The organism is Acinetobacter sp. SH024 (assembly GCF_000163635.1).
In the GTDB taxonomy this organism is placed as follows: Bacteria; Pseudomonadota; Gammaproteobacteria; order Pseudomonadales; family Moraxellaceae; genus Acinetobacter; species Acinetobacter pittii.
In genome coordinates, this window is the sequence record NZ_GG753602.1 from 89,973 (window position 1) to 147,643 (window position 57,671).

54 protein-coding genes, 4 tRNA genes and 1 pseudogene (1 of these 59 only partly in view) are annotated in these 57,671 nt (G+C 39.7%); 42 read left to right on the top strand and 17 right to left on the bottom strand.

The features are described 5' to 3' along the window. The 12 genes and pseudogenes from HMPREF0013_RS17015 to HMPREF0013_RS17060 all read left to right on the top strand — a co-directional run. Positions 1–243, top strand: a pseudogene (locus tag HMPREF0013_RS17015) (elongation factor Tu); the annotation flags it as partial. Positions 244–303: 60 nt separating this feature from the next. After that, positions 304–379, top strand: a tRNA-Trp gene (locus HMPREF0013_RS17020). A gap of 75 nt (positions 380–454) precedes the next feature. Beyond that, positions 455–895: a preprotein translocase subunit SecE gene (secE, locus tag HMPREF0013_RS17025; RefSeq protein ID WP_002114837.1), complete on the top strand. Its 441-nt coding sequence runs from the start codon at positions 455–457 to the stop codon at positions 893–895. 7 nt (positions 896–902) lie between these two features. Then, positions 903–1,436: a transcription termination/antitermination protein NusG gene (gene nusG, locus HMPREF0013_RS17030; protein ID WP_005804109.1), complete on the top strand. Its 534-nt coding sequence runs from the start codon at positions 903–905 to the stop codon at positions 1,434–1,436. Between the two features lie 109 nt (positions 1,437–1,545). After that, positions 1,546–1,974, top strand: a complete 429-nt coding sequence (gene rplK, locus HMPREF0013_RS17035) for a 50S ribosomal protein L11 (RefSeq protein ID WP_001074682.1) — start codon at positions 1,546–1,548, stop codon at positions 1,972–1,974. A gap of 3 nt (positions 1,975–1,977) precedes the next feature. Continuing rightward, positions 1,978–2,673 carry a 50S ribosomal protein L1 gene (rplA, locus tag HMPREF0013_RS17040; RefSeq protein WP_005804118.1) on the top strand — a complete coding sequence of 232 codons (696 nt, stop codon included), beginning with the start codon at positions 1,978–1,980 and terminating at the stop codon, positions 2,671–2,673. A 311-nt stretch (positions 2,674–2,984) separates the two neighbouring features. Next, a complete protein-coding gene (gene rplJ, locus HMPREF0013_RS17045) occupies positions 2,985–3,491 on the top strand; it encodes a 50S ribosomal protein L10 (protein WP_002115099.1) in 507 nt (168 codons plus the stop codon). A 42-nt stretch (positions 3,492–3,533) separates the two neighbouring features. Then, on the top strand, positions 3,534–3,905 hold the full coding sequence (rplL, locus tag HMPREF0013_RS17050; protein ID WP_001229360.1) for a 50S ribosomal protein L7/L12: 372 nt from the start codon (positions 3,534–3,536) through the stop codon (positions 3,903–3,905). A 304-nt stretch (positions 3,906–4,209) separates the two neighbouring features. Further along, complete coding sequence (rpoB, locus tag HMPREF0013_RS0105540) at positions 4,210–8,298, top strand: DNA-directed RNA polymerase subunit beta (RefSeq protein WP_002114857.1); 4,089 nt, start codon at positions 4,210–4,212, stop codon at positions 8,296–8,298. 86 nt (positions 8,299–8,384) lie between these two features. Continuing rightward, positions 8,385–12,578, top strand: coding sequence for a DNA-directed RNA polymerase subunit beta' (gene rpoC / locus HMPREF0013_RS0105545; RefSeq protein ID WP_002114988.1), 4,194 nt, complete (start codon positions 8,385–8,387; stop codon positions 12,576–12,578). 180 nt (positions 12,579–12,758) lie between these two features. Next, positions 12,759–13,124, top strand: coding sequence for a hypothetical protein (locus tag HMPREF0013_RS17055; RefSeq protein ID WP_025464142.1), 366 nt, complete (start codon positions 12,759–12,761; stop codon positions 13,122–13,124). 207 nt (positions 13,125–13,331) lie between these two features. Further along, positions 13,332–13,688 (top strand): hypothetical protein, encoded by a 357-nt coding sequence (locus HMPREF0013_RS17060; protein WP_002115127.1) that lies wholly within the window; start codon positions 13,332–13,334, stop codon positions 13,686–13,688. A 43-nt stretch (positions 13,689–13,731) separates the two neighbouring features. Here HMPREF0013_RS17060 and HMPREF0013_RS17065 read toward each other — a convergent pair whose 3' ends face one another. Then, positions 13,732–14,217, bottom strand: coding sequence for a DUF4442 domain-containing protein (locus HMPREF0013_RS17065; protein ID WP_005804125.1), 486 nt, complete (start codon positions 14,215–14,217; stop codon positions 13,732–13,734). A 117-nt stretch (positions 14,218–14,334) separates the two neighbouring features. On the opposite strand from HMPREF0013_RS17065, the gene HMPREF0013_RS17070 reads away from it, so the two are divergent. The 5 genes from HMPREF0013_RS17070 (at position 14,335) to htpG (ending at position 20,221) form a co-directional block, all read left to right on the top strand. Continuing rightward, a complete protein-coding gene (locus HMPREF0013_RS17070; RefSeq protein WP_078224381.1) occupies positions 14,335–15,213 on the top strand; it encodes an alpha/beta fold hydrolase in 879 nt (292 codons plus the stop codon). Between the two features lie 101 nt (positions 15,214–15,314). After that, the gene (locus HMPREF0013_RS17075; RefSeq protein ID WP_002114813.1) at positions 15,315–16,739 is read left to right on the top strand and encodes a Na+/H+ antiporter family protein; all 1,425 of its coding nucleotides are present in this window, start codon (positions 15,315–15,317) and stop codon (positions 16,737–16,739) included. 329 nt (positions 16,740–17,068) lie between these two features. Next, on the top strand, positions 17,069–17,659 hold the full coding sequence (locus HMPREF0013_RS17080; protein WP_005079395.1) for an OmpW/AlkL family protein: 591 nt from the start codon (positions 17,069–17,071) through the stop codon (positions 17,657–17,659). A 187-nt stretch (positions 17,660–17,846) separates the two neighbouring features. Continuing rightward, the gene (locus tag HMPREF0013_RS17085) at positions 17,847–18,200 is read left to right on the top strand and encodes a lysozyme inhibitor LprI family protein (RefSeq protein WP_001060531.1); all 354 of its coding nucleotides are present in this window, start codon (positions 17,847–17,849) and stop codon (positions 18,198–18,200) included. A gap of 101 nt (positions 18,201–18,301) precedes the next feature. Beyond that, positions 18,302–20,221 (top strand): molecular chaperone HtpG, encoded by a 1,920-nt coding sequence (htpG, locus tag HMPREF0013_RS17090; protein ID WP_005079391.1) that lies wholly within the window; start codon positions 18,302–18,304, stop codon positions 20,219–20,221. Between the two features lie 85 nt (positions 20,222–20,306). Here htpG and HMPREF0013_RS17095 read toward each other — a convergent pair whose 3' ends face one another. The 3 genes from HMPREF0013_RS17095 to HMPREF0013_RS17105 form a co-directional block, all read right to left on the bottom strand. Next, positions 20,307–21,203, bottom strand: coding sequence for a hypothetical protein (locus HMPREF0013_RS17095; protein WP_005804128.1), 897 nt, complete (start codon positions 21,201–21,203; stop codon positions 20,307–20,309). Between the two features lie 128 nt (positions 21,204–21,331). After that, positions 21,332–22,474 carry a hypothetical protein gene (locus HMPREF0013_RS17100; RefSeq protein WP_005804130.1) on the bottom strand — a complete coding sequence of 381 codons (1,143 nt, stop codon included), beginning with the start codon at positions 22,472–22,474 and terminating at the stop codon, positions 21,332–21,334. Positions 22,475–22,833: 359 nt separating this feature from the next. Next, the gene (locus HMPREF0013_RS17105) at positions 22,834–23,535 is read right to left on the bottom strand and encodes a DsbA family oxidoreductase (RefSeq protein ID WP_002114847.1); all 702 of its coding nucleotides are present in this window, start codon (positions 23,533–23,535) and stop codon (positions 22,834–22,836) included. Between the two features lie 177 nt (positions 23,536–23,712). Here HMPREF0013_RS17105 and HMPREF0013_RS17110 point away from each other — a divergent pair, with 177 nt between their 5' ends. Next, the gene (locus HMPREF0013_RS17110; protein ID WP_002114707.1) at positions 23,713–24,471 is read left to right on the top strand and encodes a hypothetical protein; all 759 of its coding nucleotides are present in this window, start codon (positions 23,713–23,715) and stop codon (positions 24,469–24,471) included. Between the two features lie 21 nt (positions 24,472–24,492). Here HMPREF0013_RS17110 and HMPREF0013_RS17115 read toward each other — a convergent pair whose 3' ends face one another. Further along, positions 24,493–24,858, bottom strand: coding sequence for a MerR family transcriptional regulator (locus tag HMPREF0013_RS17115; RefSeq protein ID WP_002114700.1), 366 nt, complete (start codon positions 24,856–24,858; stop codon positions 24,493–24,495). A 71-nt stretch (positions 24,859–24,929) separates the two neighbouring features. Between HMPREF0013_RS17115 and HMPREF0013_RS17120 the strand changes: the two genes are divergently transcribed. Beyond that, positions 24,930–25,577, top strand: a complete 648-nt coding sequence (locus HMPREF0013_RS17120; RefSeq protein ID WP_002115049.1) for an RBBP9/YdeN family alpha/beta hydrolase — start codon at positions 24,930–24,932, stop codon at positions 25,575–25,577. Between the two features lie 241 nt (positions 25,578–25,818). Beyond that, positions 25,819–26,310 carry a hypothetical protein gene (locus tag HMPREF0013_RS17125; protein ID WP_017398714.1) on the top strand — a complete coding sequence of 164 codons (492 nt, stop codon included), beginning with the start codon at positions 25,819–25,821 and terminating at the stop codon, positions 26,308–26,310. A gap of 47 nt (positions 26,311–26,357) precedes the next feature. Here HMPREF0013_RS17125 and fadA read toward each other — a convergent pair whose 3' ends face one another. The 3 genes from fadA to HMPREF0013_RS24660 all read right to left on the bottom strand — a co-directional run bounded on the left by fadA (position 26,358) and on the right by HMPREF0013_RS24660 (position 29,963). Continuing rightward, positions 26,358–27,530 (bottom strand): acetyl-CoA C-acyltransferase FadA, encoded by a 1,173-nt coding sequence (gene fadA / locus HMPREF0013_RS17130; RefSeq protein ID WP_005065826.1) that lies wholly within the window; start codon positions 27,528–27,530, stop codon positions 26,358–26,360. 12 nt (positions 27,531–27,542) lie between these two features. Then, positions 27,543–29,696: a fatty acid oxidation complex subunit alpha FadB gene (gene fadB, locus HMPREF0013_RS17135; RefSeq protein WP_002114932.1), complete on the bottom strand. Its 2,154-nt coding sequence runs from the start codon at positions 29,694–29,696 to the stop codon at positions 27,543–27,545. Positions 29,697–29,846: 150 nt separating this feature from the next. After that, positions 29,847–29,963, bottom strand: coding sequence for a hypothetical protein (locus tag HMPREF0013_RS24660; protein ID WP_078210141.1), 117 nt, complete (start codon positions 29,961–29,963; stop codon positions 29,847–29,849). A 306-nt stretch (positions 29,964–30,269) separates the two neighbouring features. Between HMPREF0013_RS24660 and lpxO the strand changes: the two genes are divergently transcribed. Next, complete coding sequence (gene lpxO, locus HMPREF0013_RS17145) at positions 30,270–31,184, top strand: lipid A hydroxylase LpxO (RefSeq protein WP_002114943.1); 915 nt, start codon at positions 30,270–30,272, stop codon at positions 31,182–31,184. Positions 31,185–31,301: 117 nt separating this feature from the next. Here lpxO and HMPREF0013_RS17150 read toward each other — a convergent pair whose 3' ends face one another. Continuing rightward, positions 31,302–32,147, bottom strand: a complete 846-nt coding sequence (locus HMPREF0013_RS17150; protein WP_019768061.1) for an NPP1 family protein — start codon at positions 32,145–32,147, stop codon at positions 31,302–31,304. A 321-nt stretch (positions 32,148–32,468) separates the two neighbouring features. On the opposite strand from HMPREF0013_RS17150, the gene HMPREF0013_RS17155 reads away from it, so the two are divergent. The 6 genes from HMPREF0013_RS17155 (at position 32,469) to HMPREF0013_RS17180 (ending at position 38,143) form a co-directional block, all read left to right on the top strand. Next, positions 32,469–32,999, top strand: a complete 531-nt coding sequence (locus HMPREF0013_RS17155; protein ID WP_002114964.1) for a CHAP domain-containing protein — start codon at positions 32,469–32,471, stop codon at positions 32,997–32,999. Between the two features lie 133 nt (positions 33,000–33,132). Further along, a complete protein-coding gene (gene uvrC, locus HMPREF0013_RS17160) occupies positions 33,133–34,932 on the top strand; it encodes an excinuclease ABC subunit UvrC (protein WP_002114749.1) in 1,800 nt (599 codons plus the stop codon). Between the two features lie 121 nt (positions 34,933–35,053). Continuing rightward, positions 35,054–35,848 (top strand): thioesterase family protein, encoded by a 795-nt coding sequence (locus tag HMPREF0013_RS17165; RefSeq protein ID WP_005804133.1) that lies wholly within the window; start codon positions 35,054–35,056, stop codon positions 35,846–35,848. Between the two features lie 118 nt (positions 35,849–35,966). Next, positions 35,967–36,554 carry a CDP-diacylglycerol--glycerol-3-phosphate 3-phosphatidyltransferase gene (pgsA, locus tag HMPREF0013_RS17170; RefSeq protein WP_002114808.1) on the top strand — a complete coding sequence of 196 codons (588 nt, stop codon included), beginning with the start codon at positions 35,967–35,969 and terminating at the stop codon, positions 36,552–36,554. Between the two features lie 126 nt (positions 36,555–36,680). Beyond that, entirely contained in the window at positions 36,681–37,535 is an 855-nt protein-coding gene (locus HMPREF0013_RS17175) for a methylated-DNA--[protein]-cysteine S-methyltransferase (RefSeq protein ID WP_002114986.1), read from the top strand. Next, positions 37,532–38,143 carry an alpha-ketoglutarate-dependent dioxygenase AlkB family protein gene (locus tag HMPREF0013_RS17180; RefSeq protein WP_002114795.1) on the top strand — a complete coding sequence of 204 codons (612 nt, stop codon included), beginning with the start codon at positions 37,532–37,534 and terminating at the stop codon, positions 38,141–38,143. Before HMPREF0013_RS17175 ends, HMPREF0013_RS17180 begins: the two co-directional genes overlap by 4 nt. Before the next feature lie 194 nt (positions 38,144–38,337). Here HMPREF0013_RS17180 and HMPREF0013_RS17185 read toward each other — a convergent pair whose 3' ends face one another. Then, positions 38,338–39,111, bottom strand: a complete 774-nt coding sequence (locus HMPREF0013_RS17185; RefSeq protein ID WP_002114686.1) for an IclR family transcriptional regulator — start codon at positions 39,109–39,111, stop codon at positions 38,338–38,340. Positions 39,112–39,479: 368 nt separating this feature from the next. Between HMPREF0013_RS17185 and HMPREF0013_RS24665 the strand changes: the two genes are divergently transcribed. The 4 genes from HMPREF0013_RS24665 to HMPREF0013_RS17200 are packed head-to-tail and all read left to right on the top strand — an operon-like array spanning position 39,480 to position 42,941. Continuing rightward, a complete protein-coding gene (locus HMPREF0013_RS24665; RefSeq protein WP_002115031.1) occupies positions 39,480–39,611 on the top strand; it encodes a hypothetical protein in 132 nt (43 codons plus the stop codon). Further along, a complete protein-coding gene (locus HMPREF0013_RS17190; RefSeq protein ID WP_005804137.1) occupies positions 39,602–41,701 on the top strand; it encodes an FUSC family protein in 2,100 nt (699 codons plus the stop codon). The genes HMPREF0013_RS24665 and HMPREF0013_RS17190 overlap by 10 nt, the downstream gene beginning before the upstream one ends. After that, positions 41,694–41,900 (top strand): DUF1656 domain-containing protein, encoded by a 207-nt coding sequence (locus tag HMPREF0013_RS17195; protein WP_002115096.1) that lies wholly within the window; start codon positions 41,694–41,696, stop codon positions 41,898–41,900. Before HMPREF0013_RS17190 ends, HMPREF0013_RS17195 begins: the two co-directional genes overlap by 8 nt. A gap of 39 nt (positions 41,901–41,939) precedes the next feature. Next, a complete protein-coding gene (locus HMPREF0013_RS17200; protein ID WP_002114928.1) occupies positions 41,940–42,941 on the top strand; it encodes an HlyD family secretion protein in 1,002 nt (333 codons plus the stop codon). Positions 42,942–42,972: 31 nt separating this feature from the next. Here HMPREF0013_RS17200 and ruvX read toward each other — a convergent pair whose 3' ends face one another. From ruvX to recN, 3 genes are all read right to left on the bottom strand, one after another. Next, entirely contained in the window at positions 42,973–43,413 is a 441-nt protein-coding gene (gene ruvX / locus HMPREF0013_RS17205) for a Holliday junction resolvase RuvX (RefSeq protein ID WP_005804138.1), read from the bottom strand. Then, positions 43,413–43,967, bottom strand: coding sequence for a YqgE/AlgH family protein (locus tag HMPREF0013_RS17210; protein WP_002114753.1), 555 nt, complete (start codon positions 43,965–43,967; stop codon positions 43,413–43,415). The genes ruvX and HMPREF0013_RS17210 overlap by 1 nt, the downstream gene beginning before the upstream one ends. A 123-nt stretch (positions 43,968–44,090) precedes the next feature. Next, on the bottom strand, positions 44,091–45,758 hold the full coding sequence (gene recN, locus HMPREF0013_RS17215; protein WP_005079353.1) for a DNA repair protein RecN: 1,668 nt from the start codon (positions 45,756–45,758) through the stop codon (positions 44,091–44,093). A gap of 114 nt (positions 45,759–45,872) precedes the next feature. Between recN and HMPREF0013_RS17220 the strand changes: the two genes are divergently transcribed. From HMPREF0013_RS17220 to HMPREF0013_RS17235, 4 genes are all read left to right on the top strand, one after another. Beyond that, positions 45,873–47,183: a tetratricopeptide repeat protein gene (locus tag HMPREF0013_RS17220; protein ID WP_002114682.1), complete on the top strand. Its 1,311-nt coding sequence runs from the start codon at positions 45,873–45,875 to the stop codon at positions 47,181–47,183. A gap of 76 nt (positions 47,184–47,259) precedes the next feature. After that, on the top strand, positions 47,260–47,586 hold the full coding sequence (locus tag HMPREF0013_RS17225; RefSeq protein ID WP_002115102.1) for a pyrimidine/purine nucleoside phosphorylase: 327 nt from the start codon (positions 47,260–47,262) through the stop codon (positions 47,584–47,586). Between the two features lie 102 nt (positions 47,587–47,688). After that, complete coding sequence (gene rlmB, locus HMPREF0013_RS17230) at positions 47,689–48,438, top strand: 23S rRNA (guanosine(2251)-2'-O)-methyltransferase RlmB (RefSeq protein WP_005079348.1); 750 nt, start codon at positions 47,689–47,691, stop codon at positions 48,436–48,438. Between the two features lie 35 nt (positions 48,439–48,473). After that, on the top strand, positions 48,474–49,388 hold the full coding sequence (locus tag HMPREF0013_RS17235) for a DMT family transporter (protein WP_005804143.1): 915 nt from the start codon (positions 48,474–48,476) through the stop codon (positions 49,386–49,388). Here the strand turns inward: HMPREF0013_RS17235 and coaE are convergent. Genes coaE through pilB form a run of 4 tightly spaced genes read right to left on the bottom strand, consistent with a single transcriptional unit; the run spans position 49,385 to position 53,808 of the window. Further along, the gene (coaE, locus tag HMPREF0013_RS17240) at positions 49,385–49,981 is read right to left on the bottom strand and encodes a dephospho-CoA kinase (protein WP_002115011.1); all 597 of its coding nucleotides are present in this window, start codon (positions 49,979–49,981) and stop codon (positions 49,385–49,387) included. The genes HMPREF0013_RS17235 and coaE overlap by 4 nt on opposite strands. 1 nt (position 49,982) lies before the next feature. After that, complete coding sequence (locus tag HMPREF0013_RS17245) at positions 49,983–50,843, bottom strand: prepilin peptidase (RefSeq protein WP_002114758.1); 861 nt, start codon at positions 50,841–50,843, stop codon at positions 49,983–49,985. Beyond that, positions 50,843–52,069, bottom strand: coding sequence for a type II secretion system F family protein (locus HMPREF0013_RS17250; RefSeq protein ID WP_002114869.1), 1,227 nt, complete (start codon positions 52,067–52,069; stop codon positions 50,843–50,845). The genes HMPREF0013_RS17245 and HMPREF0013_RS17250 overlap by 1 nt, the downstream gene beginning before the upstream one ends. Before the next feature lie 26 nt (positions 52,070–52,095). Then, on the bottom strand, positions 52,096–53,808 hold the full coding sequence (gene pilB, locus HMPREF0013_RS17255) for a type IV-A pilus assembly ATPase PilB (RefSeq protein WP_005804145.1): 1,713 nt from the start codon (positions 53,806–53,808) through the stop codon (positions 52,096–52,098). Between the two features lie 291 nt (positions 53,809–54,099). Here pilB and tpiA point away from each other — a divergent pair, with 291 nt between their 5' ends. The 7 genes from tpiA to nusA all read left to right on the top strand — a co-directional run. Next, complete coding sequence (tpiA, locus tag HMPREF0013_RS17260; RefSeq protein WP_002114826.1) at positions 54,100–54,894, top strand: triose-phosphate isomerase; 795 nt, start codon at positions 54,100–54,102, stop codon at positions 54,892–54,894. 12 nt (positions 54,895–54,906) lie between these two features. After that, positions 54,907–55,236: a preprotein translocase subunit SecG gene (secG, locus tag HMPREF0013_RS17265; RefSeq protein WP_002115012.1), complete on the top strand. Its 330-nt coding sequence runs from the start codon at positions 54,907–54,909 to the stop codon at positions 55,234–55,236. A gap of 56 nt (positions 55,237–55,292) precedes the next feature. Continuing rightward, a tRNA-Leu gene (locus tag HMPREF0013_RS17270) sits at positions 55,293–55,377 on the top strand. A 38-nt stretch (positions 55,378–55,415) separates the two neighbouring features. Beyond that, a tRNA-Met gene (locus HMPREF0013_RS17275) sits at positions 55,416–55,492 on the top strand. Positions 55,493–55,582: 90 nt separating this feature from the next. Then, positions 55,583–55,659, top strand: a tRNA-Met gene (locus HMPREF0013_RS17280). 215 nt (positions 55,660–55,874) lie between these two features. After that, a complete protein-coding gene (rimP, locus tag HMPREF0013_RS17285; RefSeq protein ID WP_002114922.1) occupies positions 55,875–56,399 on the top strand; it encodes a ribosome maturation factor RimP in 525 nt (174 codons plus the stop codon). Between the two features lie 37 nt (positions 56,400–56,436). Beyond that, positions 56,437–57,671, top strand: partial view of a transcription termination factor NusA gene (gene nusA / locus HMPREF0013_RS17290; protein WP_002115134.1) — the 5' portion only. Its footprint extends 250 nt past the window's final position; only the first 1,235 of its 1,485 coding nucleotides appear in the window; it begins with the start codon at positions 56,437–56,439; the stop codon falls past the right edge of the window.

The window sequence follows — 57,671 nt, forward strand, 5'->3', positions numbered from 1 at the left end:
GAAGAAGGTGGTCGTCACACTCCATTCTTAAATGGTTACCGTCCACAGTTCTACTTCCGTACAACTGACGTAACTGGTGCAATCCAATTACAAGACGGCGTTGAAATGGTTATGCCAGGCGACAACGTTGAAATGTCAGTAGAATTAATCCACCCAATCGCAATGGACCCAGGTCTACGTTTTGCGATCCGTGAAGGTGGTCGTACTGTAGGTGCTGGTGTTGTTGCGAAAGTAACTGCATAAGCATATTATAGTGACGGATTACGTCTCAGGTTGAGGGCTTTGGCTCTCAACTTGCATTATAGGTCAGTAGTTCAATTGGTAGAGCGTCGGTCTCCAAAACCGAATGTTGGGGGTTCGAGTCCCTCCTGACCTGCCATATTTTGAAATAAAAAGCTTGATGCTGGCTTAGTTGTTCATATAATAAGTCGCGAGTTCTACGACGAGTACAAAAATGTCGAATGATAAATCGCGTGACGCATTGAGCGACGCGCCAATTCCTCAAAGAAATAATTCTGCTGAAGTTGTTCGTTCTGGTTCGCCTTTAGATATTGTTCTATGGGTGATAGCAATAGCATTGTTGCTTTTAGCTACCATGGTGAATCAGCATTTGCCAGCGTATTGGGCACCTGCAAATAATGTTTGGGTGCGCGTTGGGGCAATTTTTGCTTGTATCGTTGTGGCTTTAGGTTTATTATACGCCACCCATCAAGGTAAAGGCTTCGTTCGCTTGCTAAAAGATGCACGAGTCGAATTGCGTCGAGTAACTTGGCCAACAAAACAAGAAACAGTCACTACATCGTGGCAGGTTCTATTGGTTGTAGTTGTTGCATCATTGGTTTTATGGTGCTTTGACTATGGTTTGGGTTGGTTAATTAAGTTGATTATCGGGTAAAAGAGCTATGAAACGTTGGTACATTATTCATGCCTACTCTGGCTATGAAAAACAAGTGATGCGTTCACTTACAGAACGAATCCAGCGTAGCGCTGTTGCCGGTAGCTTTGGTGATGTCCTTGTTCCTACCGAAGAAGTGGTAGAAATGAAGGATGGTAAGAAACGTAAATCTGAGCGTAAATTCTTTCCTGGCTATGTGTTAGTCGAAATGGAAATGAATGATGATACTTGGCATATCGTTAAAGAATGTCCAAAGGTTCTAGGTTTTATCGGTGGTACACCTGAAAAACCAGCACCAATCACTCAACGTGAAGCAGATGCGATTCTTGCGCGTGTACGTAATACTGGTGAAGCGCCACGTCCTAAAACGATGTTTGAGCCAGGTGAAGAATTACTTGTTATTGACGGTCCATTCACAGACTTTAAAGGTGTGGTGGAAGAGGTTCAATACGATAAGTCACGTTTAACGTTGACGATTAATGTATTTAATCGACCAACTCAGGTTGAACTCGAGTTTCGCCAAGTCGAAAAAACGATTTAATCTCAATTGGTTGAAAAGCGCCCGATTTTATCGGGCATTGTTGTTGTAACAGTAGTGTTGCGTAAAGATTGGGGAGCCTAGCGGCGTTTGTACCCAGAGGTATTTTAAAATGGCTAAGAAGATTGACGGCTATATCAAGCTGCAAGTTCCAGCTGGTAAAGCAAATCCATCTCCACCAATTGGTCCTGCGTTAGGTCAACGTGGTGTAAACATCATGGCATTCTGTAAAGAATTCAATGCTGCTACACAAAAAGTTGAACCAGGTCTTCCAATTCCTGTAGTGATTACTGTGTACAACGACAAGTCGTTCACATTCATCATGAAAACTCCTCCAGCTTCTATTCTTCTTAAGAAAGCTGCTGGTATTCAAAAGGGTTCATCTGTACCAAACAAAACTAAAGTTGGTAAGTTGACTCGTGCTCAGTTAGAAGAAATTGCGACTACTAAAGAACCGGATTTAACTGGTGCTGATTTAGACGCACGTGTTCGTACCATCGCTGGTTCTGCACGTTCTATGGGCTTGGAAGTGGAGCTATAAGACATGGCAAAGTTAACTAAACGTCAAAAAGCCATTGCTGCTGCTGTTGAAGCAAACAAAGTTTACACTTTGGAAGAAGCAGTACAAGTTCTTAACAGCCTACCTGCTGCAAAGTTCAAAGAATCTTTGGATGTAGCTGTAAATCTTGGTGTAGACCCACGTAAATCTGACCAGGTTGTTCGTGGTGCAACTACATTACCTGCAGGTACTGGTAAAACTGTACGTGTAGCTGTATTTGCTCAAGGCGCGCAAGCAGAAGCTGCTAAAGAAGCTGGTGCTGATGTTGTAGGTTTTGATGACCTTGCTGAAAGCATCCAAGGTGGAAACCTTGACTTTGATGTTGTAATCGCTGCTCCTGACGCTATGCGTGTTGTTGGTAAGCTCGGTACAATTCTTGGTCCACGTGGTTTAATGCCAAACCCTAAAGTTGGTACTGTAACTCCTGACGTAGCGAATGCTGTTAAAAACGCTAAATCTGGTCAGGCTCGTTACCGTGTAGACAAAGCGGGTATTATCCATGCTGCGATCGGTCAAGTAGGCTTTGATGCTGCTGCTATCCGTCAAAACGTTGAAACTTTAGTTGCTGACTTGAAAAAGTTAAAACCTGCAACTTCTAAAGGTGTATACATCAAAAAGATCACTTTGAGCTCAACTATGGGTCCTGGTCTTACTGTTGATGTAAACAACGTTTCTAACTAAGTTTAGACTTAGTAAAGAATTTTAAAGTCCTGATTGGGGACAGAACTTAAATAGAAATATTTTTCTATTTGGTTGGGTAGGGCAAAGCTTTATCCCTTACTCATCAGGCGGACTTTGAATTGATAAATGAGAATTTATCAGCGTCAAAGACCTCAGGCGAAAAGATGTCATTTTCGAATAGCACTTTTCTTAATAAACCAGCCTGCGTAGACGCGGTGGTGTGATTTGTTCCTCCTCCGCGTGTAAGTCGAAAGGCTTACGAATTGGGAGTGTGCCCATTGGGTACATAAATCACCTTAGGAGGTTTTACAATGGCTCTTCTTATTGAAGACAAAAAACAGATCGTCGCGGAAGTAAGTGAAGTTGCTTCTAAGGCGTTTGCAGCCGTTGTTGCTGACTACCAAGGTTTAAGCGTAGAGCAATTAACAACACTTCGTGTTGAAGCTCGTAAGTTAGGTGTTTCTACACGTATTGTACGTAACACTTTAGCTAAACGCGCACTTCAAGATACTCAATTCAATATCTTGAACGACAACCTTGTTGGTCCAACAATTCTAGGTTTTTCAACTTCTGAAGATGACATGGGTGCAGCTGCACGTTTGTTCGAAGATTTTGCTAAAACTAACAAAGCATTTGAATTAAAAGCTGCTGCATTTGACGGCAAAGTTTATCAAGGTGCTGACGTTAGCGTAATTGCAAACCTTCCGAACCAAGAGAAAGCTCTTACTATGCTTGCCTCTGTCCTTCAAGCTCCTATTTCGAAATTGGGTCGCCTTATTACAGCGCTCAAAGAGAAAAACGAGTCAGAAGCTGCTTAATCAATTTTACACACCATTCAATATCCATTTGGAGTTATTCTCATGGCTTTAACTAACGAAGAAATCTTAAACGCAGTTGCTGAAAAAACTGTTCTTGAACTTGTTGAATTAATTTCTGCTTTCGAAGAGAAATTCAACGTTTCAGCTGCAGCTGTTGCTGTTGCTGCTCCAGCTGGTGGCGCTGCTGCTGCTGCTGAAGAACAATCTGAATTCAACGTTGAGTTGACTTCTTTCGGTGCTAACAAAGTAGCTGTAATTAAAGCAGTTCGTGAAGCAACTGGCCTTGGTCTTAAAGAAGCTAAAGACCTAGTTGAAGGTGCTCCTCAAGTTCTTAAAGAAGGCGTTTCTAAAGAAGAAGGCGAAGAACTTAAGAAGAAACTTGAAGAAGCTGGTGCTACAGTTACACTTAAGTAATTGTAAAAGGAGTCGGTTTTTAAATCGGCTCCATAAAATGGCTGATGGCTCTTGGGTCATCAGCCTTTTTGCGTTACAATAATCGGCTCGATTTTTGTTAGTTTTGTTTGATTTTTGAGAAAATCAAAATAAGACAAGTAATTTCAAATGTTTACCAATATTTTTCTTTTTTAAAAATATTGTTAAGCGTTTTTATACCACTAAAAATTGCAGCATTTGTAAACAGTGGTGGCCATATCGGCCTGCGTAATTCCTTCTGAGCCCGTTCTGCAGGCGGGCTTAGTTTACTTTCCGAGGACTCCAGATGGCATACTCATATACCGAAAAGAAACGGATCCGTAAGAATTTTGGTAAATTGCCCCAAGTAATGGATGCACCGTACTTACTTTCGATTCAGGTCGATTCGTACAGAACATTCTTGCAAGATGGCAAAACTCCAAAAAACCGCGAAGATATCGGTCTCCAAGCCGCATTTCGTTCAGTTTTTCCTATCGAAAGTTATTCTGGCAATGCTGCTTTAGAATTTGTTGAGTATAGCCTTGGTAAACCTGAGTTCGATGTACGCGAATGTATTCTTCGTGGTTCGACTTATGCGGCACCAATGCGCGTTAAAATTCGTTTGATTATTAAAGATCGCGAAACTAAATCAATTAAAGACGTAAGAGAACAAGAAGTCTATATGGGTGAAATCCCACTCATGACTGAAAATGGTACATTCGTCATTAATGGTACTGAGCGTGTAATCGTATCTCAATTACATCGTTCACCAGGCGTTTTCTTTGATCACGATAAAGGTAAAACCCACTCAAGTGGTAAAGTGTTGTATTCAGCACGTATCATTCCTTACCGTGGTTCATGGTTAGACTTTGAATTTGATGCAAAAGACTTAGTTTACGTACGTATTGACCGTCGTCGTAAATTACTTGCTACTGTTGTGTTACGTGCACTAGGTTATAACAACGAACAAATCTTGAATTTGTTCTATGAAAAAGTACCTGTGTATCTTGATATGGGCAGTTACCAGATTGACCTAGTCCCTGAACGTTTACGTGGGGAAATGGCTCAATTTGATATTGCTGACAATGACGGTAAAGTTATTGTTGAGCAAGGTAAACGTATTAATGCTCGTCACGTACGTCAAATGGAAGCTGCTGGTTTAACAAAACTTTCAGTTCCTGATGAATACTTATATGAGCGTATCACTGCTGAAAATATTACTTTGCGTGATGGTGAAGTAATTGCTGCGAATACTTTGTTAAGCCATGAAGTTATGGTGAAGTTGGCAGAAGGTGGTGTTAAACAGTTCAATATCTTGTTTACGAACGATATTGACCGTGGTTCGTTTGTTGCTGACACTTTACGTGCAGATACAACAGCTGGTCGTGAAGAAGCATTAGTTGAAATTTATAAAGTAATGCGTCCAGGCGAGCCGCCAACAAAAGAAGCTGCTGAAAACTTATTCAATAACTTATTCTTCTCTTCTGAGCGTTATGACTTATCTCCAGTAGGTCGTATGAAGTTCAACCGTCGTTTGGGTCGTCCATACGAAGTTGGTACTGACCAGAAGTCACGTGAAGTAGAAGGTATTTTATCGCACGAAGATATCATTGATGTATTACGTACATTAGTTGAAATCCGTAACGGTAAAGGTGAAGTCGATGATATCGATCACTTGGGTAACCGTCGTGTACGTTCTGTTGGTGAAATGACTGAAAACCAATTCCGTGTTGGTTTAGTTCGTGTTGAACGTGCAGTTAAAGAACGTTTAAGCCAAGCAGAAACAGATAACTTGTCTCCACAAGATCTAATTAACGCTAAACCAGTTGCAGCTGCAATCAAAGAATTCTTTGGTTCAAGCCAATTATCTCAGTTCATGGACCAAAACAACCCATTATCTGAGATTACGCATAAGCGTCGTGTATCAGCGCTTGGGCCTGGTGGTTTAACACGTGAACGTGCGGGCTTTGAAGTACGTGACGTACATCAAACTCACTATGGTCGTGTATGTCCAATTGAAACGCCGGAAGGTCCAAACATTGGTTTGATCAATTCGCTTTCAGTATATGCAAAAGCAAATGACTTTGGTTTCTTGGAAACACCTTACCGTAAAGTGGTAGATGGTCGAGTAACTGATGCAGTTGAATACCTTTCTGCGATTGAAGAAGTAGGTACTGTTATTGCACAGGCCGATTCTGCAGTAGATAAAGATGGCAACTTAACAGAAGAGTTTGTTTCTGTTCGTCATCAAGGTGAATTCGTACGTATGCCACCAGAAAAAGTGACGCATATGGACGTTTCTGCTCAGCAGGTCGTATCTGTTGCTGCATCACTTATTCCGTTCCTTGAACACGATGACGCGAACCGTGCACTTATGGGTTCAAACATGCAACGTCAGGCAGTTCCTACTCTACGTGCGGATAAACCGCTTGTAGGTACAGGTATGGAAGCGAACGTTGCACGTGACTCAGGTGTGTGTGTAATCGCAAACCGTGGTGGTGCAATTGAATACGTAGATGCTTCTCGTATCGTTATTCGTGTAAACGAAGATGAAATGATCGCTGGTGAGGCAGGTGTAGATATCTACAACCTCATTAAATATACGCGTTCTAACCAGAACACTTGTATCAACCAAAATATTATCGTGAATTTGGGCGACAAAGTTGCTCGCGGTGATATCTTGGCAGATGGCCCGTCTACAGATATGGGTGAGCTTGCGCTTGGTCAAAACATGCGCGTTGCGTTCATGACTTGGAATGGTTACAACTATGAAGACTCGATCTTATTATCTGAGCGTGTACTTCAAGAAGACCGTTTAACTTCTATTCATATTCAAGAATTATCTTGTGTAGCGCGTGATACTAAGTTAGGTGCAGAAGAAATTACTGCTGATATTCCTAACGTTGGTGAAGCTGCACTTTCTAAACTTGATGAATCAGGTATTGTTTATATCGGTGCTGAAGTTACAGCAGGTGACATCCTCGTTGGTAAAGTAACGCCTAAAGGTGAAACACAGTTAACTCCTGAAGAAAAATTGCTTCGTGCAATCTTTGGTGAGAAAGCAGCTGACGTTAAAGATTCATCTTTACGTGTTCCATCTGGTACAAAAGGTACAGTTATCGATGTTCAAGTCTTCACTCGTGATGGCTTAGAGAAAGATGACCGTGCATTGGCGATCGAAAAAGCACAACTTGATGCTTACCGTAAAGACTTGAAAGAAGAATACAAGATCTTTGAAGAAGCAGCTCGTGAGCGTGTAATTCGTTTGCTTAAAGGCCAAGAGTCTAATGGCGGTGGTTCAACTAAACGTGGTGACAAACTCGTTGAAGAAGTGTTATCTGGTTTAGAGCTTGTTGATTTACTTGAAATTCAACCGGCAGATGAAGCAATCGCTGAGCGTTTAACTCAAATTCAAGTGTTCTTAAAAGAAAAGAGCGCAGAAATTGACGAGAAATTCGCTGAGAAGAAACGTAAGCTTGCAACAGGTGATGAATTAACAACTGGCGTATTGAAAGTTGTTAAAGTTTACTTAGCTGTTAAACGTCGTATTCAGCCTGGTGATAAGATGGCTGGTCGTCACGGTAACAAGGGTGTTGTATCTAACATCTTACCTGTTGAAGACATGCCACACGATGCTAACGGTGTACCAGTAGATATCGTATTGAACCCGTTGGGCGTACCATCTCGTATGAACGTGGGTCAGATTCTTGAGACTCACTTAGGTATGGCGGCTAAAGGGCTTGGTGATAAAATCGAGAAAATGTTGAAAGAACAGCGTACAGTTTTAGAACTGCGTGAATTCTTAGACAAGATTTATAACAAAGTCGGTGGTGAGCAAGAAGATCTTGATAGCTTAACTGATGCTGAAGTCTTGGCACTTTCAGGCAACTTACGTGCAGGTGTACCTTTGGCTACTCCTGTATTCGATGGTGCTGAAGAAAGCCAAATTAAAGACTTGCTTGAGTTAGCTGGTATCTCTCGTACAGGTCAAACAGTATTGTTTGATGGCCGTACTGGTGAACAGTTTGATCGTCCTGTAACTGTAGGTTACATGTACATGCTCAAATTGAACCACTTGGTTGATGACAAGATGCATGCGCGTTCAACTGGTTCTTACTCTCTTGTTACACAGCAACCGCTTGGTGGTAAAGCACAATTCGGTGGTCAGCGTTTCGGTGAGATGGAGGTCTGGGCACTCGAAGCTTACGGCGCAGCATATACTCTCCAAGAGATGTTAACTGTTAAGTCGGATGACGTTGAAGGTCGTACACGCATCTATAAGAATATTGTAGATGGTAACCATTATATGGATCCGGGTATGCCTGAATCGTTCAACGTATTGACCAAAGAGATCCGTTCTTTAGGTATCAACATTGAACTGAAAAATGGTGATTAAGTCGTAAGACTCACGATTTTTTAGGTAAAAACAATATTTGTGACCCAGTCGGGTAAGCGTTGCTTCCCGACACACGGAGAAAAAAATTGAAAGACTTGCTCGATATCATGCGTAAGAAAACGGACTCAGATGGTCATGCACCAATTGAGTTTGACCGTATCCGTATTGGTCTTGCGTCACCAGAAATGATTAAGTCATGGTCTCATGGTGAAGTTAAAAAACCTGAGACAATTAACTACCGTACTTTTAAACCTGAACGTGACGGTTTGTTCTGTGCCAAAATTTTTGGTCCAGTAAAAGATTACGAATGCTTGTGTGGTAAATACAAGCGTATGAAATACAAAGGCGTCATTTGTGAAAAATGTGGCGTTGAAGTAACTACAGCGAAAGTTCGTCGTGAACGTATGGGTCACATTGAACTTGCTTCTCCAGTTGCACATATCTGGTTCTTAAAATCGTTACCGAGCCGTATCGGTTTATTATTAGATATGACACTTCGTGATATCGAACGTGTATTGTATTTCGAATCATACGTTGTAACTGACCCAGGTATGACTCCGTTTGAAAAGTATCAACTTTTAACAGACGAAGAATACTTCAATGCACTTGAAGAACACGGTGATGAATTCACTGCGAAAATGGGTGCAGAAGCGGTTCAGGACTTGTTGAAAGATATCGATCTTGAAGCTGAAATCGCACGTTTACGTGAAGAAATTCCTCAAACAACTTCTGAAACGAAGTTGAAAAAAGCGTCTAAACGCTTGAAATTGATGGAAGCATTCAAAGATTCAAACAACAAGCCAGAATGGATGGTGATGAATGTACTTCCGGTACTTCCACCTGATTTACGTCCATTAGTTCCACTTGAAGGTGGTCGTTTCGCGACTTCTGACTTGAACGATTTATACCGTCGTGTCATTAACCGTAACAACCGTTTGAAGCGTCTTCTTGACCTTGCTGCTCCAGATATCATCGTACGTAACGAAAAACGTATGTTACAAGAGTCTGTAGATGCATTGCTTGATAACGGTCGTCGTGGTCGTGCAATTACTGGTTCTAACAAGCGTCCATTAAAATCTTTGGCAGATATGATCAAAGGTAAACAAGGTCGTTTCCGTCAGAACTTATTAGGTAAGCGTGTTGACTATTCTGGTCGTTCGGTAATTACTGTAGGTCCTACTTTACGTCTTCACCAATGTGGTCTTCCGAAGAAAATGGCACTTGAATTATTCAAGCCATTCATTTTCGCGAAACTACAAGCTTCAGGTCAGGCAACTACCATTAAAGCTGCGAAGAAAATGGTTGAGCGTGAGACTCCGGAAGTTTGGGACGTTCTTGCTTCTGTAATTCGTCAACACCCAGTAATGTTGAACCGTGCGCCAACACTTCACCGTTTAGGTCTTCAAGCATTTGAACCTATTCTTATTGAAGGTAAGGCAATCCGTCTTCACCCACTCGTTTGTGCTGCGTTTAACGCCGACTTCGATGGTGACCAAATGGCGGTACACGTTCCATTGACACTTGAAGCACAGTTAGAAGCTCGTGCATTGATGATGTCAACAAACAACATCTTGTCACCAGCAAACGGTGAGCCAATCATTGTTCCTTCTCAGGACGTTGTCTTGGGTCTTTACTACATCACACGTGATGCTGTAAATGCCAAAGGTGAAGGCATGGTGTTTGCGGATACTCATGAGGTAAACCGTGCACTTGCTACTGGACAGGTTGCTATCCATGCGCGTGTTAAAGTACGTGTACACCAAACTGTTATCAATGAAAATGGTGAACGTGAACACCAAACTATTATTGTTGATACAACACCTGGTCGTTGTTTGCTTTGGGAAATTGTTCCACAAGGCTTAAGCTTTGACATGATCAACCTTGAGATGACTAAAAAGAACATCTCTAAATTGATCAACTCTTGCTACCGTAAACTTGGTTTGAAAGATACAGTTATCTTTGCTGACCAATTAATGTACTTGGGCTTCCGTCAAGCGACTCGTTCAGGTGTATCTGTAGGTATGGAAGACATGCTCATTCCACCTACTAAGCACACAATTATTGATAAAGCAGAAACAGAAGTTCGTGAAATCGAACAACAGTTCGAACAAGGTTTCGTAACTGCTGGTGAGCGTTATAACAAAGTTGTCGATATCTGGGCGCGTACAAACGACCAAGTTGCTAAAGCAATGATGGATAACTTGTCTTATACACTTGTTAAAAACAAACAAGGTGAAGATGAGAAACAAAAATCATTCAACAGCATCTATATGATGTCTGACTCTGGTGCCCGTGGTAGTGCGGCGCAGATTCGTCAGCTTGCTGGTATGCGTGGTTTGATGGCAAAACCGGATGGCTCGATTATTGAGACTCCGATTAAAGCGAACTTCCGTGAAGGTTTAACAGTACTTCAGTACTTTATTTCAACACACGGTGCGCGTAAAGGTTTGGCCGATACAGCATTGAAAACTGCGAACTCTGGTTACTTGACTCGTCGTCTTGTAGACGTAGCGCAAGACTTGGTAATTACTGAACCTGACTGTGGTACAGCGGGTGGTTTAGTAATGACTCCATTCATTCAGGGTGGTGATGTCATCGAGCCATTACGTGACCGCGTTTTAGGTCGTGTAACTGCTGAAGATGTACGTCGTGCATCTGATGATGAAGTTGTATTACCTCGCGGTACGTTAATTGACGAGAAAATCGCAGCTCAGCTTGAAGAAGCTGGTGTCGATGAAGTTAAAGTACGCTCAGTAATCGCATGTGAATCAACATTCGGTGTATGTGCTCGTTGTTATGGTCGTGACCTTGCACGTGGTCACTTGGTGAACCCAGGTGAATCAGTTGGTGTAATGGCTGCACAGTCAATCGGTGAGCCAGGTACACAGTTAACGATGCGTACGTTCCACGTTGGTGGTGCTGCGAGCCGAACTTCTGCTGCGAACAGTGTTCAAGTACGTAACAAAGGTACTGTACGTTTCCATAACGTGAAAACTGTACAACATGCAAAAGGCCACTTGGTTTCAGTTTCACGTTCAGGTGAAATTGGTATTGCCGATGATTTAGGTCGTGAGCGCGAGCGTTATAAACTTCCTTACGGTGCAAGCATCTTGTTGAAAGATGGTGAAGCTGTAGAAGCTGGCGGTATCGTAGCGACTTGGGATCCGCATACACATCCATTGGTAACAGAAGTTGCTGGTAAAGCGCGCTTCAGCCAAATCGCTGATGGCGTAACTGCAACATCGAAAACTGATGATGCAACTGGTATGACTACTGTTGAAATCTTGCCTGTAACAGCTCGTCCTGCTTCTGGTAAGGATTTACGTCCTGCAATCGTGTTGGATACAACAGATGGCGGCGAACAGTTCTACTTCTTGCCACAAAATACAATCGTAACTGTCCGTGATGGCGAAACGATTGGTGTGGGTGACGTTATTGGTCGTGTACCACAAGAAACATCACGTACTCGTGATATTACCGGTGGTCTTCCGCGTGTAGCTGACTTGTTCGAAGCGCGTAAGCCAAAAGAGCATGCAATTCTTGCTGAAGTATCAGGTGTTGTAAGCTTCGGTAAAGAGACTAAGGGTAAAAACCGTTTGGTAATTACTCCTGATGATGGTTCTGAGATTTACGAAGAATTGATTCCAAAATGGCGTCAAATTAACGTATTCGAAGGCGAGCATGTGAACCGTGGTGAGACTATTTCTGATGGTCCACAAAACCCACATGACATCTTGCGTTTGAAAGGTGAAGTTGCATTAACTAACTACATCGTGAACGAAGTTCAAGACGTTTACCGTCTCCAAGGTGTAAAAATCAACGATAAGCACATTGAAGTTATCGTACGTCAAATGTTGCGTAAAGTTGATATCACTGATGGCGGTGATACAAGCTTCATTAAAGGCGAGCAAGTGGATTACATCCGCGTTGTTCAAGAGAACCAAGCTGTCTTGGCTCAGAACAAGTTCCCTGCGAAGTTTGAACGTCAATTGATGGGTATTACGAAAGCATCGCTTTCTACTGACTCGTTCATCTCTGCTGCATCGTTCCAGGAAACAACTCGTGTGTTAACTGAAGCGGCTGTAACAGGTAAAGAAGATGATTTACGTGGCTTGAAAGAAAACGTTGTAGTAGGTCGTTTGATTCCAGCAGGTACTGGTCTTGCATACCACTTAGAGCGTCGTCGTCAAGAAGCAGAAGCTGCAGAGCATGAGCTTCATAATGACTTCAGCGAAGTAGACCAAGCATTTAGCCAAGCATTAAACTCTGAACAATTCTAAGTTTAGACAGGCACTAAAAAAGGCACCTTAGGGTGCCTTTTTTATTTATATTTATTTATAACAATTTTAAATTGTAATTACATAAACATATTAAAGAGCAATTATTTTATTACTTAAGCGGGATAAAGACTCCACAAAAACACATTAGGCTACCTGCTTATGAATACTGGAGTAAATCTAATGAAAAAAATGATGATGATTGTTAGTGTTGGCCTGATGTCTACAACTTTGTTTGTTGGTTGTCAAAATGCAAGCCCAGAAAGTCAACGTATTGGTTCAGCTGCTATTGGTGGTGGCGCAGGTGGTGCGGTAGGAAAACACGTGGGCGGTAATATCGGTGCAGGTCTAGGAGCGGCACTGGGTGCAGGTGTTGCGGCTAATGCAAAAGGGTCTAGCAGTAAAACCATACGTAATAGTGCAATTGGTGCTGGTGTCGGCGCTGTATTAGGTGGAGCAATTATTGGTGGTGATGCTGGTGCTGCTACAGGTGGAGCATTGGGTGGTAGTGCTGGTGCTGCCTATGAAGAGAAGAAAGGGAAGTACTAAAAATATCCTTCATAATTGTTAAACTATAGAAGTCTTTATGTGATTAAAGACTTCTTTTTTTATAATTAAAATTTGGCTTAATAAATATAAAAGGCAGAGCTTTACAAAATATCAATCGATTAGGACAGACGGATAACACAATCTGATCAAATTCCTCATAAAAGGGGATTATTCTTTTCTCTAGAACAGATCATTGTGAGAACGGTCATGAAAAAAACAATTGGATTAGTTTCTGCTTTAATGTTGTCTACACTTATGTTCACAGGCTGCCAAAATATGAGCCCATCTGACCAACGTATTGGTGCAGCAGCAGCAGGTGGAGCACTTGGTGGTGGTTTAGGTAACCATGTAGGTGGAGGTATTGGTGCAGGCTTAGGCGCAGCGGTAGGTGCAGGCGTAGGCTCTAATACCCAAGGCGGCAGTAAACAGACAACGACTAAGAGTGCGATTGGTGCTGGTATCGGTTCAGTCGTAGGTAAAGCACTGATTGGTGGTGACTCTGGTGCTGCAATTGGCGGTGCGATCGGTGGTGGTGCTGGTGCTGCGATTGAAGAGAAAAGATAAAAAATTAATAAATAAAAAAATAAGCGCTTTCAGCGCTTATTTTTTATTGAGGGAAGGATTTTGCTTTTTTACGTCTGATATAAAGCGTTTTTTGAACCTCTGCAATTCTTACTCCAGATTCATCAAAAATGTTTAGATGATAAGTTCTTAAAACAGGTTCATAGTTCTCGGCAAGTTCACGAATTTGTTCTATTTCAGCTAAATCAACTCGAATATCTGCATGTACAGTACTGCGTCCTGGAGAAAGAAAATTGATTTCGGCAGCTTTGTCCCAAACAATATATTTTGATCCGAGATGATGCATAAGAATCATCATATAAAATGGGTCAACCATTGAATAAAGGCTTCCACCAAAATGTGTACCGACTAAATTTTGGTTTTTCCAAGTCAGCGGCATCTTTACACGCACATGGCAAAGTTCTAAATTCATGATTTCAATATAAATCCCTGCGCCACGATAAGGGGGATAGTGATTAAATAGAAATTTTGAAATCGTAGGATTGTTCTGAAGTCTTCTTAAAATAGCCATAATAGTCAATTTTTTTTATTGCAACAGTATTCATACTAGATAAGTATCATCTTTTTTATATTGATGGCAATGCTCTATCCGACTAACGACATGATCGATTGAAAAACAAGATAGGAAATGATTATGCAGCCAAAAGTTCATACAGTAACAACAAGTGATCAACAAACGCTTTGTGCTAAAACATGGGGTGACGAAAAAAATACTCCCTTGGTTTTAGTACATGGTTATCCAGACAATCAAGAAGTATGGGAATCAATCATTGAGCATTTAATCAATGACTTCTATATTGTTACTTACGATGTGCGTGGAGCTGGTTTATCATCTATACCAAAACGTATACGTGATTACCGTTTAGAGCGTTTATCTCTAGATCTCCAAGAAGTTGTTGATGAGCTATTGCCAAATCGCCAATTCCATATGGCTGCACATGATTGGGGATCAATTCAGTCTTGGGAGTCTGTCACCGAGCCTAAGTTCAAAGGTCGTTTATCATCATACACCACCATTTCTGGACCATGTCTTGATCATGCCGCTTTATTTTTACGTGATAAATTTAAATCTTCACCATCTCAAATCTTAAAAATATTAACCAAATCTTGGTATATCGGGGCATTCCATCTTCCGTTATTAGCACCAACTGTATGGTCTCTTTTTAGCCCAGAAAAATGGGGGAAAGTTCTTACTCAGTTGGAGAGGAAAAGTAATTTACCTTTAAATAATAATATTAATGCTGATGGTAAATATGGCATTAATTTATATCGTGCCAATTTTATTCCTCGCTTAACCGACCCACGTCAACGTTATGCGCAGTGTCCAGTAAAAGCTGTTATTTTAAAATATGATACTTTTGTAAGCCCAGAATACATCACTGAGGCCATGCCAAAGTGGGTTGAAAAATTTGAATATGTAGAGCTTAATGCAAATCACTGGGCCATTCTGAGTGAGCCAGAGAAAATAGCAACTCATATTCGTGAGTTTATTAAAGCTCAAGCGTAACAGTTAAATAACTGCATAAAACTGTTAATTCGGCGATATTTTCGGCTTCATAGATATGAATCTGCTAGAATATCGCCTTTTGTTTTGCTCTGAACTTATTCATGAATGCTGTCGTTATTGCGATTGCAGTGATGTTCTTATTATCACTGGCGCGCGTTTCTGTCGTACTGACTTTAGTGGTTTCTGCCATTGTGGGCGGCCTCGTAGCAGGTTTAAGCCTTTCTCAAACCGTTGAAGCTTTTAACGCTGGTCTTGGCGATGGTGCTGAAGTTGCACTTGCCTATGCAGTGTTAGGGGCATTTGCTCTGGCACTTTCAAAATCTGGATTGCCTGATTTACTTGCCCATAAGCTGATTGGTCTATTGGGAATGGAAGCTGGAAAAAGCCGTCAGACTAAAGTGAAATATCTCCTCTTAGGTATTTTATTAATTTCTGCTATTTTCTCTCAAAACCTTATTCCAGTTCATATTGCCTTTATTCCTGTACTGGTTCCGCCACTGTTACGGGTAATGAACCATTTAAAATTAGACCGCCGCGCCGCAGCCTGTGTACTTACGTTAGGTTTGGTTGGTACTTATATTTTTCTTCCGGTTGGATTTGGTGCAATTTTCCTTGAACAGATTCTGATGGGAAATATCAACAAAATTGGGGCAGCGTACGGCTTACATGTTGATCGAGCAATGATGCCAATTGGCATGGCTATTCCTGTTTTAGGTATGGTGTTAGGCACCTTGGTTGCTGTATTTATTAGCTATCGTAAACCAAGAATTTATGCTGATCGTGCGATTACGCCTGTGACTACGATTGATTTAGATAAACCTATTCGTGCAACTACTCAAGTTGAAACAGCCGACTTAAAAGCAGATGCTGAAGAGTTAAAGCATGAAGCAGAGCAAGCACCAGTTATTGCAAAGAAAACGATCTTGATGGCACTGCTCGCAATTGGCTTGACACTTGCTGCACAGCTGTATTCAGGTTCGATGATTTTGGGTGGTTTAGTCGGTTTTGCTGTTCTATCTACTGCCGGAATTTTTAAATGGCAAGATGCAGATGATGTCTTTGTACAAGGCATGCGAATGATGGCTTTAGTGGGCTTCATCATGATTTCTGCTGCCGGTTTCGCCTCAGTAATGACTCATACTGGTGATATTAATCAGCTAGTAAATGGTGTAGTCGAGATTATTGGAGATAACCGCGCGCTTGCTGCTTTCCTAATGCTTTGTATTGGCTTATTTGTGACAATTGGTATTGGTTCATCTTTCTCAAGTGTTCCTGTATTAGCTGTTATTTATGTGCCTTTATGTGTGCAGTTTGGTTTCTCACCATTAGCAACGATTGCACTTATTGGTACAGCAGCAGCATTAGGTGATGCTGGATCGCCAGCCTCTGACTCAACCTTAGGGCCAACAGCTGGTTTAGGTGTAGATGGGCAACACGATCATATTTGGGATACAGTCGTACCTACCTTTATTCACTTTAATATTCCGCTATTAATTTTTGGCTGGATCGCTGCAATGGTTTTATAAAGTTTTTATAAAATATTAAAGTGTAAACCTTCTTAATAACGATCTTTAGATTTAAATTAAGAAGGTTTTTTATTGTCTAAATAAAACATGTATTCAAAATAAATTATATTAAAACACTCGGAATTTAAAAGTATATTAAAATGGTTGGTAATATAAAATAATCTTGATTAATAAGGTTGGAATAAAAACCTATTAAAATAGTTGGATAATATATAATTTTATTTAAAACAGTAGTTTAAAAATAAACTATAAAATAATTTTATAATGAGTATTGCATGGTTTTAAAATAAATGTTTATTATAAATATAAATAAGGTTGGAGATATTAAAGTGTTCAAAAAAGTTTTGGTTATTGCATTAATGGGGATGTCTTCTTTTACTTTTGCTGGTAACTGGCAAGTGAAATTTGGTGGTAGTGTTATTGCTCCATCTGAAGATACAACAACACCTTTAGGCGTGGTAAAAGCAGATCATGAATATGCATTTACACCATCAGTAGAATACTTTTTTGGTCAGTCTCCATTTTCGGCAGAATTATTATTAGCAACACCTATTAATCATGATGTATTGCTAGATGGTAAAAATGCAGCACGTATAAAACAATTACCACCAACAATTACTGCAAAATATCATTTTAAAAACTCTACACGTTTCACACCGTATATTGGTATTGGTGCTACAGCATTTATTCCTTGGGATGAAGAAGGTGCAGCGGTAAAGGTTAAAGAAGATTTTGGTTTGGCAGGTCAAGTTGGTTTTAATTTCCAACCTGCTGATGCTAAAAACTGGGGTGTATTTGTAGATGTACGTTATGCTGATATTAGTCCGGAAGTAACAATTGATCCATCAATTGCTAACTACAAGTTTGATCTTGATATTAATCCTTTTGTTTATACTTTGGGTTATAGCTATAAATTTTAAGCATAATAATAAATAGAAAAATATAATAATAAACCTAGACTCAGGCACCTCACATATATTTTATGTGAGGTTTTTTTATGGATTTTATTTGCACTAAAAAAAGCATAAAACAGACAGTTTTACACATATTTTCTGCAAGTTTTTTTCTAAACTAATTTCTATTCATTACAAGCATGGGAATAAAAACATGAATAACAAATTAGCGATTTGTTTAGCACTTTTGAGCGGTATTGCTTTTACTCAAAATTTACAAGCTGCAAGTTTTTCGTGTGATGCTGCAAAAACGAAAACGGAAAAAAGTATTTGTAAAAACCGTTCTTTAAATGATGCAGATGTAAAAATGGCAACGACGTATCAAATCGTTTTACATGCTTTACCTATGGGTGGGCGAGATAACCAGAAAGATACTCAGCAGCAATGGCTGAAAAAAAGAAATGCTTGTGCTGCCAATGTCAGTTGTATTAGCAAAGCTTACCAACAACGTCAAAAGCAGTTAGATACGATATTGCAAGATAGGGTGTTAAGCCACGGCCCATTTTAATTAGAGTAAAAATTTTTAATATTGAGGATTGAAAAATTCTAGAAGTACTCCATTCATAAAGCATTCGAGAACAAACAGCTTCAAAATTTAAGGAGTGATTTATGAGTGAACAAGCATCACAAAATTATAGTTTCCAAGCAGAAGTTGCCCAGCTTTTACATTTAGTGACGCATTCTCTCTATTCTAACCCTGAGATTTTCTTACGTGAACTTATCTCTAATGCATCAGATGCATGTGATAAGTTACGTTTTGAAGGAATTAATCATCCTGAATATTATGAAAATGATCCAGACTTACATGTACGAATCAGTTTAAATAAAGAAGATAAAACGTTAACGATTTCTGATAATGGTATTGGTTTAAGCCAGCAAGAAGCAATTGATAACTTAGGTACAATTGCTAAGTCAGGTACTAAAGATTTCATGTCAAAATTGACTGGTGATCAAAAAGCAGATGCTCAGTTGATTGGTCAATTTGGTGTGGGTTTTTACTCAGGTTTTATTGTTGCCGACAAGATTACGGTTGAATCACGCCGTGCGGGTCTAGAGGCATCTGAAGGGGTGCGCTGGATTAGTGGTGGTACAGGCGAGTTTGAAGTTCAGCAAATTGATAAGGCGTCACGTGGTACTGACATTATTCTTCACTTACGTGATGATGCGCTTGATTATTTAGAATCTTATAAAGTTAAGCAAATCGTTAATAAATACTCTGACCACATTAGTTTGCCAATTGAAATGCAAAAAGAAGTTTGGCAAGAAGAAGAGGTTGCTGAAGGTGAAGAGCCTAAAGGCGGCCAAATGGTCAAAACTGACGAGTGGGAAGCGATTAACTCGGCAAGTGCTTTATGGACACGTAATAAAAGCGAAGTGACTGAAGAGCAATATATTGAGTTCTATAAAAACTTAACTCATGACTTTGAAGCACCACTGGCTTGGGCACATAACCGTGTTGAAGGTAGTACGGAATATACCCAATTACTTTATATTCCAAGTAAAGCACCACATGACATTTTTACACGTGAAGCAAAAGCGGGAATTAAGCTATATGTAAAACGCGTCTTTATTATGGACGATGCGGATAATTTAATTCCAAACTATTTGCGCTTTGTGCAAGGTGTAGTGGACAGCGCTGATTTACCGCTTAATGTTAGCCGTGAGTTGTTGCAAGAAAGCCGTGATGTCAAAACGATTCGTGAAGGTAACGCACGCCGTGTATTAACTGTACTTGATGGTTTGGCTAAATCGGAAGATGAAAAAGACCAAGAAAAATTTAAGACCTTCTACAGTGAGTTTGGTTCAGTACTTAAAGAAGGCTTGGGCGAAGACTTTGGTAACCGTGAACGTATTTTAAAATTATTACGTTATGCGACTTCAACAAATGATGAAGTAACGACTTCTTTTGCTGACTATAAGGCACGTATGAAAGAGGGCCAAAAAGCCATCTATTATGTGACTGCTGACAGTCTAGCAGCAGCGAAAAACTCGCCGCAGCTTGAGTTGTTTAAGAAAAAAGGCATTGAAGTGTTATTAATGGCAGAGCGTGTTGACGAATGGGCAATGAATTTTGTTCAAGAGTTTGACGGTACACCATTAAAGAATGTGTCGAAAGGGGCTGTTGATTTAGGCGATTTGCAAGATGCTGAAGAGAAGAAAGCACTTGAGCAAGCAGCTGAACAGTTTAAGCCTGTTGTTGAGAAACTAAGTGACTCATTAAAGGCTAAAACTAAAGAAGTACGTGTAACTACACGACTAGTTGATTCTCCAGCGTGTTTAGTAACAAGTGAAGGTGAGTTGTCTCCACAACTTATTCGTATGCTTAAACAAGCGGGGCAAGCCGTACCTGAAATTAAGCCAATTTTAGAAATTAACCCTGAGCATCCTTTAGTGAAAAAACTTGAAGGCTCAGAGCAATTTGATGACTTGGCAAATGTGATTTTCGATCAGGCTGTGATTGCTGAAGGTGGTTTACCTGAAGACCCAGCAGCTTACGTGAAACGCATTAATAGCTTATTGTTGAAATAATTTTTTGATATAAAAAAAGCCTCTGAACTGTCAGGGGCTTTTTTGTGGATAAAGAAAGAGTTATCCACAACCTGATGATTTTTGTTTAAAAATTAGCTTCAAGATTCATTTGCACACTGAGTTGGTGTTTCGGATCATCATCAATATGGTTAAAAAAATTAAGATCATTTTGCATAAAAATCCAATCTCTCCATATCGGTTGACGCCATGAAATATAAGGCCCCCAGCTATTTAGTCGAATATCATTTTTAGTATATACGCCACCGCTATAAATACCGTAAGTCAGGCTATTATCTTTCACAAACTCAAATTGTTGAAAAGTCCAATTGCCCCAGTTGTAATCTTCATTTTCGCTCTTGTTCACATTAAATTTATTAGAAAATAATGTGTTATCTTGCATTTTCTGCGTTAAGTTTAGGGTAGTTTCAGAATAATTTCGGCTGGTAGAGCCGTAACGAAAGATCTGTTCTGTATCAATTCTAATGTTATGTCTCAAATTCCATTTCTTCTTTGCTAAAAATTGTACGTAGATATCACTATCTGAATTTGAGCCTAAATCGAGGTCATTTTCAAAAGGCATCCATGTTGAAATGGTGGCCCAGCTCGCACTCAGTGGATTTGTGACTGAAACCTGAGTTGATGAATTCTTCTTCTTTCTTTTACCCAAAGCTTTATACGTTTGTTCAGGTTGAGTCGCACGTTTCCATAACGTATCATTTCCAAATACAGCCATAAGCTCTTGAATTAAATTAGCATCAGATAAGGTATTGTTTGGCTCTACTTCACAAGGAGAGTATGAAAATGATTGCCGTTTTACTTGTGCGAAACTTGTAGAAGAATAGGGATAACGCCGTGACCGTTGGTGTTTTAAAGAGTTATAAAAAAATTGAGAATGGGGAAGTAAAGTCAATACACCCAAACTATAAATACAAATGAAGATAGCCGATCTATTTTGAAATGAAAAAGAAGAAAATTGATTCATTTTTAGAGAGAAGGAATCAAAAATAAAAAAAATAGAACAGTACTTTAGAAGGCTAAGCTTAAAATTTTATTTAAAGGGATTTTATTATTCATCACCTTGGATAAGGTTCCAAGGTGACATTGGCTAGCTTAGAAAAGTGCTTCTAAACGTAAGAAGGTGCTGACAAAATGATTACGGTCTTCGCGGTGGTCATTAAAGTAATTTACATCGCCTTGTACAAAGAACCATTCACGTAAAACGGGTTGGCGCCATGAAACAAAGGGTCCCCAACTGTTTAAACGTAAGTCATTGTCGTTGTAATAACCGCTAGTATAAATACCATAGTTAAAACGGTTGTTTGCAAAGAAACTGTGCTCGCGGAATGTTCGGTTTTCCCAAGCTAGATCGTCATCTTGATCATCGGCATAGGTTAGGCTGAACTGATTGGATAAAATCGGTTGATTCGGTCTAGCATGGGTAAGTTCAAGATTAGTACGTAAGTAGTTTTCGCTGTCTATGCCGTAACGATAAATTTGTTCAGCATAAAACTTAAAATCATTACGAAGTTGCCAATCTCTCGATGCTTTTAAACGAACATAAATATCGTCCCCAGAACGAATACCTAAGTCGGCATCGGTTTCGAAAGGCAGTTTTTTAGAAAAATTTGACCAACGTAAGGCAATTGAGCTGTTGTCATCTCGAGTTCGTTTGCCATCTAATTTTTTATTTGGATCTTGATTCGGATTCTGATTAATATTGGCTGGACTGTTATTAAATTCATCATCTAAAGAATCATCACCAAATACCACGCTTAAACGTTTTTCTAGCGTAGGGAGCTTAATTTTACCGCGAATTCTGGGCTTAATTTCAAAGTTGTCGTATTCATTCCAATAGTTATCAACCATTACCCGAATAGTTGCACTAGCTGGTTTTTGTGGATCAACTTCACCAAACCAATTATCAATTTTTTCAGAAGTACGATCGGCCCAATTACGAATTTTCTTTTGCTTACGATCAACCCAGGTTTGATCTTCGGTTTGTTCGGTAGGCGGAACAATAGGCTCATTAGACTGCTCTGGAAAAATGGTTGGGGTTGCGTCTACCCAACGCGGAATTTGATCTAAGAGATTTTCGTCTGTGGTGACTTCAGTTTGTACTCCAGATGATGTACTTCCTATTTGTTGGTTTGCAGAAGAAGAGGCGGTCTCTGCATGAGCGATGCACACTGAACCAAATCCAATCGTTAAAAGTGCAAAAAGCTGCCGGTACGGCATTACATGAAATGTTTTCATATCTATCTTTATGTTTTGTTGTTGTTTCCACTTTTGTTGATTTTTCTAATAAAATCAAGAGGGAGACACAAAAGTTAAGTAAATTTAACTTTTTTTACATATTTGAAATAAATGAAAAAGTTTAAGCTATTAGCGATTATTTTTAGCCAAAAAAAATCCCCCAGTGAAGGGGGATGATAGATCAAGGAAACTTCAAATTCCGATCATTAAACACATAAAAAACAGAACATTACAGCGCGAATATTCTAAGCGGCAATAATAAACTGATTTTTAGCAATTAGATAGTTCTTTTTTTAGAACGCTCTATTGCTAAAATGATGATAAAACATACGATTTGATCACATTTTAATTGTGTTCATTTATTTCTTTGGAATATCGCAAGTTTCATCGGTACAAGCAGCTGCATCATCTTGCTCGACTTCTTCACTATCTGCTTTGATTTGTGCTTTTTCCAAAACTTGTAAAAAGACTTCACGTGGTTGAGCGCCAGCAAGAGCGATTCTTTGGTCAAATACAAAAAATGGCACGCCAGTTACATTAAGCTGCTCACGTGCAATTTTTTCATCATGACGGACAAAGTCAGATAGTTCGTTGGTATCTAGTACGTATTCAACTTCAGCATTGTCTAAACCAATACGAGATGCAATTTCTTCTACAACTTCACGTTCGCCAATTGCGAGACCTTCGGTCATATAAGCATGGAAAAAAGCTTCTTTAGCTTCATTACCTAAACCTTTGCTTTGCGCAAGGTGAATAATACGGTGTGCATTAAAACTATTGCCTGAGTTGGCTTTTTGCCATTGAAAATCAATACCTTCAGAAGCAGCCATGGCCGCAATATTGCGCTCCATTTCTTCCATCTCTTCATAGGTACGGCCATATTTTTTAGCTAGACGTTCAGTATTTGAAGTGTCATGTTTAGCTGGCGCATCAGGATCTAATTCAAAACTATGCCAGTGAATTTCAAGATCAATACCTGCTTCAGCAGCTACATGCTCAAGGCGTTTTTTACCAATATAACAAAAAGGGCAAACTACATCAGACCAGACATCAACACGCATGGGAGAATCTCATAAATTTTAATTACCCATCATAATAGGGATGATGGATAAGGATTTAAAGCTTTGGGTAGCGAATACAGTGTTGCGTATTGTGAAATAAATGGCATATAAAGAAGAATAAGCTCTATTTTATAACTATAAAGAGCAAAACTATAAGAAGGGAAATAGGAGGTGTGTATGCGCCGAGTTTTGATTGCGATTGCAAGTCTGATTGTTATCACAAGCATTATTTTTTTCACCTATCAACATATCAAACAGCAGCAGGCCAAAGACAGTAGTCAAATGTTTGATGTCGTCATGACTGAAAAAATGAATCAGCTTTATGACCAAGCACAAGACTGGTCTAAACCCGTCCAGCTCGATATTCACGATAAGCGTTTGGCAGGACACTATAAGCAAATTTCAGAATTTCTTTTAAGTTATTGGATTCAAAATATTAATGCACGTAATGCATACTTAAGAGAACTTAAAGCAGCTAAATGGGATACTTTTTTAAATGTGGACCGTTTAGATCTTGATAAAAAACAAAAATTTGCAGAAACCGAAAAGATGCTAGCTGATGTCCGTAAAGCGTCAGATCAGTATCAGACTGAATATGAAAAGATTCATAAAACTTTCTTAGCGAAGGTTCAAGAGTTATCTGTTGATGCAGAGATGAGGCAACTTCTTGAAATGAAATTGGGAACTCAACAAAAAGCAGATCAAGATCATGCAATTTTTATGATTGAGCTACAAATTTTAGATAAAGCAGAAGAAATGTTTAAACTTCTAAAAAATTATGAATGGCAAAAGAAAGATCAGATGATTCTTTTTCATGAAAATGCTCAGGTCAAAAAATTTAACGGGCTTTATCAAGATGTTCTAAAGCTAAATGCAAAAATTGAAAAAATTAAGAAAAAGAATGTAGCTGCACTCGAAGGAGATTTAAAAGAATAAGCAAAGCATGAGCATCAAATATTATGATTTGGTGCTCTCGACTTTTCCTTTGGTTAAAAAAGATTGTAATAAACTTTGAGAAGTTTGCAGTTTGTTTAACTGCTCAGACACATGCATGAGTTCAGTTTGTAGTTTTTCTTGAACCACTGAGCATAGTGTAAATACTCGTTCATCTAAATCAAAACAAGGCAGCAAAACCTGAATATCTTTTAGGTGCATGCCAGCATCATTTAATATTTTAATTTTCTTAATGTTTTCAATATCTTTTTGCGTATAACTTCGATAGTTATTACTTGCTCGAAGAGGCTGTATAAGCCCTAAGCTCTCGTAATAACGCAGCATACGAGGACTTACTTTTGTGAGCTCGGCAACTTTAGCTAAGTTCATAAAATGGGGTTGACCTTAACAGTGGTGTCATAGTTTAGCATGTTTTTATCTTTCAAAATGGTACTTGTTCAATGATCAGAAAACTCATTTTATTGGTGTTATTCGGATTAATGTCATTTGTTGCAAATGCCAGAACACTTGAACTTCAGGAGAAGAACATGCGTCAAATATTTGTACTTCACGGTTACTCTGCTTCTATAGATGATCACTGGTTTCAAGATTTAAAGCATCAAATAGAAGATGAGCATACGACTGTTACCTTAATTCCATTTCCAGATTCTGAGCATCCGGATGTAGATGCTTGGCAGAAGGTTTTAGATCAACAGATCCCTAAGGTGGATGAGGATACCTATTTTGTTGCGCACAGTTTAGGGGTGATTACGTTACTGCACTTTTTGCAAAAACATGATTATCAAAATATTGGAGGAATGATTCTAGTATCTGGATTCTCTGGTCTCATTTCAGATTCTTCTGTTCTTAATATTTATATAACGAAGAGTAAAGTCGATACGGATTACTTTAAGGACACAAAGAAAAAGCTGGTGTATTTATCTGATAATGATGATTTGGTTCCGCCCAAACTGACTATTGAATTGGCAAAAGAAATTGATGCGCCGTACATTACCGTTCCTAATGGCGGGCATTTTTTAGGTCGTGAAGGTTATACGGCATTTCCGCAAGTCGTGAATTCTTTAAAAGAGATGTTAGACAGCAAATAAAACCAATAAGTTAAATCGCACTCTATAATCTGAACACTTTTGTTCAAGTTATAGAGTGTTTATAGGATGCAGTTTAATAAATAGAAGAACCATACTTTTACATTAAAAAATTTAATTATATTTACCGTTTATCTGAGCCTTACTGAATCAAATTCGACTTTGTTGTAGCCTATTTATAGATACTTTTAATTTAATCATCATCTTTTAATTGAAATAGGGTGACTGATTTTTGGAGCAAGTTATGAACTTTCTAAAACAATCAGCCTTCATTGCTGCATTTGCTTTTATGGGTTTACCGACTGTTCAAGCAGAGGAAGTAGCGACTTTACCAACAATTCGCGTTATGGCTGAATCTGAGCTACGTGAAGAGGTAGGATTTGTACCCTTCCAAGAAGATAAAAAAGTGCGTCAGGCGCTGCAACATCGTGAGTATAAAACGCATTACGATATACAAAATGCTTTAGTCCCTGAAGGTATGACGACAGTAGATTATCAGCCAGTCATGGCACAACCTGATTTGTCTCAACTTTCTCCATTCTTACAACAATACATTTTAGCGGTAGCGGGTGGAATACAGTCTTCTGATCCAACCAATGGTATCTTTGAAATGTTAAGACCTTTGAATATTAATCGAAGTAATGTCGATGCTTATCGTGAGGGTACGATGAAAGTTAACCTTAGTGACCTCATAAAATTACAACAGCAAATTCAGGATGGTTTAAAAGGACGTTAAAATAAAAATCCCCGCATTGAGCGGGGATTTTTTTATCTTGGTGTTAATTAAACACGTTCGATCACTGTTGCAATACCTTGACCAAGGCCGATACACATAGTCGCAAGACCGATTTGAGTATCTTGTTGTTCCATTACGTTCAACAACGTAGTGGTGATACGCGCACCAGAACAGCCTAGTGGGTGACCCAAAGCAATCGCACCACCATTTAAGTTAATGATGTCTTGCTTGTCATAAATACCTAAGCCTTTCATTACTGATAAGCCTTGAGCAGCAAATGCTTCGTTTAACTCGATAGTTTGAATATCAGCCATCGTTAAACCAGCACGTTTAAGCGCTTTTTGAGTTGCTGGAACTGGACCGTAACCCATGATTGCTGCGTCACAACCTGCAACCGCCATAGAGCGAATTACAGCGCGTGGTTTTAAACCTAACGCTTGTGCGCGTTCAGCAGACATAAGTAACATTGCAGAAGCACCATCAGATAAAGCTGAAGATGTAGCCGCAGTTACAGTACCGCCTTTCGGGTCAAATACAGGACGTAATGCTTTGAACGCTTCAAGGTTTGCATCTGGACGAATTACTTCGTCGATGTCGCAAAGGATTTTAAAGCCATTTGCATCGTGGCCTTCAACACCAACGATTTCGTTTTTGAAACGACCTTCTTGAGTTGCAGCCCAAGCACGGCGGTGAGATTCAACACCAAAAGCGTCTTGCTCTTCACGGCTAATGCCATTCATGCGACCTAACATTTCAGCAGTTAAGCCCATCATGTTAGATGCTTTTGCATAGTGTTTAGATGCTTCTGGGTTTAAGTCGATGCCGTGCATCATACCTACGTGGCCCATGTGTTCTACACCACCAATAATGAAAATATCACCTTGGTTTGTTGCGATCTGTGCAGCAGCAGTATGAAGCGCTTGCATAGAAGAACCGCAAAGACGGTTTACCGTTTGACCAGCAACAGTTTTTGGTAAGTCAGCCAATAAGCCAATGTTACGGCCAATATTCATACCTTGTTCTAGAGTCTGGTTTACACAGCCCCAGATCAGGTCTTCAACTTCGTTTACATCAAACTGGTTACGAGCAACGAGTGCACGAACCAATTCAGCAGATAAGCTGTCAGCACGTACATTACGGAACATACCGTTTTTGGTTTTACCCATTGCAGAACGTACGCCATCAACGATGACAACGTCACGTGGATTTAAAGTAGCCATTCACGTTGCTCCTTAACCGTAGAATTTTTTGTTGTTAGCAGCCATGTCGCGCAACATTTGTGGCGCTTCATAAGCCTTACCTAAGTGTGCATATTTGTCGCAAAGTGCAACGTATTCAGCAACACCAGTCTGGTCGATATAACGACATGGACCACCACGGAATGGAGGGAAACCTACACCCATAATCATTGCCATGTCTGCTTCAGCAGCAGTTGCAACGATGTTGTCTTCTAAGCAACGAACTGTTTCGTTACAGAAAGCAAGCATCATACGGTCAATGATTTCTTGGTTATCAAACTCGCGTTTTTCACCAGTGACGAAAGGAGCAATGATTTCATACGCTGTTGGATCAACAGTTTTTGCTTTCTTGCCTTTCTTATCGAGTTCGTATTTGTAGAAACCAACGTCATTCTTTTGACCAAGACGTTTAGCTTCGTACATTGCTTGGATTGAACCTTTGTAGTCTGGCTTCATACGGTCTGGGAAACCTTCAGCCATGACTTCTGCACCATGTACACCCGTGTCGATACCTACAACGTCGATAAGGTAAGCAGGACCCATTGGCCAGCCAAACTTAGACATTACATTGTCAACTTGCTGGAAGTCTGCGCCGTCTTTTACAAGAAGGTCAAACGCACCAAAGTAAGGGAACAATACACGGTTAACCAAGAACCCTGGGCAGTCGTTTACAACGATCGGTGTTTTACCCATTTTTTGAGCAAGAACAACAGTAGTTGCAATCGCTTCTTCAGAAGTCTTTTCACCACGAATAACTTCTACAAGCGGCATCATATGAACTGGGTTGAAGAAGTGCATACCAACGAAGTTTTCAGGACGTTGTAATGCTTTTGCTAAACGCGTGATTGAAATCGTAGAAGTATTAGAAGCAATAATCGTATTTTCACGAACATTCTTCTCAGTATCCGCAAGTACCATTTCTTTTACTTTTGGATTTTCTGTAACTGCTTCGATCACGATGTCAACTTCTTTAAACTCATCGTAGCTTAAAGTAGGACGGATACGTGCAAGCGTTTCACCCATTTGCGCAGGTTTCATTTTCTTACGTTCAACTTGTTTAGTTAACAAGCTGTTCGCTTCTTTCATACCTAAAGCAAGTTGTGGATTACCAATATCTTTCATGATAATTGGTGTACCTTTGCTTGCCGCTTGGTAAGCAATACCTCCACCCATGATACCAGCGCCAAGTACCGCCGCTTGATTTACAGGGTGTGCACCTTTTTCATATTTTTTAGCAGTTTTCTTAACAACTTGGTCATTGAGGAATAAACCAATCAATGCACCAGCTTGTGGCGTAATCGCAGCTTTTGCAAAGCCTTCAGCTTCAGCTTTTAATGCTTCGTCACGCGCAAGACTTGCACCCGCTTGTAATGAATCAAGTAATAATTTTGGAGCAGGGTATTGAGCAGGGTTTGCTTTAGCAAGCACTGCACCTTTCGCAGTATTGAACGCCATCATTTGTTCAAGTGGGTTCAATTTTACAGCTTCAAGCTTTTCTTGACGTTTTGCTTTCCAGTTTAAACGACCAGAAATTGCTTGCTTAACTAAGTCAGTTGCAGCTTCAAGTAATTTATCAGCAGCTACAACCGCATCTACCGCACCATCTTTTAGGGCAGCAGCTGGTTTTTTAGGAGCAGCCATCGCCATCCATTCAACCGCGTTGTCGATACCAATCAGACGGCTTAAACGTACGCTACCGCCGAAACCTGGGTAAATACCAAGTTTAATTTCCGGTAAGCCCACTTGTGCAGCTTCTGACATCACACGATAGTCACAAACCAAACACATTTCAAAACCGCCACCTAACGCCATACCGTTAATAGCAACAACTTTTGGAATTTCTAAATCTTCAAAGCTATTGAAGATTTCGTGAACAGGCATAAGCCAGTCAACAATTGCTTTTTCGCCTTGTGCGAAGTTTTCACCAAATTCGGTAATGTCTGCCCCAACAATAAATGTCGATTTGCCCGAGGTAACAACTAAGCCTTTAATATCATTATTTGCTTTTACCGCAGCAATAGCAGCTTGGAAATCTTCAATTGTTGCACGGTTAAATTTATTGACCGACTCACCTTGTAAGTCAAAGCGGAATTCTGCAATTCCGTCCGAAAGCATTTGGACGGTAATGGCATTGCCAGCGTGGATCATGCCTGATCTCCTTAGTTTTGGAGGACTTCTAAGTTGATGTTATGAAGCGTGTGCACATCTTAGGTACACATTTATGCTTCGCTAATCTTACGATAACTATATCTAAAAAAAACCTGACAAGTTGTATCAAGCCGTGACGCAAGGGTCATCTTATTTATTATTCAATTCATCTATATGAAATGCATAGAAGAAATCATAAAGATAGCTAATAACGAAAGACATTTGTTTTAATTTAACTTTTTCTTGATAAAGCATAGGAATTATCAATTTTTTATATAAAAACGAATAAGTTTTAAAAGTTAATTTTTTGTCAAAAATGTCAATTGTTAGTGGGATCATCTGTAAATAACAGTAATAATAGTAATAAATTTTAACTTCCTTAAATTTATGGAAAAATACACTATATTTAAAATTTTTATTACACCAGCGCTGTCTATTATTTGACTTAATTTTTTTACATTCGCTTTTTCTAAGTCAATTTTGTTAAAATTTGCACCAATTAAATAAACTTCCGGTTTCTCTCTCCTTAAATATAAGGTGAAGTTGCCCCTAATCTTTTGAAAGAGTAGCAATATGATTAAGTGGATCATATTAGCGATTTTTGTGATATCAGCATTGTATATCCAACATCGCGGCAAAGTGCGTCACTCGTTTTATCGTCAATTTTTTGACCATTCAACCTTGCTCGCACCGATTAACTTTTTAATGTACATCTTTTCAAAGGTGCCGAATCAACCTTATATCGATACACAGCATTTTAAAGATTTAAAAGTGCTGGATGAAAATTGGGAAATGATTCGAGATGAAGCGAAAGCTTTATATGACCAAGGTGGGATTAAAGCTTCAAGTACCTATAACGATTTAGGTTTTAACTCATTCTTTAAAACAGGTTGGAAGCGTTTTTACCTCAAATGGTATGAATCGAGTCATCCATCTGCTGCTGAGCTTTGCCCAAAAACTACAGCACTTCTTAAAACATTGCCGACAATTAAAGCAGCAATGTTTACCGAGCTTGCACCTGACAGCCGTTTGGTAAGACACCGTGATCCGTATGCAGGTTCTTTGCGTTATCACTTAGGTCTAATTACACCAAATGATGACCGTTGTTTTATTGATGTCGATGGCGAAAGATATTCTTGGCGTGATGGTCAAAGTGTCGTGTTTGATGAAACTTATATTCACTATGCTGAAAATAAGACTGATCAAAACCGTATTATTTTCTTTGCAGACGTTGAACGTCCAATGAAAGTAAAATGGATGGAGCGTTTCAACCATTGGTTTGGTCGTAAAGTGATGACTGCGGCAAGTTCACCGAATGAAACAGGCGACCAAACAGGTGGCTTAAATAAAGCTTTTGCTTATCTTTATCAAATTCGTATTAAAGCTAAAGCCTTAAAAGCATCGAACCGTAAGTTGTATTATTTCTTGAAATGGTTCTTGATGCTTGGGATTTTCTTTTTGATTTTTGTTCGACCATATGTATTTTAATAAAAAACGCCCCAAAGGGCGTTTTTTACTTTAAGCAATTTTATTTAAATTATTTTAAATATCAATTCTCTAAAAATAGTTAAAGTTCCAATAAATTAAGTTTTTATTAAGTTTTAATTAATAAAAAGTCACATTGTTCCATTCAGCAGGTTTCTTACTATTTAAAAAATTAATAATTCGAGATGGTTTTATTTCAAGTGTTGCTTGACCGTAGTCCGAGCTAAAAAGAGTATTAATGTAATTTGTAGGTGCCTGATCAATTTCAATCACATTAGGTAAAACCCATTTTCCTGTTGGATTTTCTGGAACCTCATTAACGACTTGAATATTATTTGATGTCTTGGATGTTGCTAAACGCAAAGCATGTGTCAATACCCCATCTTTATGGTAAACAACGGCGTAGGCATTATTACCATATTCTTTTGCTAATGGAGATTGATTGGCGGGTGTATTAATTAGTTCTCCATGTGCACTTACACCTATATGCGTCACTTTACCATCCTTCATCCAGACTACAGCGTGCTCTAGATCATGTCGGTGTCCTATGAAGTCTAAACTACCATTTACGGCTTTATCTTTAACAGTGTAAAGTGCAAAAATACGACCGCAGTAAATGGAATTCTGATAAGTCGTACATTTTTCTTTATAAATAATATTTGCTTTGCTCAATTGATCCCTATAGCTGCATTGACCCTCTAAAGTGCCTGAAGTATCCAAACCATTATTAGGGAAATAGTTTTCACCTTGTTTTTGTACTGGTGCTGAAGCTAAACATCCATCTGTATCGAAATCAAAGACAATTTTTCCATTTTCTAAATTTACAGGTTTCAACGTAGAAAGGCCTGTAATACATGCTGGTTGGTCTGTACTGCATAGAGGAACTTGGCTCCAGTCTTTTGAAAAACCTTGAGTTGAGTAGATCATGCTACCGATTAGAGTAAAGATTAAGATATATATATTCATATATTATGGATATTTTAAGAGTTGAATCCAAATATTAAAAAAGTTAAATGACATTATTTTTTCAGTTTTATTAAAATATTATTTTATGTAGACTTTAATAATATTTTGTTTTTTAATATTTTTTTATAAAAAATAAATTTATGTAAACTTGTACTAAGTAGATAATATGAAAAATGTATTGATTATTGATCTAAATGATTAATTTTGTGACCTATTTCACAGTGCTGGTAATTTGTTACAACTATTAAGAGCCAATAGGCAATTTTGATTCTACAATGGCGCGGTTTTTTCGAAGACTGGTCAGCGGAAGTAGGTTTTAAAATGGCTCATGCTCATCACGCAGCTCATGCACATGTTCATCATATCGAAGAGAGAAAAGAAGACAGTTCTCAAGGCGATTTAAAAACAAAAGTGATGTTAAGACAAGTAGCTTCAACGACTGGAAAATCTAAACGATCTAAAACTCAAAATCATAAAGCTGAAGACCAAAATATTAATTTGCATAAGTTCTCGAGTAAGCTCGAAAGTATCTCTGCCAACCATAGTAAAGAGAAATGCGCCAAAAATATCCGCATTGCTCTACAAGCGGCTGGAGCAGATGTGTCAAAGCATCCTGTAGCTGCTTCTGATTGGGGGCAAACGCTAGAAAAGAATGGTTATAAGAAAATTAAACCTGCTTTCAACCGTCCACAAGAAGGTGACATTTACATTATTGAGCGAACAAGTGGTCACACCTATGGTCATATTGCAGGCTATACGGGCAATGGTTGGTTCTCGGATTTTCGTCAAAAAACCTATGCGGTCTACAAAGAAAAAGACGTTAAATATAGTTACTATCGTCTAGATTCTTAAGCGAGTACGACACAATCTGTCGGACCATATCTAAATCTGTTTCCAAATTTATGTTCTGGCACAGTAAAGCACTTGAAAATTAGGGGTGAAAACATCACATTAGGTATTCAGTATTAAGCCATGCATGCCAATAGTGAATCAAAACGCTCGTCCTCATATTGAAAAAATTTTAGCCAACATGACCCAGCTTCCAGGTGTTTATAAAATGCTAGGGAAGGAGGGCGAATTATTATATGTCGGCAAAGCAAAAAATCTAAAAAATCGGGTGTCGAGTTATTTTGTTAAAACGATTGAGCATCCTAAAACACAAGCTTTAGTTGCACGAATTTATGATATTGAAACTTTGGTTACTCGTTCAGAAACCGAAGCTTTACTCTTAGAACAAAACTTAATTAAACAACACCGCCCGCCTTATAACATTATGCTGCGGGACGATAAGTCTTATGTCTATATTTTTGTTTCGGCTGATAAACCTTATCCTCGGCTTGCCAGTGGGCGTGGCAAAGGAAAACACCAAATTGGTAAGTTTTTTGGCCCGTACCCAAGTGCCTATAGTGCACGTGATACATTACTGGTTTTACAAAAACTTTTTAATGTGCGTCAGTGTGAAAATAGCTATTTCTCACAGCGTAAACGTCCATGTTTGCAGTATCAAATCAAGCGTTGTTCGGCCCCGTGTGTAGGTTTAATTTCACCCGAAGATTATAAAGAAGACGTTAATAATAGTATTCGCTTTTTGCAAGGTGATACCAAAGAGCTTAATCAAGAGCTCATTGCCAAAATGGAACAAGCAGCGGCTGAGCTTGAATTTGAAAAAGCTGTTTTTTACCGTGATCGTTTATCTTTATTGCGTGAAGTACAAGCCCAACAAGCCGTATTTAAAGTCAAAGGCGAAGCGGATATTCTGGCAATTGCATATCAGGCAGGTGTGACATGCGTGCAAATTATGTATGTACGCAATGGGCGAATGCTGGGTGGAAAAAGTTATTTCCCAGACATGCTCGGTGATGATCTTGGGCAAATGCTGAGTGACTTTATGGCGAACTTTTACTTTCAAGTTGCAGATGAAGTTCCCAATGAGCTTATCGTAAATATTGCTTTGCCTGATTGTAAAGAACTAGAAGAAGCGTTGGCACAGCAGTTTGGCAAAAAGGTTCAGATTAAGAGTAATGTTCGAGAAACTCGTGCCGAGTGGCTGGAGCTAGCCGAAATGAACGTTCAACATGCCATTAAGGGGCAGTTGAGTAATCATTTAGAACTTAATGAACGTTTCCATCAGTTAGAGCAAGTGGTGGGAAGACCTGTCGATCGTATTGAGTGTTTTGATATTAGTCATACCATGGGTGAAGCTCCAATTGCTTCATGTGTCGTGTTTGATCAAGGGGGCGCTCGTAAGCGTGACTACCGCCAATTTGCGATTCAAGACATTACTGCAGGCGATGATTATGCTGCTATGCGTCAAGCTTTAACACGACGTTATAAAAAGGCCATATTGCCTGATTTACTATTAATTGATGGTGGTAAAGGCCAGCTCCATATGGCAATGGAAGTTATGCAAGAGCTTGGGTTAGATGCTTTTATGGTAGGTGTATCTAAAGGTGAAGGCCGTAAACCCGGGCTTGAAACCCTACATTTTACAGATGGCACAAAAATCCAGTTACCAGAAGACCATAAGGCATTGCATTTAATTCAACAGGTGCGTGATGAGGCCCATCGTTTTGCGATTACCAAACATCGTGCTAAACGCGACAAACGTCGAAGTACTTCAGTTTTGGAAGCAATTCCAGGGTTGGGTCCAAAGCGCCGTCGAGATTTATTAACTCATTTTGGTGGGATTCAAGGTGTTTTAAAAGCATCTGAAAAAGAGCTTACTCTTGTGCCTGGTTTTGGTGAAATGATGGCAAGAACGATTTATAAAATTCTGCATGAATAAAGATAGGTTTCTATGCCGAGTGACCAAATAGTTGGCATATAAGTACAAGAATGATCATTCACATTCCCTTTAAAATGATGAAAGATGTTTCATCAAGAGTCGGAGTGCTTTAGGGAAGTGAATGTCATTACTGCAATTATTTGAAGAAATAAAACAAAAGGAATGGATTGAAATACCTGAAGGGTGGCTACAAGGGCGAACTGTTTTTGGTGGGCTTGTCGCTGGATTACTCATGCAAAAGGCCTGCTGCAATATTCAAGATCCAAATAAAAGATTATTAAGTTGTAGTATTACTTTTGTGGGGCCTGTACAGCAGGGACCTGCTCAATTGACTATTGAAATTTTAAGAGAAGGGAAATCGGTCACTACGCTTGAAACCCGTTTATGGCAAGATGGTGCGGTACAAACGATTTTGGTCGCAAGCTTTGGTGTGCCGTGTGCGTCGAATATTGAAGTGCGACATGAGCCTATCGTTCCAGTTTATAGGCAACCTGAAGAGTTACAACCTATTCCTTTTGCTAGACAAATGCCAGAATGCTATCAACATTTTGATGTATGTTGGGCAGAAGGTCATTATCCTGTTACAGGAAGTCAGTATGCTGACTTTGGAGGATGGTCAAGGTTTAATCTCGATAAGCATGAAAATCGTCAAATGACTTTGCCAGATTTAATTGTCTTGATGGATATTTGGCCACCTGGTGTATTGCCGATGTTTAAGCAAGTTGCTCCTGCAAGTTCTTTAACTTGGCACATTACCTATGTCCATCCGTTCCAACATCAATTATGTGACTGGTTTAAATATAAAGTGGTAACCGAATATGCAGGTGAAGGTTATTCCACAGAATATGCCCATCTTTGGGACCAAAATGATCATTTAATTGCAATTTTACGGCAAACTGTTACGGTATTTACCTAAGCAGTCCACTTCCTCGATTCATATATTTCGTATAAAGTGGCTGTTACAGATAGATACAATATTGAAGAAAGTATTTTTGTCTGTTACAAGATGCATGAAGACTTAATTGGCGGTGTTTATGACCACAGGGCGAATCCTGAATATCCCAAATATCCTAACATTAGCGCGTATCGCGCTTATTCCTGTATTTTTGGTGATCGCATATTGGCCGCCTGCAATGGGTATTGGTGAGCATGAAGGAAGTATGAGTCGTCATATTATCTTGACGGCTATTTTTGTGTTTGCTGCTATTACCGACTGGTTTGATGGCTATTTGGCACGAACTTTAAACCAAACTTCAGCATTTGGCCGTTTTTTAGATCCAGTTGCAGATAAACTCATGGTGGCGGCTGCACTTATTGTTTTAGTGCAGTGGAATCCAACGATCTCAATGGCTTTTGCAGCAATTGTGATTATTTCACGCGAAATTACAGTTTCTGCTTTACGTGAATGGATGGCAGAACTTGGCGCACGAACCAGTGTGGCAGTATCGACGGTAGGTAAATATAAAACAGCCTTTCAGATGATTGCCATTAGTGTGTTCTTACTTAATTGGCAGCCTTTAGAAATGCTTGCCTATGCTTTGTTGTATACAGCGGTCATTTTAACTTTATGGTCAATGTTTATTTACCTCAAAGCAGCTTGGCCTTATTTAAAGCAGCCTTAAGTGCATATTGAAAGATTAAGCCTTTCTACAATGAAAGGCTTTTTTATTTTTGAAGAGTGCAAGAATCGGGTCGTCATAGGGCTTTGGCTACTTTAATGTAAGATATAAGTGCTAAGGAGGTGACACATGCAAATGCTTTCTTCTCGGCAATTTGCTGTAATTGCCACTGTGATTGAATATTTATATGAACATCTAGACCAGCAACCCAGTCTGGACGATGTTGCGAGTCATATGAATTTAAGCCCAAGCTATATTCAACGCCAGTTTCAAGAATGGGTAGGGATTAGCCCGAAAAAATTTGTGCAATATATGAGCTTGCAACAGGCCAAATATCATCTGTTGCAACAACGGAGTTTATTGGAAACCGCTTTAAATACGGGTTTATCTGGCACAGGACGTTTACACGATCTGTTTATTCAGCTTGAAGGGATGACGCCTGGGGAATATAAACAAAAAGGCGAAGGCGTTATTCTTAATTATTCGGTTGAGACAAGTCCCTTCGGTGAGTTGTTGGTGGTCAGTAGTGAAAAAGGAATATGTTCTATACGGTTTATCGAAACTCACGACAATATTGAACAACTAATTAAACAGTACTTTCCGAAAGCTCAATTGAAAAATCAGTCACCGATTTGGCATCAACAAATTGCAAAGTGGTTTGAACAGGATTTTTCAGAACACTTACAGCAAAAACTTCCACTTAATTTGGCTGGAACCCCATTTCAGCTACAAGTATGGGAAGCCTTGCTCACCATTCCGGAAGGGCAACTTCGGACTTACCAAGATATTGCAGAGCAAATTGGGAAGCCTAAAGCAGTTAGAGCCGTTGCTACAGCAATTGGGCAGAATCCGATTGCATATCTGATTCCTTGCCATCGAGTGATCCGTGCCACAGGGATGATCGGAGAATACCATTGGCAAAAAGGGCGTAAATTGGCATTGTTAGCTTGGGAGATGTCAAAGCAACACGGAGAAACCGTATGACCTTGGATTTATTTTCTCCAGAGCCTTGTGAGAATTTATTACCCTACGATGGTGAAGTTCAGGACTATGGTTGTATTTTAAGCCCTGAAGAAGCTGAACAATATTTTCACTACCTTTACCGACACCTCGCATGGAAACATGACGAGGCTAAGTTGTATGGCAAGCACTTTATTACAGCTCGAAAAGTTGCATGGTATGGAGATGACTACTATCAATATAAATATTCGGGTATTGCACGTGATTCTTTGCCTTGGGACAAAGCACTCGCCAAACTAAAACAACAGGTAGAGCAAATACTTTCAGAAAAATTTAATTCTTGTTTGGCAAATCTTTATGAAGATGGAACCCAAGGAATGGCTTGGCACAGTGACTCGGATGTTTCTTTGGCAAGAACGACAACAATCGCTTCTTTAAGCTTTGGTGCTACCCGTAAATTTTCTTTTAGACATATTCAAAGTAAAGAGAAAGTTGAATTGTGGCTACAGCCAGGCCAACTCATTGTGATGCGTGGTGAGACTCAACAATATTGGCAACACCGTTTAAATCGTTCAACAAAGATTTTACAACCACGTATTAATCTTACTTTTCGGCAATTTAAGTTTTTATAACCTTCATTAAAAAGCGGGCAAGAAAAAAGCCCATGATGGCAGCATGAGCTTATTCCTCTGAGGGGGATGCTTCTACTGATGAGCTGCTGATGAAAAGAATCATCAATAGGAGCTAAAATCATAATATGAGAATATTGTGAGATATTCAATGTTTTAAAGTGTAAGAAAAGTTTAAATTATCACAAGGTGGGGTTTTAGATTTCACCTTTTTCAGATAATTCCATAAAACGTTGTTCAATAAGTGCTGCATTTTCTTGCAAAATTTCGATGAGCTTTTCAACATTTAAAAAATCAAAACGATTTTTAGAGGCAACTAAAGTCAAAGCTAAAGGTACTTCTTTGTTTGAAAAACGAACAGGAACCGCTAGACCTGAAACATTTGGGTCAATCTCACCTTGTGAGAAATAGAACCCTTGTTTTTTAATTTTACGCATACGCTGAATAAAGCTCGGTTCATCTTCAGCAAAACCTGATTGTTTTAATTCTTGCTGGTAACGGTGGTAGTAGTCTTGCATGCGTTGTTTACTTAAATGCGAAACCATTGTTTTTGGAGATGATCCAACGTAAATCGGTCTTGGGCAGCCTCGGCCATATGAAAGTAGCTCAGTGTCTTTAAATATTTCATGATGTATGTCAATGCAATAATCATCATTCAAATAGGTAAGCAAACAGCACAGTTCGGTACGCTCTACAATATTTCGCATAAATGGCGTGCTGATTTGAACCAGTGGGTCGGTTGTTCTAGATATATAGTCAAGAACTGCAATTTTTGAGCCTAAGGTATAATCGCCAGAGGTTCCATTAATGCGTTTTAATAGATCAGCTGATACTAGCTCTTTGAGGTAACGGTAACTCGTTGGTTTGGACAAGCCAAGTTCTTCGCAAATAATATCGACATTAATGATTGGACGCGAAACTGAAAATAGGTCCAGTACGGTTAAAATTTTGCCAAAACTTGAAATTGCCATAATGTCTTGTTCGTATCCTTTAACAACGAGTCATCTTTGAGTTTTTATAACAGAAAAAAAAGAAGATTTGTCTCAATTCTAAAATAAATGCCTGATTTGAGTATTTTACTCTGACAAAGAGAAAACTTCTTTCGGCTTATACATCATATACGATAATTAAAAAATATATCAAATTATCAAATGGAGATATTTTAGTTGACTAAATCGCTTTATTTTGAAAAAATTGCTAAACAAAATATCTAATCGAGAAATTGGTCGGTTCTAGATTGATTTCTTGATACCTCTTCTTTCCAAAGCTTGGCCGTTTAAATGGCGCCCAAACTGAAATCATTTCGGCCAATCAGGCGAGATGTGGAAAAATCATTGTATTGAAGGATGCTCCTCATATCATTTGCTTTGAGGCAAATGGCAAAGTTGTGTTGTCTTTAGAAAGACAATCAAATATTGAAGGGCATGCTCATCAGTTCAAATCTGTATTTGAGATGAGTTCATGTTATTAAAGCAAATACTGGCGTTCCGCCCGAGTAGGCTTGATCTGATCTTTGCCTTAAAAACATTTATTGCCGGAATGTTGGCACTATTTGTTTCGTTTGAATTAGATCTGATTAACCCGATGTGGTCGATTGGTACGGTCCTGATTATTGCCAATCCATATTCAGGAATGGTGTCCTCTAAATGTGTCTATCGAGTGGTAGGGACAATTGGCGGAGCTGTGATTGCCCTAACCCTAACGCCCCATCTAATTAATACACCTTGGATATTTACCGTGGTGTTGTCGTTGTGGGTGGGTTTTGCGCTTTATGTGTCGTTACTAGATCGTACTCCACGTAGTTATGCTTTTATGCTGGCGGGCTACTCGACAGCCATGATCGTCTTCAATGCGATTACGTATATTGATCAATACAATATATTTGATATTGCTTTAGCTCGGGTTATAGAAATTTCGATTGGCGTGATTTCAAGTGCAGTGGTTTCTGCCACGATTCTTCCAATGCATATTGGCTCGGCAATTAAACAGCGGGTGATAAAAACCCTAAAAGATACAGAAAATCTGTTTGCTAATTTATTAAATACAGATTCGCAGCAGAACAATACTCAGCTCTTGGCTGCCATTACTCGCGACACCACAGATATTCATGCTTTGGCAGTACATTTGAGCTATGAAAAGGGCGAACTGCATGGTATGACCAAACCCTTGCAGGAAATGCTTCATCAAATCTCAATGGTGGTGGCTAATCTAGTCGCTTTATCTGAGCGTATTAAGCAGCTTAAAGAACTTCGGTTTATCGAGACTCATGCAGAAAAACTGCAACAGCTTTCAGCTCATGTTGTACAGTTTTTAGAGCAAAAAGACCTGATTGTTGATGAAAATATTTTGCAGTTGCCTGATGAGTTTGAAAGCGATTTTGCAAGTTTGATGGAGTCGGCTTCTACACATCAACAAGTTTTAGTTGCAGCCATGAAAATGGATGTGCGTCATTTCATTAGCAATGTTTTAGCGGTTAAAGTTTTGTGGCAGCGAATTCAGCAAGGTAATAAAGAAATCCCTGACAACATTACCCCAATGACGACCAAATATCCAAGTTTGCACCGTGACCATGGTGTGGCAATACGAGGCGGTATCAGTGCAGTCCTTATTACATTTATTGTGACTGGAGTCTGGATTGTTTCGGGGTGGAAAGCTGGATTTATGATGGCACAGATGGGTGCAGTAACCGCCTGTATTTTAACAGCCTTAGATAACCCGGTTCCAGTTCTGCGTATTTTTATCTGGGGCAGTATAGCTTCAGCAGTTTTAGTCTTTGTTTATGCATTTGGTATTTTCCCGCATGTCACCACTTTTTGGGAACTTGGACTGGTTTTATTACCGATGTTCTTATTCGCAGTGTCTATGATGGCTAACCAGATGCTGATGCCAGTAGGTATGGTGTTGGGTATTAATACCATGATGGGACTAAACCTGCACAATGCTTATAGCATGGATGCAGTGTCTTATCTTGATAGTTCATTTGCCATGATCTTAGGTGTTTTAGTGTCTTTGATTGTCATTGATGTTGTTCGCGCCATGTCACCAGACACGAGTGCAAGCCGTATTTTAGCCTTGCATTACCGTGCCATGCGAAAAGCGATCTATCTGCCATATGGTCTTGATTTTAAAGTTCATCTACGCAGTATGCTAGATCGGATTGGGATTCTAAACAGCAAAATGGTGCAATCAGACGAGATTAAAACTTCAATTCATCAGGCCCTGATTGAGTCGAGTAGTATTGTTGATTTAAGCCGATTGCAAGAGTTAGCCAATCAGTTTCCTCAAGCATCTGAACTCACTCAGCATATTGGCGATTTGCAACAAAATCTGGATGAGCTGTTTAGAGCTAAAGAAAACGATGAAAATGATACGACAGCTTTAGTAGAGCGGATCTACCGAGCGTTATTTGAATTAAAACAGCTTGCTTCAAATGTTGAAGATATGACTATGCGACAAAGACTACTCATTTCACTGAACAATATTGCTTATAGCATGTGCCATGTTTCATCAGAGCAAATGAATGAAAACAGCACCATGAAAGGAGCCACAGCAAATGGGTGAGTTTAATGTTTATGGTATTTATGTGCCTTCTTTGCTCGTTCAAGCACTCTTGGCATATATCTGTTTCCGTGGGTTAAGTCCTTTAACAAATAAGTTGATTGCACAAGGCTGGATTGCATTACCTAGTATTTTTAATTTGTGTTTTTACCTCTTATTACTGTTGGTAATACATCAAATTTTTGTTGGGGTCGGTGCGTAGAGATGTTTGCGAAATTAAAGATTGAGTTAGGTGAGTGAAATGAATCAGGTGGATTTGAAAAAAGTCATCCGTCCAGTAATTTTGATTGTCGCATTAATGGTGGCGGTCTATACCATTGTGCATTTATGGAATTACTATAATGCAGCGCCGTGGACGCGTGATGGTCGAGTTCGTGGTGACGTTATTCAAGTATCTTCGGATGTCGCGGGGCTTGTGACAGAAGTATTGGTTCAAGATAACCAGACTGTGAAAAAAGGTCAGGTGCTCTTTAAAATTGATGTTTCTCGCCGAGCTTTAGATGTAGAGCAGGCAAAATCTGATTTAGCAAAAGCAAATGCAGCATTTGCCCAAGCGCAAGCTGGTTTAGCACAAGCAAAAGCGAACCTGATTAAATCGGATACGAATATTAAGTTAGCCGAGAAAAACGCAAGCCGCTATTCAAACCTTATGGATGGCGCTATCTCTAAACAAGAACAAGATCAAGTTTTCGCAACACGTGATCAATCTCACGCTGAACATGAGCAACTCCAAGCTGCTATTCAACAAGCGGAAGCAACTGTTAAACAACAACAGGCTCTGATTGAGGCGGCAACGAGCAATTTGCATTTGGCCGAGCTTAATATGCATCGTGCTGCGGTAATTGCTCCAGCTGATGGTACTTTATCTAACTTTGATATGCGTCCAGGTAACTATGTTCAAGTTGGGCAGGCTGTTGCGGCATTACTTGACCGTAAACAACTCTATGTTGTGGGTTATTTTGAAGAGACGAAGTTAAACCGTATTCATGTCGGCGATCAGGCCAGTGTACAGTTAATGGGTGATAGCCAGAAAATTAAAGGCCATGTACAAGGTATTGCATCAGGTATCGAAGATCGTGAACGCTCAAGCAGCTCTAAACTTCTTGCCAATGTAAATCCAACGTTCAGTTGGGTTCGTTTAGCGCAGCGTGTACCTGTGAAAATCGTATTGGATGAAACACCAAAGAACCAGCTTGCTTTTGTCTCTGGACGTACGGCAACTGTACATATTATCGAGAAATAAAAAAGGAAGGCTTTAGCCTTCCTTTTTAATATTACGGGGTCAAACCGACCGGATTTCGATACCAACTCTGAATGAGTAAGGCGGCTGCAAAACTATCTGCAGAAAGTTTTTTTGCTCGACCTTGCTCTTGGTAGAAACCGAGTTCTTCTCGTGCTTCACGTGTAGTTAAACGCTCATCTACCATTAATGTTTCAATATTGGTTTGATGGCGTAAACGTCTCGCAAATTTGCGGGCACGTGTAGAAAGTTCTGACTCGCTATCATCCATATTCAAAGGCAAACCAACCAAAAATAGATCAGGTTGCCATTCTTTCACGATTTTTAAGAGCTGATCCCAGTTTGGAATACCATCTTTCATCACAAATAGAGGGAGGGGATTGGTACTTTCAATTGAAGACTGGCCAATCGCCATTCCCATTTTTTGAGTACCAAAGTCAAAAGCCATAATCGATTTTGATTGTATTTCGGTCATTAAGCATGTCCGATTTCAGATGCTAACCATGCACGATCTACACCGATCTTTTTATAAGCTGCATCCCAACGATCGTCATAAGGCAGGTTAAAAATCAGATCCATATCGGCATCACAAATGAGCCAGTCACCGCGCGTAATTTCATCTTCTAACTGGTTTTTACCCCAGCTCGCATAACCTAAAGCAATTTGATATCGACCAACACCTTCATTGTGGGCAATCGCATCAAGAATATCTTTACTGGTAGTAATACAAACATTTTCACCTACAGCAATAGATGAATGCCATGTCGGTTGTCCAGTATGAAGAACGAATCCAGCCTCGGGACGTAATGGCCCACCTTGTAAAACCACATGTGGATTTACATTGTCTGCTTCAATGTCGAGATCATTGAGTAATTCTTTAATTTGAATGCCGGAAGGGCGGTTAATAATAATGCCTTGAGCACCTTCTTCATCATGACGGGCAAGATAAATTACAGTGTTTGCGAAAAAGTCATCTGCCATTTCTGGCGGGGCAATCAGACAACGGTGAGTCAGATATTGTTTGGTCACCTAAGCGGTTCTCCCTCAAAAAATGTCACTAGAGGGTCTCTCGACCCTTTTATCTATATAGGTTCTTTTTATCAACATACAAGAGTTAATCGGATTTCGCCAATCTTTTTCTCTCATTTTTTATTAATTTGAAGAAGCCTGAAATTTAAGTTGGCGTAATTGTTTTGCGTGTTGCAAGGTTGTTTCATTAATTTCAACACCACCTGACATGCGAGCTAACTCAAAAATGATTTGATTTTCGTCTAGTTCCACAATTGTACTGCTTGCCGGATCAGTTTGTTGCTTTTTAACTAATAAATGCTGATCTGATTGTGCAGCAACTTGTGCCTGATGGGTAATACATAAAAGTTGAACATGTTGGGCTAAGTCGGCAAGTAAACGTCCCACAACTTCTGCTGTACCACCACTAATCCCGACATCAATTTCATCAAACACTAACACTTCTGCTTCGGTTTTTTCAGCGTTCATGACTTGCATAACTAACGCAATACGTGAAAGTTCACCACCTGAAGCGACGCGTGCTAATGGTTGTGGAGGAATACCCTTATTGGCAGTAAATAACAGCTGAATAAAGCTTAAGCCTTCAGCGGTAGGTTGCTCTAATGGTTCAAACTTAAACTCAAAATGTGCTTCTGGTAGTGCTAAAGGTTTGACTTGTTCGGTTAATTGTTTAGCAAGTGGAGCAGCAGCTTCACGACGAATGTTGTCTAAATGCTGAGCTTTCTCTAAGAACTCCTTATGCGACTTCTCAACTTGTTCTGCCAGTGTTTCTGGGTCTTCAAGTTGATGTAATTGCTCAAGCTCGCTTTGCCAAGCTTCATATTCTTCTTTAAGCGTTTCTGGTTGAGTTCGGTATTTACGTGCTAAACGATGGAAAACTTCCAACTTGGAGTTTAGTTCTTCCATTCGTTCAGGATCAAAGCTTTGACGATCAATAAATTGACGCAAGTTTGCTGTTGCATCATCTATTTCACTTTGAGCATTCAGTAAAGAATTATAGATCTCAGAAAGTTGTTCGCTACGCCCCGCGTGGGATTCTAATCTACGAATAATCGAAGACATTTCTTGAGTAATGTTTTGCTCAGCTTCATCAAGCACATTTAGGCTATAGCTACAATCTTGCATGATATGTTCATGATGACTGAGGCGATCGAACTCTTGCTCAATTTCTTTATAGTCAGTTTGAATGACCTCTTCGAGCTCTTCAATTTGATGCTCTAAAGTACCAATACGTTGCAGTCGGGTTGCTTGTGCATCTAAGGCTGCTTGATGCAAACGAATGGTACGTTGCCATGTGCTATAGGCTTCACGTACATCATTTGCTTCAGCATAAAAATTGTTATAACGATCTAGCCAATGCTTTGGATAAGGCGGTTCAAGCAGCTGCTGCTGGCTGTGCTGACTATAGAGCTGAACGAGCAAACGGCCTAATTCTTTGAGTTCAGATAGACTACTTGGGCGTCCATTGACCCATGCTTTACTACGGCCAGTTGCAAAAATAACACGACGTAAATGAATTTCCCCAGAATCATCATCTAGTTCGTGGTCTTGGAGCCATTTTGCTTCAGGACTATTATTTTGATAGGTAAAAACAGCGGTAATATCCGCTTTGTCCGAACCATAACGGACATAATTTGTATCTGTACGTTCCCCTAGGCAGGCAGAGAGTGCATCCAGTAATAATGATTTTCCGGCACCTGTTTCGCCTGTTAGAACATTAAATCCTTGTTCTATATCAATAGCCAAATGATCAGCTAATGCAAAATTAATTAAAGTTAAATGTGTGAGCATAAACGCATCCAACGCGCCAAATTATGGGTTAAAGATAGAGAAGTTTTGAATTTGCTACAAGTGATCTATTATTCTAACTGAAATTATAGAACAGCAAGATTGCGGATATTTACAATGAAAAAAACATTAAGCTTACCGAAACCACCAATAGGGATGATCAACCGCCATAAAAAAAACAATCCTGCAGAAATGAATAAAATTTTAAATCAGCATTTTAATGCATTTAAACAGGCAGCAGCAAAAGGGGATTATGCCAAAGCTTATCAACATGTTAAACAAGCTGTTAATTTGGTTCCCAAGCATGCTGGCGCCTTATCAGATTTAGCTTATACCGAATTACGCTTAGGCCGTTATAACGATGCCTATCAACATTATTTACAAGCGATTCAAGCAAGTGGAGCTAATGTAAATACAAACTTATATGATGGACTCACAGAAGTTTGTCATCATTTAAATAAAAAAGAAGAAACAATCAAATTTGGACGCTTGGCAATTGCAACTAAAAAAGAACTAGCGAAGAGCGAACCTGTTTTGGCAATTCCAGATCAGGTACCACTAACCTTTAGTGCAAACCCTCAAGAAAATATTATTGCTTTTTCTTTGTTTGGGGGAAATCCTCGCTATTGTGAAACTTCTATTTTAAATATTCAGTTAGCCAAACAAATTTATCCTGAATGGACGTGTCGCTTTTATGTCGATGATACTGTGCCAGTACTGGTGCAACAGCGTTTAAAAGAGAAGGGCGCGCAAGTTATTCAGGTTACAGATTCTCAAAAACAGCTATCTGGTTTGTTTTGGCGCTTTTTTGTAATGGATGATCCGACAATTAAGCGTTTTCTGATACGTGATGCCGACTCCATTGTCTCGCACCGCGAAAAAGCAGCTGTAGACGCTTGGCTCAAGAGTGATAAATGGTTTCACTTAATGCGAGACAATTATTCTCATACCGAGTTAATTTTGGCGGGAATGTGGGGTGGATGTACGGGGATTTTTCATAATATTGAAGCACATATCAGGGATTATGTTGCCACCGGACGTTATCTGGATAATCGGGTGATGGATCAGCATTATTTGCGCTACTGTATTTGGCCGACTTTAAAACAAAGTGTGCTTATACACGATAGCCAGCAATTCGATTCAGAAGCTATCGATTTTCCAGTTTATGATCTGGCGTTAATGCAAAACGACAGCGAAAATTTTCATGTAGGAATGAATGACGGTTCACCGGTAGTTGCTACAGCAGTTGCCCATCCAACTGCACAGAGAGTGTGTTGGGTACTTCTAGATGAAAATCAGGTCGAAGTTTGCAGATACGATGCAATTGTGTCGAATAGTCGAAATATTGAGATTAACTTACCTTATGCTTTTGCCAAAAAAATTCAGGCACAGCAGTGGAAATTACAAGTCTATCCGTATGAAAACTGATTGATTAGTTATTTAGGCACAATTAAACTACATTCATCATAATTTATATAAATACGGCATTATCTGGAGAGTGTGCATGAGTTCAACCCAATTTGATCATGTAACGGTCATCAAAAAATCAAACGTTTATTTTGGTGGAGCATGTATCAGCCATACCGTGCAATTTGAAGATGGAACAAAAAAAACACTAGGTGTTATTTTGCCGACTGAGCAAGCTTTAACTTTTGAAACCCATGTTCCTGAGCGTATGGAAATTATTTCAGGTGAATGCCGTGTAACAATCGCGGACAGTAATGAAAGTGAGTTGTTCCGTGCAGGCCAATCATTTTATGTGCCTGGTAATAGTCTTTTTAAAATCGAAACTGATGAAGTACTCGATTACGTGTGCCATTTAGAAGGCTAAGAAATTCCTATTCAAATCGGGTACACTATGCCCAAAGAAATCCTGTGAAGTTGGCTTTGCAGGATTTTTATTTTTTTGCTCAAACGTTGTTAGAGGTCATGCATGGCAAAACCGGAATATTATTATGGCGTTCATTCAGTGGAGTCATTGTTAGAACTTGAGCCGGAACGTGTGCTAACCCTGTTTACTTTAAAAGGACGGGATGACCAGCGTTTGCAAAAGATTTTGCAATTGGCAGAGCCTTTTGGAATTAGTGTACAAAAAGCAAGCCGTGATAGTCTCGAAAAGCTTGCAGGTCTACCGTTTCATCAAGGCGTGGTTGCAGCAGTACGTCCGCATCCGACTTTAAATGAAAAAGATCTAGATCAGATCTTGGCTGAAACCCCAGATGCTTTATTGCTGGCATTAGATCAGGTGACAGACCCGCATAACTTAGGGGCTTGCATCCGTACCGCTGCTGCAATGGGCGTGCAAGCAGTGATTGTACCTCGTGATCGTTCGGCAAGTTTAACCCCAACAGCTCGTAAAGTTGCAGCGGGTGGAGCTGAAAAAGTTAAATTCATTCAAGTAACAAATTTGGCTCGTACATTAGCCCATCTCAAAGAGACGACTCATACACGTGTGATTGGCACTATGCTTGATGAAAGTGCAATGCCAATTCAAAAATGTGATTTCTCTGGCCCAGTCGTGATCGTAATGGGAGCAGAAGATACGGGTTTACGCCCAATTACACAGGCGCAGTGTGATCATAAAGTTTATATTCCGATGTCTGGAAATTTACAGAGTCTAAATGTGAGTGTGGCAACAGGTATGGCACTTTATGAGGCTTGCCGTCAGCGTTCTGAGGTATAATCTAGCTGCCTTTCTAGTTTGTAAGCAGTCTTGATATGTCTCCCCGTAAGCAAGGTTATTTTTTTGTATTGGTGACCATGTGCATTTGGGGCGGGTTTACACTTTTTGCCCGTTTAAATGCACAATGGCACATCAGTGCTTGGGACATTGCTGCACTACGCTTTGCTATCGCCTTCCTGATTTTGATGCCGATTCTGATCTATAAGAAAGATCTCGCTTTTTTATGGAGTAAGCACGCTGTTATTTTGGCGCTCATTGGCGGAGTTATTTATTGTCTTACCGTCTACACCGCGTTTCTCTATGCTCCCGCTGCACATGCTGCCATTTTTTTAAATGGTTGTATTCCAATTTGTACTGCAATTGCAGCATACATTTTATTTAGACAGCCATTTGATAAGCATACATGGGTGAGTCTGGCAATTATGATCACTGCCTTGGCTCTCATGAGTGTGTTGATGTTGCAAGGTAATGCTTCTGCTTTTGGCGTGGGGGATTTACTTCTTTTTATTAGTGCGATTTGGTGGGGCATTTTCACTGTATTACTTAAACAGTGGAAACTTTCCGCATGGCACTCTATGGCGAGTGTTGCGATTTGGTCTGCAATTATTTACTTACCCATGTATGCTTTATTCTTACCTAAACATTTCATGGAAGTCAGTCCTGTTCATCTAGCGATAGAGGGTATTTTCCATGGTGTGTTTGTTGTTATTATCGCAACTTTGACTTATGTAGCAGCGATTCAGCGACTTGGTGCTTTTAAAACGGGAAGTATTGTTACTTTGGCGCCGTTTATTGCTGCCATTTTAGCTGTACCTTTACTTGATGAGTCATTAAGTCCATCGATTGTTGTGGGCTTGGTTGGAATGGGAGTAGGTGCCTTACAACCTTGGCGCTGGTTTCGACAAGATAGCTTGGCACAAAAGATTCAGCAGCAAAATAAGCAAGATTAGTTGGCGCGCTTCAAATAGCTTTGATGTAAAGGCTCTAATTGCTGATATAAATGTTCGAGTAATCCGTCATTAAACACAATGTCATTGGCAAGTTCACGTTTACGCTCGCGTGGCATTTGTGCTGCAATAATTTTCTGGATTTGTTCTTGGTTTTGCCCATCTCGCTGGCTTGCACGCTGAATTTGAGTTTGTTCACTCGCATCAACTAATAGAGTGTGATTAACCAATTCATGCTGGTTGGTTTCAAAAAGTAGGGGTGAAACTAAAATCACATAAGGACTTTTGGGGTTTTGTAGCTGTTGAACAATAGATTGGCGAATGGCTGGATGCGTGATTTTCTCAAGTATTTGCCTTGCTTCAGGGTTTTGAAAAATATATTCACGTAGTGCACGACGATCTAGATTGCCGTCGGGTTGAAGCACCCAATCTCCAAAAGTTTGTTGGATTTTTTGAAGGGCAGGTTGGCCTTTTTCAACCACTTCGCGAGCAACAATATCGGCATCGACGACTTGGATTCCTTGGGATTCAAACCATTGTGTTGCAGCAGATTTTCCACTGCCAATACCACCTGTGACTCCCAGAATAAAAGCCATCTTAACCTCCCAAATAAATTTTCATAATTTGGTCACCCCATAAAAAGGCAACCCAACCCGCAATGGCAATATATGGCCCAAACGCAAAGGGCTGATTATCATTACGTAATTTTAGTAAAATGATGCCAATAATTGCACCGAGTAAAGATGACAATAGCACAATTAATGGCAGCATCAATGGTCCCATCCACGCGCCTAATGCGGCAAGCAATTTAAAGTCGCCGTAGCCCATACCTTCTTTGCCTGTAATCACTTTAAATAAGTAATACACAATCCAAAGACATAAAAAGCCGATTAAATATCCCCAAATGGCTGAGTTAGGCGAGGTGTAAATATTAAAGGTATTAATACCTAAGCCGAGAGCAGCCAAAGGTAGGGTGAAACGGTCAGGTAGTAGCTGAGTATCAAAGTCTATAAATGTTAAAGCAATCAAAATCCAAGTGAGCACTAGCCCCCAAAGCATTTGTAGGGTTGGACCAAAAACCATGACGACTACTAATGAACATAGCATCGTGAGTAATTCAATCGCTGGATAACGAATGCTAATAGGATGTTGGCAATGGCCACATTTTCCTCTTAACATTAACCAGCTTATAACTGGAATATTTTGATACCAACGGATCGGTTGCTGACATGCAGGACATGATGAAGCAGGTTTACTTAATGTCAGCTTTTCATGCTCAATGATGGGTAGTTCGGGATTAAGCAACATTTGACATTCCTGCTGCCAATCTTGTTCCATCATTTTGGGGGTGCGATAAATTACCACATTCAAAAAGCTACCAATACATAGGCTCAATAGTGCGACTGCAATATAAAGTGCAGTTAAGTTTTGAATAAAATAAGCAATAATTTCTTGCATTATATGACTGAGCCCATTTGGAAAATTGGAAGATACATAGCAATCACTAGACCACCTACGAGCACCCCTAAAATTGCCATGATTAAAGGTTCCATCATTGAAGTTAAACCATCAACGGCATTATCAACTTCATTTTCATAATAAGTAGCAACTTTATCGAGCATGCTGTCTAGTGCACCAGATTCTTCACCAATTGCGACCATTTGTATAGCCATAGATGGAAAACGATTTGAAACACGCATTGCAAATTGAAGTTGTTGGCCTGTAGCTACATCTTCACGAATTTTCATGACTGCTTCTTCATAAATGACATTGTTGGTTGCACCAGCCGTTGACTCAAGCGCATCAATGAGCGGAACACCAGCGGCAAACGTGGTGGCTAAAGTACGGCTATAACGGGCAATAATCGCCTTATAAACCAGATCGCCAAAGATAGGTAGTTTCAGTGTAAGTTTATCTAATCCATCACGGAATTTTTTACTGCGCTTCTTGGCTTCCAGAAAGGCAGCAATCACTGCTCCAATCACAATAATCATAATGAACCAGTATTCCTGCATCCATTTCGACATATTCACGACCATTTGGGTGAATGCAGGTAAATCTGCACCAAAAGAAGAAAACAGGTCTTGGAAAACAGGCACTACTTTAACCATCAAAATAATAGTAACAACCACAGCAACTACAATAACCGTTGCTGGATATTTCATAGCTTTTTTGATTTTCTGCTTAAGTAATTCACTTTTTTCTTTGTAAATTGCCACACGGTCCAACATGGTTTCAAGCGCACCAGATTGTTCGCCAGACTCTACAAGAGAACAAAACAAGTTATCGAAGTGTTGAGGATACTTCCTTAAAGCTGAAGCAAAGGTACTACCACCTTCAACTTCACCTTTAATCCCGAGTACCACCTCGCGCATGGCTGGGTTTTCTAGACCCTCCGCTACAATTTCAAAGCCTTGTACCAGTGGGACACCAGCTTTCATCATGGTTGCAAGTTGTCGCGTGAAAATCGTGATATCGAGCGTTGATACTTTCTTCTTGAACAAACCCTCAAGAATATTTTTACGCTTTTCCCGAATATTACGGACAGTTACCCCTTGTTTGCGTAGGGTGACTTTGGCTAAGGCCATATTCTTAGCTGGAAGTTCGCCCTTAATTTTTATGCCCTTACGGTCAACCCCTTCATAAGCAAAAGTCGGCATCATTTGTGCCTTTTTGACAGTCATGAATTATCCTTATTTTAAATTGTCTTTTATTCACTGGTCACGCGGTTGACTTCTTGTAAGGAAGTAACACCTTGCATGACTTTCTTTAACCCTGAACGACGCAGATTATTGAACCCCAGTTTTTCAGAAGCAGCAGCGATTTCTAAAGCATTGCCATCTTCCATAATAATCTTGGAAATTTCAGGTGTAACTTTCATCACCTCGTAAATACCTACTCGACCTTTGTAGCCTTCACGACACTCATTACAACCCACAGGTTGAAAAACTTGAAAATCGGGATGGGTTAAATCTTGGTCGGTAAAGCCCATTTCTAATAGGCTCTGTTTAGGAATGTCGGCAGGTATTTTACACTGTGGGCATAACCGACGCGCCAAACGTTGAGCAATAACCAAGTTGACTGATGTTGCGATATTAAAAGATGGAACACCCATATTACGTAGGCGAGTAAGTGTTTCTGGCGCACTATTGGTATGCAGTGTGGACATTACCATGTGACCGGTTTGTGCAGCTTTAATCGCAATTTCAGCCGTTTCTAAGTCACGAATCTCACCGACCATAATAATGTCGGGGTCTTGACGTAAAAATGATTTGAGTGCGGCCGAAAAAGTAAGACCTACTTTCGGGTTAACGTTAACCTGATTAATACCTTCAAGGTTGATTTCGACTGGATCTTCGGCAGTGGAAATATTAGAGCTTTCAGTATTTAAAATATTTAAGCCTGTATATAAAGATACCGTTTTACCAGAACCGGTAGGACCTGTAATTAAAAGCATACCTTGTGGTTTATCGAGTGCTTCTAAAAAAAGAGCTTTCTGATCTTCTTCATATCCTAAAGCATCAATTCCGAGCATTGCGCTAGATGGATCGAGAATACGCAGAACCAGTTTTTCACCAAACAAGGTTGGAAGTGAGTTCACACGAAAATCGATTGCTTTAGTCTTTGATAACTTAAGCTTGATACGACCATCTTGAGGCACTCGTTTTTCGGAAATATCCATTTGAGACATGACTTTTAAACGTGAAGCCAAACGGTTAGCCAATTGCAAAGGTGGATTTGCAATCTGACGTAACACGCCGTCGACTCGATAACGGACCCGATATGATTTCTCGTATGGTTCAAAATGTAAGTCTGAAGCCCCCATACGAATTGCATCGATGAGTAATTTATTAATATATTTAACAATAGGTGCTTCATCGCCTTGAGGCGTTTCTTCCTCATCCTCTTGTGAGGGGGGCGCTTCAAGGTCTACATCAAGATCAAACTCTTCATCACTAAATTCGAAGCTACTTTCTTCGGTAAATTGCTGCGCCAGAATTTTCTCAAGCTTATGGTGCTCGACAATAACTGGTTCAACCATGAGCTTACTATTAAAGCGAATGGTATCAATCGCTTCAATATTACTCGGGTTGCTGGTTGCGACATATAAAATCTGTCCTCTTTGGATGAGAGGTAAGACCCGATGTTTTAAAACCAGTTTTTGATCGACCAAATCTTTGGGAATTTGGCTTGTATCGTAAACATCCAGATCAAAATATGGTTCAGCAAATTCAATAGAAATTGTTTCAGCTAATAAAGAAGGGGAGAGATGAACCTCTTCAATCAGGTACGCAACTGTATCCCGTTTAGCTCTCTTTGCTGCATCTAAAGCTGTTTGCATGGTCGCTGCCGACACATGTTTTTCTTCGACTAATCGTCGAAAAAACCCCGAAAATTTTGGAGATGTATGTATGACTGACATCTGCCTACCTGTGCTCATATGTTTATAATTGGTATATAAAAAATTATACTTTTGTTATCTAAAATTACTACCTGAGAAAATGATGCTCTGGTCTTGATCCACTCGCCAAAGCTTGAACTAGTCGAAGTTTTTATTCATTAATTTTTGAAAGACGATTCTTTAGACTCGATAAAGTTTTATAACTGTTTTCAATTAGTAGAAAAGATATGGGCAAAGCCGTTAAAGAAAAGTATCTGAAATTTGTATAAATGCGTGTAGAATGTGCTGCATTTTTGATGAAAGGTGAGCCGTATGTCGGGTTCGACGATTACGCCTTGGGTAGTTGGCAACTGGAAAATGAACCCAATGCGTGCCAATGCCAAACAACTTATAGAAGAATTTAAACAACTATTGCAACAAAACCAAATTGCAGATGAAAGCTGTCATGTAGGGGTTGCTCCAGTTTCTATTGCGCTTGCAATGGTACAAACACAATTGCAAGATGCTGCAAGAACAGTATATACAGTTGCACAAGATGTATCACGTGTAGCGGGTACTGGTGCGTATACTGGCGAAGTCAGCGCAGAATTATTAAAAGATAGCCAAATTAATTTTGTACTGGTTGGGCATTCTGAGCGCCGTGATATTTTTGGCGATAACGTTGAAATTTTGAAAGCTAAACTCCAAAATGCATTAAATGCGGGCTTGACTGTCATTTATTGTGTTGGTGAAAGCCTCGAACAACGTGAACAAGGTTTGGCAGAGCAAGTTGTATTGCAACAAATTTGTGATATTGCTCCTGTAGTGACTACTGAGCAGTGGCAAAAGCAAATTGTAATTGCCTATGAGCCAATCTGGGCAATTGGGACAGGTAAAACTGCTTCTCCACAAGATGCACAGGCAATGCATGCTAAGATTCGTGAAGGTTTAAGTCAGATTACCTCAGCGGGTTCAGATATTGCTATTTTATATGGCGGTAGTGTAAAAGCTGAAAATGCGGTCGAATTGGCGGCATGTCCAGATATTAATGGTGCGTTGGTAGGCGGTGCTTCACTAAATGCAGTATCTTTTTATCAAATTGTACAAGCCTTTGCACAAAGTAAATAACGAGGATAGGGTATGCACTCTTTTGTACTGATCGTACATATTATTTTAGCGGTACTGATGATTGCCTTGATTCTAGTGCAACACGGTAAAGGTGCTGATGCCGGTGCTTCTTTCGGCGGTGGCGGAGCAGCAACTGTATTTGGTGCATCAGGTTCAGGTAACTTCCTTACTCGACTTACTGCTATCTTAACAGCGTTGTTTTTTGTAACGAGTTTAACTCTAGCTGTTTTTGCGAAAAAACAGACTACTGATGCATATAGCTTGAAAACTGTACAAACTACAGCACCTGTTCAAACGACATCGCCTGAAACTTCACCAAATGCACCAAAATCGAGTCAATAATTCGAAATAGGGCTTTCCTTTTGCAGTGGGAAGGACTAGAATGCGTCCCACAAGCTGCGGTGGTGGTGGAATTGGTAGACACGCTACCTTGAGGTGGTAGTGCCTTCGGGCGTGGGGGTTCAAGTCCCCCCTTCCGCACCAACTTTGAACCAGAAAGTTGAGTGCAAGCAGTTTTTTGATGCGGGATGGAGCAGTCTGGTAGCTCGTCGGGCTCATAACCCGAAGGTCGTTGGTTCAAATCCAGCTCCCGCTACCAATTTGATTAAGGTGCAACTTAATCAAGCGAATTATTAGATAAGTTTACATTGACTTTTTTCGATATTTGTATATAATTTTTGCACGTTGATGCGGGATGGAGCAGTCTGGTAGCTCGTCGGGCTCATAACCCGAAGGTCGTTGGTTCAAATCCAGCTCCCGCTACCAAGTTTCTTAAAAGAGGCTCACAGACAGGTGGGCCTTTTTGCACAGTGGACTATTGTTTTCTGTGCTAAATAGGGGCGATTAACGCCCTTTTTTATTGGTTATCGTATCGCTATCGTGTAGTGTCGACATCAATTGGTCAAATAGTCATGCTTCACTATAGTAGGTCTGTGTCGGTTAAAACAACCGATTGAATCGCACGAGAATGACGAGAGTAAATGAAATTATCAAATAAATCCCAAGCATTGCATGACTTAATTGTTCCTGCAGTGGAAGCATGTGGTGTCGACCTTTGGGGAATCGAGTTTCTCCCACAAGGTAAACGTTCATTATTGCGTATTTATATCGATAAAGCGGTAAGTGAAGATGCTGAGCCTGTAATTAATGAAGATGGCGAAGTAGAGCTAGGCCGTGGTATTGGGGTACAAGATTGTGTGCGTGTAACACAACAAGTTGGCGCAATGTTGGATGTTCATGATCCAATCTCAGGTGAGTATTCATTAGAAGTTTCTTCACCAGGTTGGGATCGTCCATTTTTTCAACTAGAACAGTTACAAGGCTATATCGGACAACAAATTGCTTTGCGTTTAATTGCAGCAGTAGAAAACCGTCGTAAATTTCAAGCAAAGCTTATCGCAGTAGACCTTGAAAATGAAGAAATTCAGGTTGAAGTTGATGGGAAGCATGTGCTTGTGATCGACAGCAACAATATCGATAAAGCAAACTTGATCTATCAAGATTAAATTTATTTAAATTTTATAAGAAATCGGTAGGTGACTTATGGGCCGCGAAATTCTTACCGTTGTTGAAACGGTTAGTAATGAAAAAGGTGTTAGTCGTGAAGCGATCTTCGAAGCTTTGGAACAAGCTCTAGTTGCTGCAACGAAGAAAAGATTTTACGAAGGTACGCATGCTGAAGAAGCTCAGCTTCGTGTAGAAATTGATCGTAAAACTGGTGATTACCGTACGTTCCGTCAATGGACTGTTGTGGCAGATGAAGATCATGAAATGCCAGCTTGCCAAGATGCAATTTCTGACGTTGATCCAGCTAAATGGTCAATTGGTGACGTGCGTGAACTCGAAGTAGAGTCTATTGAGTTTGGTCGTATTGCTGCACAAATTGCAAAACAAGTTATTGTACAAAAAATTCGTGAAGCTGAGCGTGCTTTAGTTGCTGATGCATACGAGTCTAAAGTTGGTGAGTTAATTTACGGTGAAGTGAAAAAACAAACCAAAGATGGCTTCATTATCGACTTGGGCGACAATGCAGAAGCTTATCTTGCACGCGAAGAGATGATTCCAAAAGAAATTCTTCGTCCAAAACAACGTGTAAACGCTATTTTATATAATGTTAACCGTGAAGGTCGTGGCGCTCAGTTGTTGTTATCACGTGCTAAGCCTGAAATGTTAATTGCTTTAATGAAAAAAGAAATTCCTGAAATTTCTGAAGAAATTATTGAAATTAAAGCAGCGGCACGTCAACCGGGCGTTCGTGCTAAAATTGCAGTGAAAACAAATGATCACCGTATTGACCCTGTAGGTGCATGTATTGGTATGCGTGGTACGCGTATTCAAGCTGTACAGCAAGAGTTAAATGGTGAACGTATTGATGTAGTGGTCTGGTCTGATGATCCGGCTCAATACATTGCTAGTGCATTAGAACCAGCTGATGTTTCAGGCATCGTGCTTGATGAAGATGCAAGAAGTGCCGACATTATTTTTGCAACCAGCGATCAATTAGCTCGTGCGATTGGCTCTCAAGGTCAAAACGTTCGTTTAGCTTCTGATTTAACTGGCTACAAACTCGACATGATGCTTGAAGAAGAGTATCGTGCTCGTCAGCAAAATGAAGCTCAGCAATATCTTGATATGTTTGTATCACGTCTCGATATTGAAGAAGATTTAGCAATGGCATTGGTGGAAATGGGTTTCACTTCTTTAGAAGAGATTGCTTATGTTCCTGCTGAAACTTTTGACGAAATTGAGCTTGATGCTGAATTGGTTGAGTTATTGCA

Bases quoted from the DNA above. Each gene is read 5' to 3' on its own strand.
- secE (WP_002114837.1), top strand. From the start codon at position 455: ATGTCGAATGATAAATCGCGTGACGCATTGAGCGACGCGCCAATTCCT.
- nusG (WP_005804109.1), top strand. From the start codon at position 903: ATGAAACGTTGGTACATTATTCATGCCTACTCTGGCTATGAAAAACAA.
- rplK (WP_001074682.1), top strand. From the start codon at position 1,546: ATGGCTAAGAAGATTGACGGCTATATCAAGCTGCAAGTTCCAGCTGGT.
- rplA (WP_005804118.1), top strand. From the start codon at position 1,978: ATGGCAAAGTTAACTAAACGTCAAAAAGCCATTGCTGCTGCTGTTGAA.
- rplJ (WP_002115099.1), top strand. From the start codon at position 2,985: ATGGCTCTTCTTATTGAAGACAAAAAACAGATCGTCGCGGAAGTAAGT.
- rplL (WP_001229360.1), top strand. From the start codon at position 3,534: ATGGCTTTAACTAACGAAGAAATCTTAAACGCAGTTGCTGAAAAAACT.
- rpoB (WP_002114857.1), top strand. From the start codon at position 4,210: ATGGCATACTCATATACCGAAAAGAAACGGATCCGTAAGAATTTTGGT.
- HMPREF0013_RS17055 (WP_025464142.1), top strand. From the start codon at position 12,759: ATGAAAAAAATGATGATGATTGTTAGTGTTGGCCTGATGTCTACAACT.
- HMPREF0013_RS17060 (WP_002115127.1), top strand. From the start codon at position 13,332: ATGAAAAAAACAATTGGATTAGTTTCTGCTTTAATGTTGTCTACACTT.
- HMPREF0013_RS17065 (WP_005804125.1), bottom strand. From the start codon at position 14,217: ATGGCTATTTTAAGAAGACTTCAGAACAATCCTACGATTTCAAAATTT.
- HMPREF0013_RS17070 (WP_078224381.1), top strand. From the start codon at position 14,335: ATGATTATGCAGCCAAAAGTTCATACAGTAACAACAAGTGATCAACAA.
- HMPREF0013_RS17075 (WP_002114813.1), top strand. From the start codon at position 15,315: ATGAATGCTGTCGTTATTGCGATTGCAGTGATGTTCTTATTATCACTG.
- HMPREF0013_RS17085 (WP_001060531.1), top strand. From the start codon at position 17,847: ATGAATAACAAATTAGCGATTTGTTTAGCACTTTTGAGCGGTATTGCT.
- htpG (WP_005079391.1), top strand. From the start codon at position 18,302: ATGAGTGAACAAGCATCACAAAATTATAGTTTCCAAGCAGAAGTTGCC.
- HMPREF0013_RS17095 (WP_005804128.1), bottom strand. From the start codon at position 21,203: ATGAATCAATTTTCTTCTTTTTCATTTCAAAATAGATCGGCTATCTTC.
- HMPREF0013_RS17100 (WP_005804130.1), bottom strand. From the start codon at position 22,474: ATGAAAACATTTCATGTAATGCCGTACCGGCAGCTTTTTGCACTTTTA.
- HMPREF0013_RS17105 (WP_002114847.1), bottom strand. From the start codon at position 23,535: ATGCGTGTTGATGTCTGGTCTGATGTAGTTTGCCCTTTTTGTTATATT.
- HMPREF0013_RS17110 (WP_002114707.1), top strand. From the start codon at position 23,713: ATGCGCCGAGTTTTGATTGCGATTGCAAGTCTGATTGTTATCACAAGC.
- HMPREF0013_RS17115 (WP_002114700.1), bottom strand. From the start codon at position 24,858: ATGAACTTAGCTAAAGTTGCCGAGCTCACAAAAGTAAGTCCTCGTATG.
- HMPREF0013_RS17120 (WP_002115049.1), top strand. From the start codon at position 24,930: ATGATCAGAAAACTCATTTTATTGGTGTTATTCGGATTAATGTCATTT.
- HMPREF0013_RS17125 (WP_017398714.1), top strand. From the start codon at position 25,819: ATGAACTTTCTAAAACAATCAGCCTTCATTGCTGCATTTGCTTTTATG.
- fadA (WP_005065826.1), bottom strand. From the start codon at position 27,530: ATGGCTACTTTAAATCCACGTGACGTTGTCATCGTTGATGGCGTACGT.
- fadB (WP_002114932.1), bottom strand. From the start codon at position 29,696: ATGATCCACGCTGGCAATGCCATTACCGTCCAAATGCTTTCGGACGGA.
- lpxO (WP_002114943.1), top strand. From the start codon at position 30,270: ATGATTAAGTGGATCATATTAGCGATTTTTGTGATATCAGCATTGTAT.
- HMPREF0013_RS17150 (WP_019768061.1), bottom strand. From the start codon at position 32,147: ATGAATATATATATCTTAATCTTTACTCTAATCGGTAGCATGATCTAC.
- HMPREF0013_RS17155 (WP_002114964.1), top strand. From the start codon at position 32,469: ATGGCTCATGCTCATCACGCAGCTCATGCACATGTTCATCATATCGAA.
- HMPREF0013_RS17165 (WP_005804133.1), top strand. From the start codon at position 35,054: ATGTCATTACTGCAATTATTTGAAGAAATAAAACAAAAGGAATGGATT.
- pgsA (WP_002114808.1), top strand. From the start codon at position 35,967: ATGACCACAGGGCGAATCCTGAATATCCCAAATATCCTAACATTAGCG.
- HMPREF0013_RS17175 (WP_002114986.1), top strand. From the start codon at position 36,681: ATGCAAATGCTTTCTTCTCGGCAATTTGCTGTAATTGCCACTGTGATT.
- HMPREF0013_RS17180 (WP_002114795.1), top strand. From the start codon at position 37,532: ATGACCTTGGATTTATTTTCTCCAGAGCCTTGTGAGAATTTATTACCC.
- HMPREF0013_RS17185 (WP_002114686.1), bottom strand. From the start codon at position 39,111: ATGGCAATTTCAAGTTTTGGCAAAATTTTAACCGTACTGGACCTATTT.
- HMPREF0013_RS17190 (WP_005804137.1), top strand. From the start codon at position 39,602: ATGTTATTAAAGCAAATACTGGCGTTCCGCCCGAGTAGGCTTGATCTG.
- HMPREF0013_RS17195 (WP_002115096.1), top strand. From the start codon at position 41,694: ATGGGTGAGTTTAATGTTTATGGTATTTATGTGCCTTCTTTGCTCGTT.
- HMPREF0013_RS17200 (WP_002114928.1), top strand. From the start codon at position 41,940: ATGAATCAGGTGGATTTGAAAAAAGTCATCCGTCCAGTAATTTTGATT.
- ruvX (WP_005804138.1), bottom strand. From the start codon at position 43,413: ATGACCGAAATACAATCAAAATCGATTATGGCTTTTGACTTTGGTACT.
- recN (WP_005079353.1), bottom strand. From the start codon at position 45,758: ATGCTCACACATTTAACTTTAATTAATTTTGCATTAGCTGATCATTTG.
- HMPREF0013_RS17220 (WP_002114682.1), top strand. From the start codon at position 45,873: ATGAAAAAAACATTAAGCTTACCGAAACCACCAATAGGGATGATCAAC.
- HMPREF0013_RS17225 (WP_002115102.1), top strand. From the start codon at position 47,260: ATGAGTTCAACCCAATTTGATCATGTAACGGTCATCAAAAAATCAAAC.
- rlmB (WP_005079348.1), top strand. From the start codon at position 47,689: ATGGCAAAACCGGAATATTATTATGGCGTTCATTCAGTGGAGTCATTG.
- HMPREF0013_RS17235 (WP_005804143.1), top strand. From the start codon at position 48,474: ATGTCTCCCCGTAAGCAAGGTTATTTTTTTGTATTGGTGACCATGTGC.
- coaE (WP_002115011.1), bottom strand. From the start codon at position 49,981: ATGGCTTTTATTCTGGGAGTCACAGGTGGTATTGGCAGTGGAAAATCT.
- HMPREF0013_RS17245 (WP_002114758.1), bottom strand. From the start codon at position 50,843: ATGCAAGAAATTATTGCTTATTTTATTCAAAACTTAACTGCACTTTAT.
- HMPREF0013_RS17250 (WP_002114869.1), bottom strand. From the start codon at position 52,069: ATGACTGTCAAAAAGGCACAAATGATGCCGACTTTTGCTTATGAAGGG.
- pilB (WP_005804145.1), bottom strand. From the start codon at position 53,808: ATGTCAGTCATACATACATCTCCAAAATTTTCGGGGTTTTTTCGACGA.
- tpiA (WP_002114826.1), top strand. From the start codon at position 54,100: ATGTCGGGTTCGACGATTACGCCTTGGGTAGTTGGCAACTGGAAAATG.
- secG (WP_002115012.1), top strand. From the start codon at position 54,907: ATGCACTCTTTTGTACTGATCGTACATATTATTTTAGCGGTACTGATG.
- rimP (WP_002114922.1), top strand. From the start codon at position 55,875: ATGAAATTATCAAATAAATCCCAAGCATTGCATGACTTAATTGTTCCT.